The organism is Bacteroides mucinivorans (assembly GCF_034654355.2).
Lineage (GTDB): Bacteria > Bacteroidota > Bacteroidia > Bacteroidales > Bacteroidaceae > Bacteroides > Bacteroides nordii.
Map to the genome: position 1 here is coordinate 2,595,219 of NZ_CP178179.1, position 57,671 is coordinate 2,652,889.

The 57,671-nt window shown below is 37.7% G+C and carries 49 protein-coding genes and 4 tRNA genes (1 of these 53 only partly in view); 38 read left to right on the plus strand and 15 right to left on the minus strand.

Going from position 1 to position 57,671, the window contains the following annotated elements; genetic code table 11:
* The first annotated feature begins 279 nt into the window (after window positions 1-279).
* From VCM39_RS09465 to VCM39_RS09500, 8 genes are all read left to right on the plus strand, one after another.
* Window positions 280-355 (plus strand) — tRNA-Gly (locus VCM39_RS09465).
* A gap of 57 nt (window positions 356-412) precedes the next feature.
* The gene (locus VCM39_RS09470) at window positions 413-1,144 is read left to right on the plus strand and encodes a TIGR02757 family protein (RefSeq protein ID WP_322933005.1); all 732 of its coding nucleotides are present in this window, start codon (window positions 413-415) and stop codon (window positions 1,142-1,144) included.
* 125 nt (window positions 1,145-1,269) lie between these two features.
* Window positions 1,270-2,751 (plus strand): proline--tRNA ligase, encoded by a 1,482-nt coding sequence (proS, locus tag VCM39_RS09475; RefSeq protein ID WP_221650475.1) that lies wholly within the window; start codon window positions 1,270-1,272, stop codon window positions 2,749-2,751.
* Between the two features lie 248 nt (window positions 2,752-2,999).
* Window positions 3,000-3,677: a response regulator transcription factor gene (locus VCM39_RS09480; protein WP_221650474.1), complete on the plus strand. Its 678-nt coding sequence runs from the start codon at window positions 3,000-3,002 to the stop codon at window positions 3,675-3,677.
* Between the two features lie 2 nt (window positions 3,678-3,679).
* On the plus strand, window positions 3,680-4,960 hold the full coding sequence (locus tag VCM39_RS09485) for a sensor histidine kinase (protein ID WP_289292467.1): 1,281 nt from the start codon (window positions 3,680-3,682) through the stop codon (window positions 4,958-4,960).
* 6 nt (window positions 4,961-4,966) lie between these two features.
* Entirely contained in the window at window positions 4,967-5,734 is a 768-nt protein-coding gene (locus VCM39_RS09490; protein ID WP_221650472.1) for a DUF5131 family protein, read from the plus strand.
* 422 nt (window positions 5,735-6,156) lie between these two features.
* Entirely contained in the window at window positions 6,157-6,594 is a 438-nt protein-coding gene (locus VCM39_RS09495; RefSeq protein ID WP_221650471.1) for a PepSY-like domain-containing protein, read from the plus strand.
* A gap of 15 nt (window positions 6,595-6,609) precedes the next feature.
* Window positions 6,610-7,449, plus strand: a complete 840-nt coding sequence (locus VCM39_RS09500) for a PepSY-like domain-containing protein (RefSeq protein WP_322933004.1) — start codon at window positions 6,610-6,612, stop codon at window positions 7,447-7,449.
* A gap of 762 nt (window positions 7,450-8,211) precedes the next feature.
* On the opposite strand, the gene VCM39_RS09505 is transcribed toward VCM39_RS09500, so the two are convergent.
* Entirely contained in the window at window positions 8,212-9,222 is a 1,011-nt protein-coding gene (locus VCM39_RS09505) for an IS110 family transposase (RefSeq protein WP_413544837.1), read from the minus strand.
* Window positions 9,223-9,956: 734 nt separating this feature from the next.
* Here VCM39_RS09505 and VCM39_RS09510 point away from each other — a divergent pair.
* Window positions 9,957-10,334, plus strand: a complete 378-nt coding sequence (locus VCM39_RS09510) for a YccF domain-containing protein (protein ID WP_002560146.1) — start codon at window positions 9,957-9,959, stop codon at window positions 10,332-10,334.
* Window positions 10,335-10,488: 154 nt separating this feature from the next.
* Here the strand turns inward: VCM39_RS09510 and VCM39_RS09515 are convergent, their stop codons facing one another.
* Window positions 10,489-11,019, minus strand: a complete 531-nt coding sequence (locus VCM39_RS09515; protein ID WP_221651023.1) for a DJ-1/PfpI family protein — start codon at window positions 11,017-11,019, stop codon at window positions 10,489-10,491.
* A gap of 165 nt (window positions 11,020-11,184) precedes the next feature.
* On the opposite strand from VCM39_RS09515, the gene VCM39_RS09520 reads away from it, so the two are divergent.
* Together VCM39_RS09520 and VCM39_RS09525 are read left to right on the plus strand one after the other, a co-directional pair.
* Window positions 11,185-11,535 carry a winged helix-turn-helix transcriptional regulator gene (locus tag VCM39_RS09520; RefSeq protein WP_002560148.1) on the plus strand — a complete coding sequence of 117 codons (351 nt, stop codon included), beginning with the start codon at window positions 11,185-11,187 and terminating at the stop codon, window positions 11,533-11,535.
* Window positions 11,536-11,545: 10 nt separating this feature from the next.
* Window positions 11,546-12,115 carry a sugar O-acetyltransferase gene (locus tag VCM39_RS09525; RefSeq protein ID WP_196040062.1) on the plus strand — a complete coding sequence of 190 codons (570 nt, stop codon included), beginning with the start codon at window positions 11,546-11,548 and terminating at the stop codon, window positions 12,113-12,115.
* Between the two features lie 12 nt (window positions 12,116-12,127).
* Here VCM39_RS09525 and VCM39_RS09530 read toward each other — a convergent pair whose 3' ends face one another.
* The 5 genes from VCM39_RS09530 to VCM39_RS09550 form a co-directional block, all read right to left on the minus strand.
* Window positions 12,128-12,931 (minus strand): MBL fold metallo-hydrolase, encoded by an 804-nt coding sequence (locus VCM39_RS09530; RefSeq protein WP_322933994.1) that lies wholly within the window; start codon window positions 12,929-12,931, stop codon window positions 12,128-12,130.
* 101 nt (window positions 12,932-13,032) lie between these two features.
* Window positions 13,033-13,446, minus strand: a complete 414-nt coding sequence (locus VCM39_RS09535) for a pyridoxamine 5'-phosphate oxidase family protein (protein ID WP_322933995.1) — start codon at window positions 13,444-13,446, stop codon at window positions 13,033-13,035.
* Between the two features lie 19 nt (window positions 13,447-13,465).
* On the minus strand, window positions 13,466-13,825 hold the full coding sequence (locus tag VCM39_RS09540) for a VOC family protein (RefSeq protein WP_322933996.1): 360 nt from the start codon (window positions 13,823-13,825) through the stop codon (window positions 13,466-13,468).
* A 67-nt stretch (window positions 13,826-13,892) separates the two neighbouring features.
* On the minus strand, window positions 13,893-14,651 hold the full coding sequence (locus VCM39_RS09545; RefSeq protein ID WP_322933997.1) for a helix-turn-helix domain-containing protein: 759 nt from the start codon (window positions 14,649-14,651) through the stop codon (window positions 13,893-13,895).
* A 78-nt stretch (window positions 14,652-14,729) separates the two neighbouring features.
* Complete coding sequence (locus VCM39_RS09550; RefSeq protein ID WP_323674046.1) at window positions 14,730-19,136, minus strand: translocation/assembly module TamB domain-containing protein; 4,407 nt, start codon at window positions 19,134-19,136, stop codon at window positions 14,730-14,732.
* Window positions 19,137-19,372: 236 nt separating this feature from the next.
* Here VCM39_RS09550 and tsaD point away from each other — a divergent pair, with 236 nt between their 5' ends.
* The 19 genes from tsaD (at window position 19,373) to VCM39_RS09645 (ending at window position 37,234) form a co-directional block, all read left to right on the plus strand.
* The gene (tsaD, locus tag VCM39_RS09555) at window positions 19,373-20,392 is read left to right on the plus strand and encodes a tRNA (adenosine(37)-N6)-threonylcarbamoyltransferase complex transferase subunit TsaD (RefSeq protein WP_221651019.1); all 1,020 of its coding nucleotides are present in this window, start codon (window positions 19,373-19,375) and stop codon (window positions 20,390-20,392) included.
* Between the two features lie 58 nt (window positions 20,393-20,450).
* The gene (locus VCM39_RS09560; protein WP_289294140.1) at window positions 20,451-21,683 is read left to right on the plus strand and encodes a competence/damage-inducible protein A; all 1,233 of its coding nucleotides are present in this window, start codon (window positions 20,451-20,453) and stop codon (window positions 21,681-21,683) included.
* Window positions 21,684-21,803: 120 nt separating this feature from the next.
* Window positions 21,804-22,064, plus strand: coding sequence for a 50S ribosomal protein L28 (gene rpmB, locus VCM39_RS09565; RefSeq protein WP_002560154.1), 261 nt, complete (start codon window positions 21,804-21,806; stop codon window positions 22,062-22,064).
* 21 nt (window positions 22,065-22,085) lie between these two features.
* A complete protein-coding gene (rpmG, locus tag VCM39_RS09570; protein WP_002560155.1) occupies window positions 22,086-22,274 on the plus strand; it encodes a 50S ribosomal protein L33 in 189 nt (62 codons plus the stop codon).
* 20 nt (window positions 22,275-22,294) lie between these two features.
* The gene (locus VCM39_RS09575; RefSeq protein WP_002560156.1) at window positions 22,295-22,453 is read left to right on the plus strand and encodes a DUF4295 domain-containing protein; all 159 of its coding nucleotides are present in this window, start codon (window positions 22,295-22,297) and stop codon (window positions 22,451-22,453) included.
* A 263-nt stretch (window positions 22,454-22,716) separates the two neighbouring features.
* Window positions 22,717-23,676 (plus strand): signal recognition particle-docking protein FtsY, encoded by a 960-nt coding sequence (gene ftsY / locus VCM39_RS09580; protein ID WP_221651017.1) that lies wholly within the window; start codon window positions 22,717-22,719, stop codon window positions 23,674-23,676.
* Window positions 23,673-24,971: a 30S ribosomal protein S12 methylthiotransferase RimO gene (gene rimO / locus VCM39_RS09585; protein ID WP_322934000.1), complete on the plus strand. Its 1,299-nt coding sequence runs from the start codon at window positions 23,673-23,675 to the stop codon at window positions 24,969-24,971. Before ftsY ends, rimO begins: the two co-directional genes overlap by 4 nt.
* A gap of 74 nt (window positions 24,972-25,045) precedes the next feature.
* Window positions 25,046-25,318, plus strand: a complete 273-nt coding sequence (locus VCM39_RS09590; protein ID WP_002560159.1) for an HU family DNA-binding protein — start codon at window positions 25,046-25,048, stop codon at window positions 25,316-25,318.
* Between the two features lie 12 nt (window positions 25,319-25,330).
* A complete protein-coding gene (locus VCM39_RS09595; RefSeq protein WP_322934001.1) occupies window positions 25,331-26,689 on the plus strand; it encodes an HU family DNA-binding protein in 1,359 nt (452 codons plus the stop codon).
* Between the two features lie 261 nt (window positions 26,690-26,950).
* Window positions 26,951-27,946, plus strand: a complete 996-nt coding sequence (locus tag VCM39_RS09600) for an AAA family ATPase (RefSeq protein WP_221651014.1) — start codon at window positions 26,951-26,953, stop codon at window positions 27,944-27,946.
* Between the two features lie 57 nt (window positions 27,947-28,003).
* Window positions 28,004-28,873 carry a DUF58 domain-containing protein gene (locus VCM39_RS09605; protein ID WP_007485679.1) on the plus strand — a complete coding sequence of 290 codons (870 nt, stop codon included), beginning with the start codon at window positions 28,004-28,006 and terminating at the stop codon, window positions 28,871-28,873.
* 10 nt (window positions 28,874-28,883) lie between these two features.
* Complete coding sequence (locus VCM39_RS09610; protein ID WP_322934002.1) at window positions 28,884-29,957, plus strand: hypothetical protein; 1,074 nt, start codon at window positions 28,884-28,886, stop codon at window positions 29,955-29,957.
* A gap of 48 nt (window positions 29,958-30,005) precedes the next feature.
* Complete coding sequence (locus VCM39_RS09615) at window positions 30,006-30,989, plus strand: vWA domain-containing protein (protein ID WP_221651012.1); 984 nt, start codon at window positions 30,006-30,008, stop codon at window positions 30,987-30,989.
* 52 nt (window positions 30,990-31,041) lie between these two features.
* Window positions 31,042-32,070, plus strand: a complete 1,029-nt coding sequence (locus tag VCM39_RS09620; RefSeq protein WP_322934003.1) for a VWA domain-containing protein — start codon at window positions 31,042-31,044, stop codon at window positions 32,068-32,070.
* An 8-nt stretch (window positions 32,071-32,078) separates the two neighbouring features.
* Window positions 32,079-32,795 carry a tetratricopeptide repeat protein gene (locus VCM39_RS09625; RefSeq protein ID WP_221651010.1) on the plus strand — a complete coding sequence of 239 codons (717 nt, stop codon included), beginning with the start codon at window positions 32,079-32,081 and terminating at the stop codon, window positions 32,793-32,795.
* A gap of 33 nt (window positions 32,796-32,828) precedes the next feature.
* Window positions 32,829-34,670, plus strand: a complete 1,842-nt coding sequence (locus VCM39_RS09630) for a BatD family protein (RefSeq protein WP_289293696.1) — start codon at window positions 32,829-32,831, stop codon at window positions 34,668-34,670.
* A gap of 19 nt (window positions 34,671-34,689) precedes the next feature.
* Window positions 34,690-35,523, plus strand: a complete 834-nt coding sequence (locus VCM39_RS09635) for a tetratricopeptide repeat protein (protein WP_322934004.1) — start codon at window positions 34,690-34,692, stop codon at window positions 35,521-35,523.
* Window positions 35,524-35,722: 199 nt separating this feature from the next.
* A complete protein-coding gene (locus VCM39_RS09640) occupies window positions 35,723-36,013 on the plus strand; it encodes a DNA-binding protein (RefSeq protein ID WP_221651007.1) in 291 nt (96 codons plus the stop codon).
* A gap of 84 nt (window positions 36,014-36,097) precedes the next feature.
* Entirely contained in the window at window positions 36,098-37,234 is a 1,137-nt protein-coding gene (locus VCM39_RS09645) for a universal stress protein (protein WP_221651006.1), read from the plus strand.
* A gap of 213 nt (window positions 37,235-37,447) precedes the next feature.
* On the opposite strand, the gene VCM39_RS09650 is transcribed toward VCM39_RS09645, so the two are convergent.
* On the minus strand, window positions 37,448-38,665 hold the full coding sequence (locus VCM39_RS09650) for a tetratricopeptide repeat protein (protein ID WP_221651005.1): 1,218 nt from the start codon (window positions 38,663-38,665) through the stop codon (window positions 37,448-37,450).
* A gap of 32 nt (window positions 38,666-38,697) precedes the next feature.
* Complete coding sequence (gene gyrA / locus VCM39_RS09655; RefSeq protein ID WP_221651004.1) at window positions 38,698-41,271, minus strand: DNA gyrase subunit A; 2,574 nt, start codon at window positions 41,269-41,271, stop codon at window positions 38,698-38,700.
* Between the two features lie 571 nt (window positions 41,272-41,842).
* Here gyrA and VCM39_RS09660 point away from each other — a divergent pair.
* The 7 genes from VCM39_RS09660 to VCM39_RS09690 all read left to right on the plus strand — a co-directional run bounded on the left by VCM39_RS09660 (window position 41,843) and on the right by VCM39_RS09690 (window position 49,885).
* A complete protein-coding gene (locus VCM39_RS09660; RefSeq protein ID WP_322934005.1) occupies window positions 41,843-44,380 on the plus strand; it encodes an ATP-dependent Clp protease ATP-binding subunit in 2,538 nt (845 codons plus the stop codon).
* Between the two features lie 105 nt (window positions 44,381-44,485).
* Window positions 44,486-46,531, plus strand: a complete 2,046-nt coding sequence (gene htpG, locus VCM39_RS09665) for a molecular chaperone HtpG (protein ID WP_322934006.1) — start codon at window positions 44,486-44,488, stop codon at window positions 46,529-46,531.
* A gap of 166 nt (window positions 46,532-46,697) precedes the next feature.
* Entirely contained in the window at window positions 46,698-48,995 is a 2,298-nt protein-coding gene (locus VCM39_RS09670) for a patatin-like phospholipase family protein (RefSeq protein WP_322934007.1), read from the plus strand.
* 80 nt (window positions 48,996-49,075) lie between these two features.
* Window positions 49,076-49,149: transfer RNA gene (locus VCM39_RS09675), tRNA-Arg, on the plus strand.
* 19 nt (window positions 49,150-49,168) lie between these two features.
* Window positions 49,169-49,242, plus strand: a tRNA-Arg gene (locus tag VCM39_RS09680).
* A gap of 27 nt (window positions 49,243-49,269) precedes the next feature.
* Window positions 49,270-49,343, plus strand: a tRNA-Arg gene (locus tag VCM39_RS09685).
* Window positions 49,344-49,435: 92 nt separating this feature from the next.
* Entirely contained in the window at window positions 49,436-49,885 is a 450-nt protein-coding gene (locus VCM39_RS09690; protein WP_322934008.1) for a hypothetical protein, read from the plus strand.
* Here VCM39_RS09690 and dapA read toward each other — a convergent pair.
* A complete protein-coding gene (gene dapA / locus VCM39_RS09695; protein ID WP_002560176.1) occupies window positions 49,875-50,768 on the minus strand; it encodes a 4-hydroxy-tetrahydrodipicolinate synthase in 894 nt (297 codons plus the stop codon). The two genes, VCM39_RS09690 and dapA, sit on opposite strands and share 11 nt — an antisense overlap.
* A gap of 103 nt (window positions 50,769-50,871) precedes the next feature.
* Complete coding sequence (gene ligA, locus VCM39_RS09700) at window positions 50,872-52,872, minus strand: NAD-dependent DNA ligase LigA (protein WP_322934009.1); 2,001 nt, start codon at window positions 52,870-52,872, stop codon at window positions 50,872-50,874.
* A 75-nt stretch (window positions 52,873-52,947) separates the two neighbouring features.
* On the opposite strand from ligA, the gene trmD reads away from it, so the two are divergent.
* A complete protein-coding gene (gene trmD / locus VCM39_RS09705) occupies window positions 52,948-53,625 on the plus strand; it encodes a tRNA (guanosine(37)-N1)-methyltransferase TrmD (RefSeq protein ID WP_221650998.1) in 678 nt (225 codons plus the stop codon).
* A gap of 219 nt (window positions 53,626-53,844) precedes the next feature.
* Here the strand turns inward: trmD and VCM39_RS09710 are convergent, their stop codons facing one another.
* The 4 genes from VCM39_RS09710 to holA form a co-directional block, all read right to left on the minus strand.
* Window positions 53,845-54,756 (minus strand): dihydroorotate dehydrogenase, encoded by a 912-nt coding sequence (locus VCM39_RS09710; protein WP_221650997.1) that lies wholly within the window; start codon window positions 54,754-54,756, stop codon window positions 53,845-53,847.
* A complete protein-coding gene (locus VCM39_RS09715; protein WP_195659937.1) occupies window positions 54,744-55,520 on the minus strand; it encodes a dihydroorotate dehydrogenase electron transfer subunit in 777 nt (258 codons plus the stop codon). The genes VCM39_RS09710 and VCM39_RS09715 overlap by 13 nt, the downstream gene beginning before the upstream one ends.
* A gap of 70 nt (window positions 55,521-55,590) precedes the next feature.
* A complete protein-coding gene (locus VCM39_RS09720; protein ID WP_007485663.1) occupies window positions 55,591-56,055 on the minus strand; it encodes a helix-turn-helix domain-containing protein in 465 nt (154 codons plus the stop codon).
* 1,382 nt (window positions 56,056-57,437) lie between these two features.
* Window positions 57,438-57,671: the 3' end of a DNA polymerase III subunit delta gene (holA, locus tag VCM39_RS09725; RefSeq protein WP_322934010.1), read on the minus strand. The gene runs 786 nt beyond the window's last position; the window shows 234 of its 1,020 coding nt (coding positions 787-1,020); its start codon lies beyond the right edge, outside the window; its stop codon occupies window positions 57,438-57,440.

The following is a 57,671-nucleotide window of genomic DNA, read 5'->3' on the forward strand; positions in this document are numbered from 1 at the left end:
TTTGATATGTAATAATTTAATTAGGATATATGTTTTTCATCTTTATTCTTTCTTAGTATGTTACAAAGTTAATCTTTTTTATTTTATTTGTATCCTAAAGCTTGTTATATTAAAAATATTACTCTTCATTTATACCTGTTTCGTTTTTATTAATAAACTCAGTGTAGAGATTATATAACCACATAAATTTATTATTTCTTATTTTTTTCCGCCTACACATTGCTTTTTTACAAAACAATGTTTACCTTTGCCAACGTTTTCGAAGAATAGAAATGTAATGCGGCAGTAGCTCAGTTGGTAGAGCATTAGCTTCCCAAGCTAAGGGTCACGAGTTCGAGTCTCGCTTGCCGCTCCAAATGAAAAGAGCCATAAATCAACCTGATTTATGGCTCTTGCTATATCTGTAATAATCATGAATAAAGAACTGAAAGAATATCTTATGTTATTGGCGGAACGATATGAAACTCCGGCCTTTATCACAGAAGATCCGATACAAATACCTCATCGTTATACCTCTCAGGTAGATATTGAAATTTCAGGTCTCGTAACTTCCTGGATAGCTACCGGAAACCGTAAAGCCATTATCAAAAGTGCAGACCGGGTGGATTGTGAACTATTCAGTCGTGCTCCTCATTCTTATATAATGAGTGAAGAATGGAAAATGTATGCAGGGCAAAAGAGAAGTTTTTACCGATATTATTCTTATGATGATTTTTATCTGTTGTGTAGTACCTTGCATGCAGTGTATTCTCAAACCCCGACATTGGAAGACCATCTTTATAAGTCCTTTGAAGGATTCTCACCATTACAAAGATTACAATCAGTTTTTGGGCATATCAACGGTATGCCCGAAATACGTAGTACTTCCGAATCAAAGAAAATGTGTATGTTTCTGCGTTGGATGATTCGTCGGGACTCCTGTGTTGATTTTGGTATCTGGCAGAAATTTCATCCCCGTGAATTGATTATTCCACTTGATACTCACGTTCATCGTATCTCTATCGATTTGGGCTTGACAAAAAGCCGTAAATGTATCAAAACAGCAAGTGATATTACTAAAGCATTGGCACGTATCTGGCCCGATGATCCGGTAAAAGGAGATTTTGCTTTGTTCGGTTTTGGAGTGAATGAGCCTGTAAAGTGACAGAAGCCTCGTTATAGCGGCTTTCATTGACAAAAATAATGCAGAAGAATAGGTAGAGTTCAGTCTAATTTCGTATTTTTGCATCCTGTTTTTAATGAGTTAAGAAAACTTTAAATAAAAATATAATGGCAAAAGAACTGAAAGACCTTACCAAACGTAGCGAGAATTACTCGCAATGGTACAATGATTTGGTGGTAAAAGCCGATCTGGCAGAGCAGTCGGCTGTGCGTGGATGTATGGTGATAAAGCCTTACGGATACGCTATTTGGGAGAAAATGCAACGTCAGTTGGATGATATGTTTAAAGAAACAGGTCATGTGAATGCTTATTTTCCGTTACTAATCCCGAAATCTTTCCTTAGCCGTGAAGCCGAACATGTGGAAGGCTTTGCTAAAGAGTGTGCAGTAGTGACTCACTATCGTCTTAAAAATGCAGAAGACGGTTCGGGAGTCGTGGTAGATCCGGCTGCAAAACTTGAGGAAGAACTGATTATTCGTCCTACTTCAGAAACAATTATCTGGAATACATATAAAAACTGGATACAATCTTATCGTGATCTGCCTATTCTGTGCAATCAATGGGCAAATGTATTCCGTTGGGAAATGCGTACACGCCTTTTTCTGCGTACAGCCGAGTTCTTGTGGCAGGAAGGTCATACAGCACATGCTACCCGTGAAGAAGCGGAAGAAGAAGCAGTCAGAATGCTGAATGTATACTCTGATTTTGCAGAGAAGTATATGGCTGTTCCGGTGGTAAAAGGAGTGAAGTCGGCTAACGAGCGCTTTGCCGGTGCACTTGATACGTATACTATCGAGGCAATGATGCAAGATGGAAAAGCTTTGCAAAGTGGTACTTCTCACTTCCTGGGACAGAACTTTGCCAAAGCATTTGACGTACAGTTTGTGAATAAAGAGAATAAGATGGAGTATGTGTGGGCTACTTCATGGGGTGTTTCTACTCGTCTGATGGGAGCACTTATCATGACTCACTCTGATGATAACGGGTTGGTATTGCCTCCGCATTTGGCTCCTATACAGGTCGTTATAGTACCTATCTATAAAAACGACGAACAATTGAAGCAGATTGATGCTAAGGTGGCGGGTATTGTTGCCAATTTGAAGTCACTGGGTATTTCTGTGAAGTATGATAATGCCGATAATAAGCGTCCTGGCTTTAAGTTTGCAGATTATGAACTGAAAGGTGTGCCTGTGCGTCTTGTTATGGGTGGCCGTGATTTGGAGAACAATACAATGGAGGTAATGCGCCGAGATACTTTGGAAAAAGAAACAATTTCTTGTGAAGGTATCGAAGCGTATGTTAAGAATCTCCTTGAAGAAATTCAGGCAAATATTTATCAGAAAGCTTTGAAACATCGTGAGTCTATGACAAGAACCGTAGATACTTATGATGAGTTTAAGACAGAAATAGAAAAGGGTGGTTTCATTCTTGCTCACTGGGATGGAACTACTGAAACCGAAGAGAAAATTAAAGAAGAGACGAAAGCGACTATTCGCTGTATTCCATTCGATGGCGATAAAACTCCGGGTAAGTGTATGGTTACAGGTAAGCCTTCTGCATGCCGTGTGATTTTTGCACGTTCTTATTAAGAAGATACTTTATTTCTGACGCGAGTGCCGGTTGCAGATCATTGATCCAACCGGCATTTGTTTTTTTAGTGAATAAGCGGAGTATCTCAGATTTAGCTCTTACTATGAATCGGTATTTCAATACTATCACTCAGTTGGGATACAGTACCTGTATTATGAGCTTAAAATTAAAAAAAACGTCGTGATTTCAGCTTTATTTCAGAAACTTCCTCTTTCTTTGTACATATATCTAATAAAAAAGTAATCTTATGAAGATATTGATAGTTGAAGATGAACCTTCATTACGTGAACTCATTCAACGTTCTTTGGAAAAAGAGCGTTATGTGGTGGAGGTGGCTGCCGATTTTAATTCGGCTTTGTGTAAAATAGAAGATTATGATTACGATTGCGTTTTACTGGATATCATGCTTCCGGATGGTAACGGACTTAATCTGCTTGAAAAGCTGAAAGCAATGCACAAACGTGAGAATGTAATTATTATCTCTGCGAAAGATTCTTTGGAAGATAAAGTATTGGGATTGGAATTGGGGGCGGACGATTATTTACCTAAACCCTTTCATCTGGCAGAACTGAATGCTCGTATTAAAAGCGTTATTCGCCGTCAACATCATGATGGAGAGGTTGATATTCGTTTGGGTAATATTCGTATTCTTCCGGATAAATACCAGGTGCTTATTGATGAAAAAGAAGTTGAGCTGAACCGGAAGGAATATGATATTTTATTGTATTTTATTAATCGTCCCGGCAGACTGGTTAATAAGAATACACTTGCCGAGTCTGTTTGGGGAGATCATATCGACCAGGTAGATAATTTTGACTTTATCTATGCACAAATAAAGAATCTTCGTAAGAAACTGAAAGATGCCGGAGCCACTGCTGAAATAAAAGCGGTTTATGGATTTGGCTATAAAATGACTGTTGAATAATTATGAAACTGATTTATCGCATCGTTATCCGCATATCCTTGCTCTTGACACTTGTTCTAGGTGTTTGGGCAGTGTTTTTTTATATGGCTATGATGGATGAGGTAAACGATGAGGTGGACGATTCTCTGGAAGATTATTCGGAAATAATCATTATTCGTGCTCTTGCCGGAGAGGAATTGCCTTCACAAAATACCGGTTCAAACAATCAATATTATCTTAAAGAAGTTACTGAGGAATATGCGGACAGCCGTGAAGGCATTACTTATAAAGATTCGATGGTTTATATTGTGGAAAAGGGTGAAACCGAACCGGCACGTATTCTGACTACGATATTTAAAGATAATGAAAATCGTTTTTATGAATTAACAGTATCTATTCCCAGTATAGAGAAAGAGGATTTGACTGCTGCGATACGTGATTGGATGATATTTCTTTATATCGCTTTGTTGCTTGTTATAATAGCAGTGAATGTGTGGGTATTTCAACAAAATATGAAACCTTTATATGTCTTGTTGCATTGGTTGGATGATTATCGGATAGGAAATAAGAATAAACTTCTGAAGAATGACACACAGATAACTGAATTTCGTAAGCTAAATGAAGCAGCCCTTCGGAATGCAGAACGTAGTGAACAACTGTTTGAACAACAAAAACAATTTATAGGCAATGCTTCTCATGAAATACAGACTCCGCTTGCCATTTGCCGAAATCGTCTGGAGATGATGATGGAAGATGAATCTCTTTCTGAAACCCAGCTGGAGGAGTTGATGAAGACTCACCAGACTTTGGAGCATATTACAAAACTGAATAAATCGCTGTTATTACTCTCTAAAATAGATAACGGGCAATTTACAGAAACCGTAGAACTGGAACTTAATGAACTTTTAAAGCAGTACATGGATGATTATAAAGAAGTATATGCTTATCGGGATATTCAGACAGAAATAGTTGAAGATGGTATTTTTCGCGTACAAATGAATGAGTCTCTTGCCACTATCCTGATAACTAATCTTTTGAAGAATGCATTCGTTCACAACATAGATGGTGGACATATCCGAATAGAAATAAGGCCACACAGCTTTACGTTTCGTAATAGTGGGGTAGGACAGCCTTTGGACGAGAAACGTATTTTTGAGCGTTTTTATCAGGGTGCCAAAAAAGAAGGTTCTACAGGACTTGGACTGGCAATCGTTGATTCTATTTGCCGGTTGCAGAATATCGGACTGAGGTATTATTTTGAGAATGGCGAACATTGTTTTGAAATTTCAGAAGAGAAAATTTAGGTAAATATGATAATGTCAGCAAGCTGGAATCCGTGGCATGGTTGTACTAAAATCAGTGCCGGTTGTAAATATTGCTATGTTTATCGACAGGATGAAATGTATGGTGCAGATACCAGCAGTCGTGAGGTTCGCAAAACTGCGAATTTTAGTCTGCCTGTGAAGCTAAAGCGCGATAAAAGTTATAAGATAGAGTCGGGAAAATTGGTTTATACTTGTTTTACTTCTGACTTCTTTGTGGATGGTGCAGACGAATGGCGGGCAGAAGCATGGGCTATGATACGTGAAAGGGAAGATTTGGACTTTTTTATTTTTACTAAACGTATTGATCGGTTTAAGGTTGGGTTGCCCGATGACTGGGGAAACGGATATAAGAATGTGATTATCGGGTGTACCGTTGAAAACCAGGAGATGGCAGATTATCGCTTGCCTATTTTTAAAGAGTTGCCGATACGACATAAAATAATTATAGCAGCTCCGCTACTGGAAAGTTTGGCTCTCTCACCTTACTTGGACGATACAATTGAAGAAGTAGCAGCAAGTGGTGAATCGGGGAATGATGCCAGAATTTGTGATTATGAATGGATACTCGATATTCGTAAACAGTGTATAGAAAAAGACATTCCTTTCTGTTTCCATCAGACCGGAGCCAAACTGCTTAAAGACGGAAAGTTGTATCGCATTAAACGATATTATCAGATTGCACAGGCATGGAAAGCAGGTATAAATTACAGAATAGGCAGGGATGGTAAACCGGAAAAAAGAGGAATTTTATAAAAAAGACCTCTTTTAAAAATGATAGATGTTTCCGGCTTTTTTTATTCTTTCTTTAGCCACTCCCAACGTTTGCCACAATCTTACATAACAGCATTTTGCCATTTGTTGGTAGTTTGTGCATCTTGATAATTTTTCCAGAAATACTCGGAAGTACTTTTATCAGTAAACTATTTGTTGCCTACTTTATAATCAGTATCGTGTATTCTTCTTGGCCAGATTTGTGGTCACTATAAATACAAGAAGAGACAAGACTAATTTTTCTCTCATGTAGAAATGTTTTTTGTTAGACTTTACAAATATAATATATAAGATCGCTTTTTATTTCATTTCTTCTCAGATTTCAAAATCTTTTCAGTTTCTCTTCTCATCTTTGTATCATAATTAAATATTCAAAGAAAAAAACAGTATAAAAAAAAATGATTATGAAAAAGTTACTTCTTTTATTTGTGTGCCTGTTTACTATTCAATCTGTTGTAAGGGCAAATGATGATAAGCCTATTAAGGTAGACCAGTTACCACAACCGGCTCAACAGTTTGTAAAATCGCACTTTAGCGACAGCAAGGTTGCTATAGCTAAAATGGAAACCGATTGGTTCGATAAGAGTTATGATGTCATTTTTACCGATGGCAATAAAGTAGAGTTTGACAAACAAGGAAATTGGAAAGAGGTGAATTGCAAGTACAGTGCTGTCCCTGTGAGTGTTATTCCTGTGGTTATTCGTAAGTATATCTCAGAGAACTATCCCGACGCTAAAGTGTTGAAGATAGAACGTGACAAAAAAGAGTATGAAGTGAAGCTCTCTAATAAGTGGGAACTGAAGTTTGACCTGCAATTTAACCTGATTGATATTGATAATTAAAAAAGATAGAGAATAATGAAGACGAGATTTTATTCTATACTAATGGCGGTTGCCTGTATTATAAGTTTGCAAAGTTGTGATAATGATGATGATAACATGAGAGTATCTCCCGAACTTCAGAAAGCATTCCTGGAGAAATATCCTGCTGCTACTCGCGTAGAATGGGAAACAAAAGCTGGTTATTATGTTGCCGATTTTTATGATAATGCCAGTGAAGCTTCTGCCTGGTTCACTTCGGCAGGTGTGTGGTGCATGACAGAAACGGATGTTTTGTATGTAGGCTTGCCCGAAGCTGTGAAAGCGGCGTTTGAACAGGGAGATTATAGCACTTGGACTGTTGACGATGTTGATAAATTGGAACGTCGGGATATGGAAACAGTATATGTCATTGAGGTTGAGAAGAAACCACAGGAAATGGATTTGTACTATTCTGCTGAAGGGCTTTTGATAAAAGCAGTTGCAGATACGGATCATGATGACGATTATGAAAGCCATTTGCCGGCACAGGTTCCGGAAGCAATTCTTTCTTTCATTAACGATAAATATCCCGATGCCCGGTTGATGGAGATAGAAGTAGAACAGGGTGTGACAGAAGTGGAAATCGTTCACGAGGGGCGTTGTAAAGAGGTTTGGTTTGATAAAACGAACAATTGGATTTCTACTTCATGGGACATTCGTCGGAATGAACTCCCTGCTGTTGTGACACAAGCATTGGCAAACTCTGAATACAGTACGTATACTGTGGATGATGCCGAATATTATGAAGCACCACAAGGAGATTATTATCAGATTGAGCTGGAGCAAGGAGCGAAAGAGGTAAAAGTGAAAATAGATACGACAGGGAAATTTATCTGATCTCTATTGGACTTAAAGTTATCATAACAGCAATTATAACAGAAAGCGTCTGTTGAAGATCATCGATGTATGAAATAGTAAATAAGACGTAAGTTGCTGAATGACAACGTAATTAATAATGCATTCTTTATGTTGTAAAAGTACGTATTTAAGTGTATCTTAAAAACGTACTTTTCTTGTATATGAGTACGTACTTTTATACCTTAGAAGTACGTACTTTTGCCGGGCTAAAAAAGTAGGGTAAGACAAACTGTTAAGATAGTTAATGAGGAAGTGGAATGAAATAGAGACGGTTTGCATAGTATTAAAAAAATTTATTTTTTAGTACAAAAAGAAGGAGTCGATTTTGCTTTTCTATATACCTCTTGTCAAGTCTTATAAACATTCCATTTGTTGCTCTACGAGGAGCGCCTCGTTTCTCGTAGAGTTTCGACCCGATCTCCGTAGAGTTTTGATACGTTTCTCGTATACTCTATTAAAACCAAATGTTTCCGCAGAATATTGCTTTAATAAATGTTAACTACGAAAGATATGTCCTTTCTTCACTATGTTTTCTTTTTCATTACAATTAATGACTGACTCTACTTTCGTAACTATACCAATTGTTATATCTTATGGATGTTTCACTTATTTCTCGGTGATAAATGCCCCGTTTCTCTACGAGAAAATAATCTCTCATATAATGTATTAATTATCAATGCATTATAAAACCGTCTACTTGTTTTGAATATTTACTACCTAAACGGTCCATTTATTCCTTTTTCAGCATTTATGTGTATCTGAAATCACAACACATCTCGGGTCTCTTTGTATATAATCCCTGTCATAGGTCTGTTGCTTGTGAATCAGACTGTAAATCAGCCGCAATAACTTATTGGCAATGTTATTCATCGCTACGAAAAAGTGCTTCTTTTCCACTTTATGCTTTTTTAGGAAGTATAATCTTATTTCTTTATTATGCTCCTTTGCCGAACGTGCACATAAGAAAAGCAGTGTTTTCAATTGTTTGTCACCCATTGGCGATATTTTATGTCCGCATTTCATCTTTCCCGATTCTTTTGGATAAGGAGCGATACCTGCGTAAGCAGCACATTTTTTAGCCGTGTCTAATTTTCTAAAATTCTCTGTCTTTATTATCAGCTCACAACTGGTCACAGGTCCTACACCGACAATGGAGGTAAGAATCTGATAATTCCTGCTGAATTCGGAAGAGTTTTGTATGAGGGCTTCTATCTCATGGTCAAGCCCGGATATTTGGGTATTTAACTCCGCAAGAACAGCTCTCCGTGCATGGACGGCCGCCAGGGAAACAGAAGATTTACAATTATCACCTATGTTTAAAGTGTCCAGGCGCTTACGAGATTCCACCAGCAGAGAGCGTGTACGATACAATTCCTGAAGTTCAGACATCTCTTCCCCAGCATAGAAACAAGGTCTGAGAAGGTCATAAAAACGTTCGGCATATTCACGGATACGACAGGCATCCAGAGGATCGGATTTACCACGCTGAAGCCCCAGACTATGCTTTATCTGATAACCCGGAACAAAACACAGGCATATCCGGTTTAAAGTACACAGACGAAGCAGTAGGTCGCCATAAACGCCTGTATGTTCCGCACAAAGAACGGCAGCGGAAGGCAAGGAGAGAAGAAACTTGCTGATCCCATGAACCGTGTTCTTTACACCGGATAAATGACGGACACTGCCCGATTCACTCAAAAAACTAACCTCAAAGCTTGACATTCCCAAATCAATTCCATAAATTTGTACCATAACATTTTTATTTAGTGAAGGGCTCCGATATTGAACGGCTACTACCATGATAATGGGATCCAACTCCCGAAATACTCTCTGGCTTAGGTTCAATAAATATGTCGTGCTTAATACGAGGAATAATCTAAAAGATTAATAGAGGAAGTAAGCTAACGCGACATATGGAGGCTTTCTTGTTTACGAGACAATATTAAGAAATTTATTCTTATTAACGTTCATAAAGAACTATGTTTTCCATGGCAAAGATAATGGTAGAGGAAAATTACACCATGTTAACTTGTTTATAATCAGCTTATTGGTTAGATTGATTGTTGTACGCTTTTATTACTATAAACTATCTGTATTTTACAAAAGAAAGTGTTTTTCTATGTTCTAAAATTATTACATAAGAGATGCCCTCATACCTCTAATATTTATAAATTCTTAGCCAGTTTAAATTGCATCAAAACCGATCGGAAATGAGTAAAACCCACCACAGAGTAACACAGAGTTCCACAGAGTACTATTTATCTGATGAAACGCGGATTAACACAGATAAATACAGATTAAAAGACTGTGGTTTTTTATCTTAGATTTGTTTCCCTTTGCGAAAATCTGCGTTCATCTGCGTTTCAATAAAGATTTAAACTCTGTGGAACTCCGTGTTACTCTGTGGTGAAATACACTCAAAACCATACAAAAATTCACAAGATTGTTTTATCTTTGTATCCATAGATAATGAAATTTTTGGAAGTATGAATTTACTCATGAACATACTATGGCTTCTATTGGGAGGCATATTCACAGCTGTCGAATATCTGATAGCCAGTTTCTTGATGATGATAACTATTATTGGTATTCCTTTCGGACTTCAGACCTTGAAGATGGCTTTGCTGGCATTATATCCATTTGGAAAGGAGGTGAGGAGTTGCCCTGATTCGGGTGGTTGTCTCAGTATATTAATGAATATTCTCTGGATATTTTTAGGAGGTATCTGGATAAGCCTTTCACATCTGGTATTCGGAGTGTTGCTGAGTATCACAATTATCGGATTGCCTTTCGGTATACAACACTTTAAGCTGGCGGGACTTGCATTGACGCCGTTTGGGAAGGAAATTGTAGATAAGAGATAATGTTTTGCAAAACCTGATCTATTTCAAGATAGTTTTTTTGAAACGCAGATAAACACAGATTATCGCAGATTAAATCTGATTTTGCGATAATCTGTGTTTTAATGCTAAGTTGATTTGCTTCTACGATATTTCTTATATAGAACGGAATAGGTTTCTATTTTTTGAGAACTTCAATTATTTTAGGCATCATTGTCCAGATCGTATTTTCGTCCTGCGCAGTATAGAAGTTTCCATCAATTTCAGATTTCTCATCTGTAGCTGTTCCATTTTGTATCGCTGGTTTTGCCAGAGGATGTACTGCTATTTTTTTACCGCTGGTGACTCCTGTAAAGTCAAACATCATTGCAGCGGCACAGTGCCCAATCATTAGTTTTCCTTTGTCTCCGAAAGTTTTAATCACTTCCATTAAATCAAGATTATATTGCTTGTCTGCATTGTTTTTAAATACAGGAATTGCATCTCCACAGGCAAATACCAATGCGTCATATTCATCTTCATGCCCTTTCAGATTACTTATCACATCGTCTGTAAGTAAGGTTATTCCTGAGTTGGTTTTAATCTCTTTCGTTTCTGCCACTGCATACACTTTGTATGAAATATGATTCTCAAAAAATGCTTCCAGATACTGGAATAAACCGAATCCGTTGACCGGATTTACTGCTAAAACTGCAACTTTCTTTGCCATAACATTAATTATAAAGTGAAACAATAGTTATTTTTAGTAAGTTTATTACTTTTGTACCGCAAAGATAGATTTACTAATTCATATAAACAAGAACGTACCTCAGGATAAGGGACTTACATAGAAGTAACTATTGTTGAGCATCAGTGGAATAGAATAAATAAAAAAATGGAAAATTTTCATCCTACAGGAAATTGCCCCGTACGGGACGTGTTGAGCAGATTAGGTGATAAATGGTCAATGCTCGTGTTAATCACATTAAATGCAAATGGAGTGATGCGTTTCAGTGATATTCATAAAACGATTGAGGATGTATCTCAACGTATGCTTACTGTAACTCTTCGTACACTTGAAGCTGACGGATTGGTGGCAAGAAAGATATATGCCGAAGTACCTCCACGAGTGGAATATTGTTTAACCAAGACAGGACATAGCCTGATTCCTCATATTGAAGCTTTGGTAGGTTGGGCGTTGGAGAACATGCCTGTCATTTTGAAAAACAGAGAAACTAAATCATAAAACAATTAGTATGAAAACAGAAAAAGAAAAAATGCTGTCAGGAGAAATATATGATTTTACTGATACAGAATTGATTACCCGTTGGCACAAAGCAAAACAACTGCAAAGAGAATATGCTGCAACAGATACAACAGATCAGGAGAAATTAGATGCTATTTTGGACGAATTACTTGGTTCACACGGAAAGAATGTGTGGATCACTGCTCCTTTCTTTGTGGATTATGGTGAGAATATTCATTTAGGGAATAATGTTGAAATAAATATGAATTGTGTTTTCCTCGATTGTAACCGTATTACCATCGGTGATAATTGTGGTATTGCTCCGGGGGTGCATATTTATACTGTATTTCATCCGGTAAATCCGATGGAGAGGCTTTCTGAAAACAGTGCTTACTGGAATTCTTTGACGGCTCCTGTCACTCTGGGTAATAATGTCTGGATTGGCGGTGGTTCTATTATATTGCCCGGGGTGACTATCGGTGATAATACCACCATCGGAGCTGGTAGTGTGGTGACTAAAGATATTCCGGCTAATTGTCTTGCAGTGGGAAATCCTTGCCGCGTAGTAAGGCAATTATAAGATACATCTGTTTTATAGCGTAATAATTTCCAGATCATCAGGGACAAATATATTGCCTTTAAATAGTCTGGAAGCTTCTTGGCTGTATTTATGTTTCCGTTCTTTTATGTTTTTGTCTTCTGTATGATAGAGCAATAGGTTTTTTACATTTAATTCTTCTGCCAACCTTCCGGCATCAAGTGCTGTACTGTGATGTTTTTCATATGGTTTGAATCTTTCTTTGTCTGCATAAAGGCAAAATGCCTCACAAAGTAACCAATCGCAATGTGCTACATATCTGTGGCTTTTTTCGTTGTAAGGTTCGTCACCCAGGCAGACCAATGTTTTTTGATTGGGTAGGATAGTCTGAAATCCAAATTGTTTCATCTTAGTGGAAGCAATATCGAAAAAAGAGAGTTTTATATCGGCGATTTCTACTTTGTCTCCATCCTTAACTTCCTGTATAAGAATCCGGTTACCAATGGGAAGCATTATTTTCTGTGGGAGAGTCAGACGGCAAATAGTAAGCAATGTTTCTTTCACTTCATCGTGGCAGTAGATAGTCAAAGTGCCCTCATACTTACCATTGTTTATCATCATTGCTATATTGCGTACCATCCACACCATACCCAATAAGTGATCAGTATGTGCGTGAGTGATGAACATATGATGAATGTCAGTACAAGCAATATTTGCTTTTTTAAGTTGAGTGAAGATGCCGTTGCCACCGCCGGCATCTACTAAAAAGTACTCTTTTCCGGACTTTAGAGCGAAACAGGTATTATAGCATTCTACTGCCATTGCATTTCCTGTACCCAGCATTATGAGTTGAGTCATTATATTACTATCTTTTTCATTTGTTTTCGTGTTGCAAAGATAGCATTTATTCAGATTTTTGCGGCAATTTTTCTTTTCTACCGGAATGTTATGGTGTGCTTTTACTCGTTTATTGCTACGCGCTGAAATTGATCTTCAATATAAATTGTAGCTTGATTACTGCTGAATTTGAGCAATATATATTCCGGATCTTTCACTCCTTGCGGGAAGAATTTGATAAACCAATTCTGCCAGTATTTTTCTTTTGACTCTGCGTCATCAATAACTTCTACTTCTCCGGTCAGTACCACACTGTCACCTCCGGCATGGAAACAAAGTCCTGCTTTCGGATTTGCACGAAACTCTGTAGTCTTTAGCGAAGAGGTGCCGGTAGACATCCAGATAGTAGATAATCCTTCTGATGCTATTTTGGCAATGGGGACAGGACGAGGATAGCCTTCTGCATTGATTGACGACAAAACAACAACTTCACACTTCTGCAGCAAAGATGCTGCTTTTTCTTTAATTTTTTCCATTTGTTTTTTGGGGTATTAATTAATATGAATCATAATCGGTGAGTCCCAACCGGTTGCCGGATGGATCGGTAAATTCAACAGCCCAGCCTGTTTTGATCTTGAACGGTTCGGATAAAAAGAGTATGCCCTGCTGTCTCAGTTGTTCATAGATTGCTTTTACATTTTCTACTTCCAGCCATATGGTAGCCTGAGTATCAGGGTGCATAGATATATCTTTCAGAATAATAGCTGGTTCTTCATCACCTACTTTATAAGCTACCATACCTTTATCCTTAAATTCAAACTTCATTTTAAGTCCCAATATTTGGGTATAAAACTCTTTACTCTTTTCCATATCCTTCGCCGGAAGGAACAGGTTGTCATAGTTCTTTATTTCCATAATTACTTTTTATTACGGAGGCAAAGATAGAACGGTTATAACCTGTTTCTTGTGTATAAAATCGACATTATACAGATTGATCTTTCGGAGATTCCCCTGTGAATCGTTTGAATTCACGGATAAAATGTGCATGATCATAATATCCGCAATCAATAGCTGTAAGGAAAACACTTTGTTCAGGGTGTTGTTGTAATACTTCCTGTGCATTCTGGAATCTCACAACAGAACTGAATACTTTTGGAGTTATTCCGATGACGGATTTAAACTTACGTTCAAACTGGCGTTGACAGAGACATACTTCTTCTAATACTTCTTTGATTGGTAAGCATCCTTTGTGGCATTTTATGGTATCTACTGCTGCCATAATTTGTTTATCAGGAATAGTGATGCGATTTAGTTTGCCAGTCAGATAGGAGTCTATATAGTTTACCACTTCTCTTACATCATTCCGGATGGCTATATTATCACAAAATAATGTATTGTCAAAAATGGATTCTAACAAAGATATATCTATTCTCTGATTGGTTAATTCGTGTATGGGTACATTGATAAAAGCTGTGATACCTCCTGGTTTGAAGCGTACACCTACCATTTTCATACATCGGGTATATAAAACGTCAGAATAGGAAGTCATTGTACCTACAATGTATGGATGAAAAGGAGACATTCCGTTATTGGATATAGTGTCGTTACAATTTAATAAGATGTCTACGCATCCATCCGGCAAAATCCTGACGGTTTGCTCTCCCTCAATGAAACTATCAAAAGTCCAATAAGTTTCTATATAGGGCAATAGGACAATACTGGGACGGTATTCCTGATACATTGGATTTATTAATCAGGTTACAAATATAATAATTACATCCGGAAACTACATTATAAGTGCATTATCCGGAATGCTTATTTATTTTTCCGGTCGTTGTCTTTTTGCTTTTGATTGTGCACTATCTGTTTTTGTAGAATCATTCTTTTGAACTTCTTCCTGCTTTTTCTCCATTTTTCTCTTTAGATTACGAAGCTTCCACTTGTTCCAGAAGAAAAGTTCATTCCATTTACTGAAATCTTTTTTATACATAATACCGACTCCCTGAGTGGTCAGATTGGTTTTAGTATAATAGCGATCATTCGTTTCATTATATGCTTTCAATCGTACTTCTCCCGAACGGGTCAGTAACCATTCTGCTTCAAAGTCTCCCACAAAGTTAGTATTTGCCATTGGATTATCTCGGTATCCAAAGTTCCCATTGATAATCAGCCGGTTATTGAGTAACTGCCCCGAAAGGATTCCTTCCACTTCCATATCTGTCCAGCCCTTCTCACCGGTACTGAGATTGGTTCCGATATTCCAGTTGTTATTGTCGATAATCTGTGAGAGTACATTGTTCAGCTGTCCGGATAGAGTAGAAGATAATACAGAAGACATCATGTCGGAACTCTGTCGGTTACCTGTATTATTTTCCATGTAAAACTTACCAATACCTAACAGATAGAGTATCTGCATATTCATTTGCTCATCTGTGCTGATATAATTGCGTACCAAAGCCTGTACCTCATCACGTTCGTTGGGAAGCTCAATACCCAGTTTAATAGAGGGACGCAACAGAATGCCAGTAAGATTCATCATACAGTTTACACGAACATTCGGTTGTTGTACAACCACAGATGCATCTGGTATCAGATCATTTAATGAGGCTGAGGGTACAGTGTAAGAGGCTTGTATATCCAATGTAGCATCAAGTGGTGGTCCATTGAATGTAATAGTACTTCCGTCTTTGATAATAAAGTCCTTACGTATTACTTCCTGAAGGCTGAATTTATAGATACCCTGTTGGATGTGGTAGTTACCGAACATTTTCACATCTCCTTTATTATAGAACTCTACACGAATATTACCTGAACCCCGCCCACTGATATAATCACCGGCAACAGGATCCATAACAATTTTCATTGTAGCATCCGGTGTAGCATCTACTAATATGTTGAGACGGATGTCTGTCTGTGAATTTTTCTCTTCTTCTTTCTGTTGGACTTGTTCATAGAATGAAATGATCTGTATCGAGTCCTGTATGCTACGTCGTGGGGTTTTGTCTACAAACTTAATAAATTGATTACTGGTGGCCGAAGCAACAGTTCCTGTACTATATGTAAAGTTTGTATTCCGGTTAGTAGTCATTGCTATATTTGCATCGAGTCCGTCTTGTGCATTACCTGCGAGCAGAGCATTTCCAGTGGCATATACTGTACCATAGAAGGGGAGATCCGGAGATTCCTGTGTGTTCATTACCAGCATATTGTTGACCTGAATGTCGAATTGATACTTTATATTCTTGAAATGTTCGTAATGGAGATATCCATTCATTCTTCCCTGGTGCCCTTCCATATCTGAAATATGGATGTGATCGAATGTGATTCCTTCCGGTGCCAGACGGATCGTGTCTTTTATGGCAAACGAGGTATTAAGTATATCAAATTTCATTGAGGCATCTGTCATTACGGCACCATCGAGATTTAATCCTTTGAATTTACCGTAAAAGTGCACTTTTCCTGTAGCTCTTCCTTTAATATCCTGAGCAATAGACCGCATATAATGTTCCAGAAACTTAATGTTCAGGTTTTCAGCATCAATGTTTAGATCGAGTCCGCTTGTAGGTTTGATAGGGTAGATGAACCCGTCTACGTGAACTTTGGAAATGTTTTTTTCTTGTATATGTGCATCCAGATAAATGCCTTTTTTCTCATTGTCCCATGCGCCATAGATATCTAAATCACCTAATAACCCTTTGTTCAGTGTGAAATTACGTATAGACAAGCGTGTGTTGAGTACCGGTTTCTTTAGTATTCCACTGGCATAAGCCATACCTGTGGCATCTCCCTCAAAATTAACATCATCTGAAATGCGTGCAATGTCAAAAACATAACCGATATTGATGTCTTTCAGATTAACTTTTACTGTATCCGCTGGATTGTCGGATACGCGTCCGTTGATTCGGATATAACGGTCCTGATGACTAAAATAGAAATCGTTAACATCAATTTTACCAGAATCCACCACTACTTGCGAAGGATGTACTTCCCAGATAGTATCATTTAAGATAACATCCGTAGGCTTTATGTCTACAATTGCTTTGAGTAAGGGTTTGTCTCCTTCTGTACGTAAAAATTGTGCAGCAGCAGCCAATTGTCCGCTATATGTGACAGCAGCATTATTTCCCCAATTAATAGTAGTGTTTACAAGGTCATCTTTAGCCTGTGCTTCAAGAGAAAGGTTCACAGCTCCGTTCTTTTTTTGATTGGTAAAGCGAACTCTGGCTCTGAACTGGTCAACAGGGTTTTCACAAAGTAATAATCCTGATTCTATGAAATTGTTTTTGTATTGTAAACGTGGGAAATATCCTTCTACACGCAGGCGTTGCATTCGGTCATTGACATATCCGTTAATGGTGGAATGGGTATATACCTTTAATGGAATATCAAAGATAGTGGATAGAATATCTGTATTATATATATTAATGTCAAAACTGAAATTATTGTCAGTCTTTATTGGCTTTTTAGGAGGAAGGATGAGTGAGGGTACATAACTACGTAAAATACCCATTATACTGGCGGGCAGTGTGTGGTACATGAAACGTCCCTTTACATTGGCAGTCAGAAACTCAGAGTTTAAGGTTAATTGGTTAATACCTGTCTGTTGTGTGGCGGACATATGCATGTTCTTCATGAAGAAATTTTTCTCGGGAGCTGTGAACTGCAAACTATCTATATCTATATCACCAATCATCTGATCAATAGAGCCTCCCTTGAAATTCGCGTTTACTTTTACGGAGAATATTGCATCTTTATATTTGGGTGTCAGGTTTAATTCGTGTGGACGGAAATTACTTACTGAGGCTGAAAAGTCAAAAGTTGGTACTTTTTCAGTCAGGTTAATGTTACCATTAATAGCAATAGTACCGTTTTCGTCATTTAATGCTACTTTACCATTGAATCCACCACGTTTGTATTCACCATCGAGAGTGATATTTTCATATTTATAACTACTATATTCAATGGCAGCTACTAGGCCTTTCAATACGATGGAAGGGCGCTGCTTTTCATAATGATTACCTTGTACGTCGAGATTAAAGGTGATTTCTCCTAACTTTTCATTATTCAATAATTTCCCCAGTTCAAAATCTTTTGTTTTAACGGATCCGGAATAGGCAAACAGACCCTTTGCTTTGTTTGAACTGAGTTTTAAGTCGGTTTTTACAGAACCTATGTCTGTATGGAACAGACCGTATGTGACGAGATCCGTGAAGTATCCGGAAACCTCTCCATGAAAAGATACATCTCCCAGGCGCTCAAGTATAGGAGGAACTCCATTATAATTTTTACTTAAATTGCGTACCAGAAAACCAATGCCGTCGCTATTGGCCGAAAGATTAGACATTTTGCCAAAAACGAAAGCGTCTTGTGGGTGTGACAGGTCTTGCAAAGAAACATCTCCTAACAGATGGAACTGCTTACCAGCCTTTATTTCAAGCTTAGAGCAATTCAGTTGGTCTATTGTACCATTGACATCCATATCGAGTTCGATCTGTTCTTTGAAGTTGGATAATGCCGGAACAAACGGAGAAATATCCTTTAATGTGATATGTGAAGGTAATGTGTGGAAAGAGAATCGTACGTTATTGGCAAATTGTTTAAATGCTCCCAGACTATCGTAATTCAGATGAATAGTATCCATCTTCAGAGAAGTATTAGGCAAATCAATAACAAAATTATCAATGGACATTTCTTTATCGTTAGCTACTAGCTTCAGACTTAGTTTTTTAAGTTCAAATCCGGATTGTTCGTCTACGCTTAGTCGCTTGATTGAGGCGTTTACAGAGTCATTTTGCAGCGCTTTCAACGAGATATTGGCTATAATGTTCTGTAAACGCACATGTTTGGCATTGAACTTACCTGGAGTTTCTTCTTCAGAAAGTACATCATATGCCAGTTTTCCACGACGAATTAATATGGAATTGATACGCAGGTCGATATTTTGCTCTTTCTTAATAGTATCTTTGGACGCAAATGCGTCAAGGACAAATTTGAAGTTAGGTGGTGAATCCGGAGTTTTTTTGTTTAGATTGATGTTGAAACCAAACAACTGCACACTACTAATGGTTATTTTTCCTTTGAAAAGAGGAAGTATCTCAAATTTGGCAGAGAGGCGGGTAACCTTCAACATTTCCTTCCCTGACTGGTCGTCAAGTAATACATCATCGATAATGATACGGTTCAACAGTCCCATATCTATTCTTCCAATAGTTAATTCGGTACCCATTACACGGGAGAGTTCTTTGGCTACGAATACAGCAAACTTCTGCTGAACAAAAGGTATGTTCAACAAAAGAATGACCCCGATATATACTCCCAGTACGATACCGAGTACCCAGCGTACAGTCTTTTTCAGCGTTCTGATAAGCGGTTACTTTTATTTTGCGAACAAAAATATAAAATAGTTCGTTATGAATCGTACTTTTATCATTACTTTTGTACCGTTTAAACATCAAAAAAACTATGAGTACAATAATATTAGGAATTGAGTCCTCTTGTGATGATACGTCGGCAGCCGTTATCAAGGATGGTTATTTGCTGTCGAATGTGGTATCCAGCCAGGCTGTTCATGAGGCGTATGGTGGTGTAGTGCCCGAGCTTGCTTCGCGTGCACATCAGCAAAATATAGTTCCGGTGGTACATGAAGCATTGAAACGTGCAGGAGTGACCAAGGAGGAATTGAGTGCTGTAGCTTTTACGCGTGGTCCGGGACTGATGGGGTCATTACTTGTAGGAGTTTCGTTCGCAAAAGGTTTTGCTCGTTCTTTAAATATACCAATGATTGATGTTAATCACTTGACTGGGCATGTGTTAGCTCATTTTATTAAAGCAGAAGGTGAAGAGAATCAACAACCTAATTATCCTTTTCTTTGTTTACTTGTGTCGGGTGGTAATTCGCAGATTGTATTGGTGAAGGCATATAATGATATGGAAATTCTGGGGCAGACTATTGATGATGCTGCCGGAGAAGCGATTGATAAATGCTCAAAGGTGATGGGGCTCGGATATCCGGGGGGGCCGATTATTGATAAATTAGCACGTCAGGGAAATCCGAAAGCATTTACTTTCAGTAAACCGCATATACCGGGACTGGATTATAGTTTTAGTGGATTGAAGACTTCTTTCCTTTATTCACTTCGTGATTGGATGAAGGATGATCCTGATTTCATTGAACATCATAAGGTAGATCTTGCAGCTTCATTGGAAGCGACAATTGTAGATATTCTTATGGATAAACTTCGAAAAGCTGCCAAACAATATAAAATAAATGAGGTAGCTGTAGCCGGTGGAGTATCTGCTAATAACGGATTGCGTAACTCTTTCCGTGAACATGCCGAAAAATATGGCTGGAAAATATTTATTCCGAAATTCAGTTATACTACAGATAATGCTGCAATGATTGCTATTACAGGTTACTTCAAGTATCTGGATCGGGACTTCTGTTCGATAGAACTTCCGGCTTATTCGCGTGTTACTTTGTGATATAAAAGAGAGTTGTATTGAAAGAGGTTGCTAATTACAATTATCTGATTGGTATAATATGTTTGCAGAGATTATTACAATAGGCGATGAACTACTGATAGGGCAGGTCACCGATACAAATTCGGCCTGGATGGGGCGTGAGTTGAATAAAGTTGGCATTGAAGTGATTCGCGTTGTTTCTGTCCGTGATCGTGCGGATGAAATAACTGAGGCTGTAGACGATGCGATGAATAGGGCCGATATTGTATTAATGACTGGTGGATTGGGGCCTACGAAAGATGATATAACCAAACAGACGTTATGTGCTTATTTTGATACGGAGTTAGTGTTCTGTGAAGAGGTATTTGAAAATATCAAGCGTGTACTGGCAAGTAAGATACCGATGAATGCGTTAAATAAGAGCCAGGCAATGGTTCCAAAAGATTGCCTTGTGATAAATAACCGGGTAGGTAGTGCGCCTGTTAGTTGGTTTGAAAAAAATGGTAAGGTATTGGTATCTATGCCGGGTGTACCTCAGGAGATGATTACCGTGATGAGTGAAGAAGTGATTCCTCGTTTGCGTAAGAAATTTGATACAGATGTAATTATACATAAGACTTTTACTGTAAAGAATTACCCTGAATCTGTTTTGGCAGAAAAACTTGAATCATGGGAAGAAGCTTTGCCTGAATCTATAAAATTGGCCTATTTGCCTAAACCCGGTATTATTCGGCTCCGGCTTACAGGGCGTGGAAGGGATAAGGAAGCTGTGCAATCTCAGATTTCTGTTGAAGGGTGTAAACTGAAAGATATTTTAGGGGATGCTATTTTTGATGAAGAAGATACTCCACTTGAAATACTTATTGGAAATTTGCTAAGAGAGAAGAATTTGACCGTATCCACCGCAGAGAGTTGTACGGGAGGAAGCATTGCTGCTAAATTAACTTCTGTGCCTGGCAGTTCGGATTACTTTAAAGGAGGGATTGTTGCTTATTCTAATGAAATTAAGGAATCGTTGTTGGGGGTGTCGTCTGAAACGCTCAAAAAACAGGGGGCTGTCAGTGAAGAAACTGTGATCGAAATGGTAAAAGGTGCGATGAAAGCGTTGAAAACTGATTGTGCTGTTTCAACTTCCGGAATAGCTGGTCCTGGTGGAGGGACAAAAGAGAAACCGGTGGGTACTGTTTGGATTGCAGCTGCCTATAAAAATGAAATTCGAACAATGAAGCAAGATACAGACCGTGGGAGAGAGATGAATGTCGAGAGAGCTGGAAATAATGCCTTTTTGTTACTTCTGGACCTTCTAAAATAAAGAAAAAGTGTACTGTATAACGAATTATTTTAAGAATTACTTGTTTTATATCTATAAAAGTGCTTACTTTGCGCTCTGTTTGAAATAAGTATAGATAAAAACTATAAAAATAAGATAGAAATGTCGAAGATTTGTCAAATTACCGGAAAGAAAGCCATGATTGGCAACAATGTTTCACACTCAAAGAGAAGAACAAAGAGAACCTTTGATTTGAACTTGTTTAACAAGAAGTTCTATTATGTAGAACAGGACTGCTGGATCAGCCTTAGCCTTTGTGCTGCTGGTTTGCGCATTATTAACAAAAAAGGATTGGATGCTGCACTGAACGATGCAGTTGCTAAAGGGTATTGTGATTGGAAAACCATTAAAGTGATTGGCTAAACGTAGAGGAGAAAACTGATTATGGCAAAGAAAGCAAAAGGTAATAGAGTACAGGTGATTCTGGAATGTACAGAACATAAAGATAGCGGTATGCCGGGAACATCTCGTTATATCACAACAAAAAATAGAAAAAATACTACAGAAAGACTTGAGTTGAAGAAATACAACCCTATTCTGAAGAGAGTAACAGTTCACAAGGAAATTAAATAATAAAAGATAGAGAATAACCCATGGCAAAGAAAACAGTAGCAAGTTTGCACGAAGGATCTAAAGAAGGTCGTTCTTATACTAAGGTTATCAAAATGGTTAAGTCTCCGAAAACTGGTGCTTACATTTTTGATGAACAGATGGTTCCTAACGAAAAGGTACAAGACTTTTTCAAGAAATAATAGATTGCAGTTATTCTGCAATTAAAAAATCCTCTCATGTTATTATTGGGGGGATTTTTTTTGTAGTTATAGATTTGTGAATCTTTATTTGTAATTCTATAAATAAAAAAAAGAGCTCTCCTGAACAGTTTGAGATGCTTTCTTGTTGTTGTTTGAAGTTTGCTAAAACGTCGTGGAGTTTCAATTTTCTTTCCTCACTTTTTAGTTTTTCATTACTTTATTATATCTTTGTAGCATAATGTATTATACAAATAGTAAGTATCATGGGATTTTTTAGTTTTTTTTCAAAGGAAAAGAAGGAAACTTTAGATAAAGGATTATCTAAAACCAAGGAAAGTGTGTTCAGTAAGATAGCCCGCGCAGTAGCCGGTAAGTCAAAAGTGGACGACGAAGTGTTAGATAATTTGGAAGAGGTGCTCATTACTTCTGATGTAGGTGTAGAGACTACGCTAAACATCATTAAGCGTATTGAAAAACGTGCTTCAAATGACAAATATGTAAACACGCAAGAACTTAATACTATTCTTCGTGATGAAATAGCTGCATTGCTGACGGAGAATAACTCTGATGATGTCGCTGATTTTGATGTGCCAATAGATAAGAAGCCATATGTGATTATGGTAGTGGGTGTTAATGGAGTAGGTAAGACTACTACTATTGGAAAATTGGCATATCAGTTTAAGAAAGCCGGAAAATCAGTATACCTGGGTGCTGCGGATACATTCCGCGCTGCTGCGGTAGAGCAATTGGTTATCTGGGGTGAAAGAGTAGGAGTACCTGTTATTAAGCAAAAAATGGGTTCTGATCCTGCTTCTGTAGCATATGATACACTAAGTTCGGCTGTTTCCAATAATGCTGATGTGGTTATTATTGATACTGCAGGTCGCTTGCATAATAAGGTCGGATTGATGAATGAACTGACAAAGATCAAGAACGTTATGAAAAAAGTAGTGCCAGATGCTCCTAATGAGGTTTTGTTGGTGCTTGATGGTTCTACTGGGCAAAATGCTTTTGAACAAGCGAAACAATTTACATTGGCTACAGAGGTTACAGCTATGGCTATTACCAAATTGGATGGTACGGCTAAAGGGGGAGTCGTGATTGGTATTTCTGATCAGTTTAAAATTCCTGTAAAGTATATCGGTTTGGGTGAAGGTATGGAAGACTTACAGGTTTTCCGTAAAAAAGAATTTGTAGATTCCTTGTTTGGAGAGAATGCATGAAGAGAAAGACTATAGATATTATAACCTTAGGGTGTTCTAAAAATTTAGTAGATTCAGAACAGTTGATGCGTCAACTAAACGAAGCCGGATATAACGTTACTCATGACTCAGAGAAACCTAAAGGAGAGATTGCGGTAATAAATACCTGTGGTTTTATTGGTGATGCAAAAGAGGAGTCTATTAATATGATTCTTGAATTTGCTCAGGAGAAAGAAGAAGGGAATCTGGAAAAATTATTCGTAATGGGATGTTTGTCAGAACGGTACTTAAAAGAACTGGCAATCGAAATTCCCCAGGTAGATAAATTTTATGGAAAGTTTAATTGGAAAGAACTTCTAAAAGATCTGGGTAAAGCTTATCACGATGAATTGTACATTGAACGAACATTAACTACTCCTGGTCATTATGCTTATCTGAAAATCTCGGAAGGGTGTGACCGTAAATGCTCATATTGTGCTATTCCTATAATAACAGGACACCATGTGTCACGGCCGATTGAAGAAATACTGGATGAGGTGAAATATCTTGTGTCTCAGGGTGTGAAAGAGTTTCAGGTTATAGCACAAGAGCTTACTTATTACGGAATTGACTTGTATAAGAAACAAATGCTTCCGGAATTGGTAGAACGTATTTCTGATATTCCTGGCGTAGAGTGGATTCGTTTGCATTATGCTTATCCTGCTCATTTTCCTACAGATCTTTTTCGTGTAATGCGTGAACGTGATAATGTATGTAAGTACATGGATATCGCTTTGCAACATATTAGTGACAATATGTTGGAACATATGCGCCGGCATGTAACAAAGGAGGATACTTATCGGTTAATAGAGCAGTTTCGTGAAGAAGTTCCCGGTATTCATTTGCGTACTACCCTGATGGTAGGGCATCCGGGAGAAACGGAGGCTGATTTTGAAGAATTGAAAGAATTCGTTCGTAAGGTGCGTTTTGACAGAATGGGAGCTTTTGCATACTCAGAAGAGGAGGGGACTTATGCTGCCGAGTGTTATGAAGATTCTGTTTCTGCAGAAGTAAAGCAGGCTCGTTTGGATGAATTGATGGATATTCAGCAAGGGATATCATCTGAGTTAAGTGCTGCAAAAGTGGGTAAACAACTAAAAGTAATTATTGATCGTATTGAGGGAGATTATTATATTGGACGTACAGAGTTTGATTCTCCGGAAGTGGATCCGGAGGTTTTGATTAATCGTGCGGACCAAACGCTTCTGATTGGTAACTTTTATCAGATAGAGGTGATTGATTCTGATGATTTTGATCTTTTTGGAAAGGTTATTTAAAGTATTCTTCCATAGAATTTGTTTATTTGCTTAATAATGACTAATATAGCGTCGTACTTTTAAAATTTTTGGATTTGAATAATAAAGATTTTATTTCAGAGTTATCGCGTAGGTTAGGATATACAATTAAGGATACATCCGAATTGGCATCCTCTTTATTGTCGGGTATGACCCAGGAATTACAAGAGGGAAATGTTGTTACAATACAAGGTTTTGGGACCTTTGAAGTAAAGAAGAAAGCAGAACGTATTACAGTTAATCCAACAACGAAGCAACGCATGCTTGTTCCTCCTAAATTGGTTTTGACGTATAGACCGAGTGCTCAACTAAAAGATAAGTTTAAATAAAGGTTCACTCTCATGAATGAAAGGTTATATCTGCAGAATTTTATAGACTTATTATCTGAGAAATACGGCATGGATAAAAAAGATGCCGATAAATTTGTTAAAGAGTTCTTTCTTTTGATAGAGGAAGCTCTTGAACAGGACAGGTCTGTGAAAATTAAAGGCTTTGGCACTTTCAAACTGGTGGATGTTGAGAGTAGGGAGAGTGTGAAGGTTAATACGGGAGAACGATTCCAGATACAGGGTTATACAAAGGTTTCCTTTATTCCGGATGGTTCATTACGTGATATTATTAATAAGCCATTTTCTCATTTTGAAACAGTGGTGTTGAATGAAAAGACTGTTTTGGAAGATACTCCGGTGGTGGATTCGGATGATGATGGGGAGTTGACAGAAGAGGAACCTGTATCACAGAGTGTGGGGAGAGTGAATCCTGAAGAAAGTATCAAAGAAGTAGAGAGTGCTGAGGAAATAGTTGAAGAAGAAAAGTCTTCGATAGAAGAAAAGGAGAAAGAAGTTTCTGCTGTGGAAAATGCTTCAGTAGCGGCAGAAGGGCAAGATGCGGTTACTGAAGTTGTAGTACCGAAAGTAGAAGAGGTGAAAAATGAAATAATAGTTGGTGAAAAAGGAGTTTCTGACGATATTATTATGAAGAAAGAAGCTACTCCTTCTGTAAATCAACCCTCTCAATTGGATAAGGAAAAAACAGCAGATCCAGAGAATTCTCGGTCAGTAGCTCCAAAGTTGTCTGCAGAAGAAATAATAGCCCGGGAATTGGCTGTTTCAACAGTGGCGGATGAAGCTCCGGTTAAAAGAAAAAGTAAACCCAAGCAGGTGAAATCTGAAAAGTCTCCGGTACCTTATCTTATTGCAATAATCGTTATTGTATTATTGCTTTGTGGAGGGGCCTTGCTTTTCATCTATTATCCTGATCTCTTTGATTCTACAGACAGAATTGAAAAAGTGAAGGAAATGGAAAAGGTTGTTCAGCCTACTTCAGAACCGGTTATTCTCCAAGATACAATAATCAGAGAAGATACGGTTGCTGAAGTTGTTTCTCCTGTGAAAGAAGAAACTCCGGTGGCTGTTCCTGTATCTAAAAAAGAACCGGAAACAGTGAAGAAAGACGCTGGTAAATCGACAACAGCTAAGTCTGTTCCTTTCAAACCGGATTCTGTTAGTTATATTATAACGGGAACTAAAACTACATATACTATCAAAGAAGGGGAAACATTGACAAGAGTTGCTTTACGCTTTTATGGAACTAAAGCTTTGTGGCCATACATCGTAAAACACAATCCGGGAGTTATTAAAAATCCCGATAATGTACCGTATGGAACTACGATTAAGATCCCTGAATTAGTTAGGAAATAATAGCTCGAACTTTTTACTTCGCCTGAATGTATACATGCTTGTTTCATTCAGGCGGAGTTTTTTGTATAGGTGCGAAATGTTATGGAACTGCTAAACCATATAAAAGTACCTTAATCTAAAGGTTTCGCATTGTTTTTTAATAAAAATTAGTTGCAATGGTTAATTTTATGGCGTACTTTTGGAATCGAATTAAAAAGCCTTACACAAACAAGAGGCTTATATATTATTTGTGGTAATTAAACAATAAAATATTAAGTATTTATGGCTGAATCAATTGATATCCGCGAATTGAATGAGCGGATTGAAAGACAAAGTGCTTTCGTTACCAATCTTACAACAGGCATGGACCAGATTATTGTTGGTCAGAAACATTTGGTAGAGTCGCTGCTTATTGGACTTCTTTCTGACGGGCATGTACTGTTGGAAGGTGTGCCTGGTTTGGCAAAGACATTAGCAATCAAAACGTTGGCATCATTGATTGATGCACAATATAGTCGTGTACAATTCACCCCCGACTTATTGCCTGCTGACGTTATTGGTACAATGGTTTACAGTCAGAAGGACGAATCATTTCAGGTAAAAAAAGGTCCTGTTTTTGCTAATTTTGTATTGGCTGATGAAATAAACCGTGCACCGGCTAAAGTACAGAGTGCCTTGCTTGAAGCGATGCAGGAACGTCAGGTTACTATTGGTAAACAAACTTTTCTTTTGCCTGAACCTTTCTTAGTATTAGCTACTCAAAATCCGATTGAGCAGGAAGGTACTTATCCGTTGCCGGAAGCACAGGTGGACCGTTTCATGTTGAAGGTAGTCATTGATTATCCGAAGTTGGAAGAAGAAAAATTGATTATTCGTCAGAATATTAATGGTGAGAAATTTAATGTAAAGCCTATCCTCAAGGCAGATGAAATTCTTGAGGCTCGTAAAGTCGTTCGCCAGGTTTATCTGGATGAGAAAATAGAACGTTATATTGTAGATATTGTATTTGCGACACGTTATCCTGATAAATATGATTTGAAGGAGTTGAAAGATATGATTGGATTTGGCGGTTCTCCCCGCGCGTCTATTAATCTTGCATTGGCTGCACGTACATATGCATTCATTAAACGACGTGGATATGTAATACCGGAAGATGTGCGTGCTGTAGCTCATGACGTACTTCGTCATCGTATTGGTTTGACGTATGAGGCAGAAGCCAGCAATATAACTTCAGATGAAATTATCAGTAAGATATTGAATAAAGTTGAAGTGCCTTAACTTTGATTGAGTGATGAATAATTTTCGATTTTCAAATCTCAATTCTCAATTAAACAGATGGAAACAAGTGAAATATTAAAAAAGGTCCGTCAGATTGAAATAAAGACGCGTGGATTGTCTAACAATATTTTTGCAGGTCAGTATCATTCGGCTTTCAAAGGTAGAGGTATGGCGTTTTCAGAGGTGCGTGAATATCAGTTTGGTGACGATATTCGTGATATCGACTGGAATGTGACTGCGCGTTTTAATAAACCCTACATTAAGGTGTTTGAAGAAGAACGTGAGCTGACAGTGATGTTGATGGTTGATGTTTCCGGTAGTTTGGAATTTGGTACTGTTAAGCAGATGAAGAAAGATATGATAACTGAGATTGCTGCAACATTGGCATTTTCGGCTATTCAGAACAATGATAAAATTGGTGTAATCTTTTTCTCTGATCGAATAGAGAAGTTCATTCCTCCTAAGAAAGGACGTAAACATATTCTTTATATAATTCGTGAATTAATTGATTTTAAACCTGAAAGTCGGCGTACAAATATTCGGTTAGCACTGGAGTACTTGACGAATGTAATGAAAAGGCGTTGTACTGCTTTTATTTTATCTGATTTTATTGATCAGGAAAATTTCAAGAATGCCATGACGATTGCCAACCGGAAGCATGATGTAGTAGCCGTTCAGGTTTACGATAGGCGTGTGGCTGAACTTCCACCAATAGGATTGATGAAAATTAAAGATGCCGAAACCGGACATGAACAATGGATTGATACTTCGTCGAAAGCAGTTCGTCAGGCACATCATAATTGGTGGGTGAGTAAACAGGATGAACTGAGTGACATCTTTACTAAAAGTAATGTAGATTCAGTATCGGTACGTACAGATCAAGACTATGTAAAGGCGTTGTTGAACTTGTTTGCCAAACGAAATTAACGGAAAGACAATGAATAGAAATGGTTTTCTAATAATACTGTTGTTTTTGTTATCTGGTAGGGCTGTTGCACAGTCTGTTACTGTTGAAGCTAAAATAGATTCTTTGCAGATTCTCATTGGAGAACAGGCAAAGATACAATTACAGGTGGCGATGGATGCAAAGCAGCGAGCTGTTTTGCCTGCTTATACTGATACAATAGTACGCGGAGTGGAAATTGTGGAAACTGCTAAACCGGATACACAATTTTTGAATGACCGTCAGCGATTGCTGATTACACAAGAATATACTGTAACATCTTTTGATTCTGCTCTTTATTATCTGCCTCCGATGGTGGTGACGGTTGATAATAAAGAGTATAAGTCGAAGGCATTAGCATTGAAAGTGTACTCGATGCCAGTAGATACCTTGCATCCGGATCAATTCTTTGGGCAGAAAGCCGTAATGAAAGCTCCTTTTGTTTGGGAAGATTGGTATGGACTAATCGGATGTTCATTCCTTGCATTACCGTTGCTTGCTTTGTTTATTTATTTTATCATACGTATTCGTGATAATAAGCCAATTATACGTAAGGTGAAAGTAGAACCCAAATTGCCTCCGCATCAGGCTGCAATGAAAGAGATCGAACGTATTAAGAATGAGAAGGTATGGCAAAAAGGACTTCCGAAGGAATATTACACGGAACTTACAGATACTCTTCGTACTTATATAAAAGATCGTTTTGGTTTCAATGCGTTAGAGATGACTTCTTCGGAAATCATTGATAATCTGATGGAAATGAATGATAAAGAAGCTATTGCAGATTTGAAGGAGCTCTTCCAAACAGCGGATTTAGTAAAGTTTGCTAAGCATGATCCGCAAATGAATGAGAATGATGCCAATCTGATTAATGCTATTGATTTTATTAATGAAACTAAGCAGCCTGAAGAGGAGAACCAGAAGCCGCAACCAACGGAGATTACGATTATAGAAAAACGTTCATTGCGTGCTAAGATATTGCTTATTTGTGGCATTGTTTTATTATCAGTAGCTCTTGTAGCAACTTTTGTATATATTGGAATGCAACTTTATAATCTCTTTGCTTAAGGGAGTATTTCTCAATCGTGAATAGTAAATTGTAAAATCGTAAATAGAATGGTTTTTGCCAATATTGAATATTTATTTTTGCTGCTGTTGCTCATACCTTATATTGTATGGTATGTTTTAAAGTGGAAGAAAAGCCAGGCAACGCTTCAAATTTCGGATGCCCGGGTATATGCACATACACCAAAAAGTTATAAGAACTATTTGTTGCATGTACCATTTGGACTTCGAATCATAGCATTGATATTGATTATTCTGGTACTTGCCCGACCTCAAACTACGGATAACTGGCAAAATAGCGAAATAGAGGGTATTGATATTATGCTTGCTATTGACGTATCTACCAGTATGCTTGCTGAGGATTTAAAGCCTAATAGATTGGAAGCCGCTAAAGATGTAGCAGCTGAATTTATTAATGGACGTCCGAATGACAATATTGGTTTGACTTTATTTGCTGGTGAAAGTTTCACGCAGTGTCCTTTGACAGTGGATCATGCAGTGTTGCTCAACTTGTTTCAAAGTATTAAATGTGGTATTGTGACAGATGGGACAGCAATAGGTATGGGTATTGCTAATGCAGTAACGCGTTTGAAAGATAGTAAAGCTAAATCAAAGGTTATTATTTTGTTAACTGACGGTACGAATAATAAAGGAGATATTTCTCCTTTAACTGCTGCTGAGATAGCTAAGAGTTTTGGTATTCGCGTATATACAATTGGTGTCGGTACAAATGGTATGGCTCCTTATCCGTATCCGATAGGGAATTCCGTGCAGTATGTAAATATACCTGTTGAAATTGACGAAAAGACGTTGACTGAGATTGCAGGTACAACAGACGGAAATTATTTCCGAGCTACCAGTAATTCAAAGCTGAAAGAGGTTTATGAAGAAATTGATAAACTGGAAAAAACAAAGTTGAGTGTTAAGGAATATAGCAAACGTCAGGAAGAATATCGCTGGTTTGCCTTGGTAGCTTTTCTTTGTATATTACTAGAGGTACTGTTGCGTAACTCAATTCTTAAGAAGATTCCATAGTATAAATGTGATTTCAATCGTAAATTGTAAATCGTAAAATTTAAATAGAAAGATGTTTCGATTTGAAGAACCTGCATATTTATATCTGTTGTTGCTATTACCGTTATTAGCTGTTTTCTATCTGTATTCTAATTACAGAAAGCGAAAAGCTATTCGTCGTTTTGGTGATCCGGTATTGATGACACAACTTATGCCTGACGTTTCCAAATATCGTCCGGATGTGAAGTTTTGGTTGATTTTTGCTGCAATCGGATTGTTTGCCGTATTGTTGGCACGTCCGCAGTTTGGTTCAAAACTGGAAACAGTGAAACGTAAAGGAGTAGAGGTAATAATTGCACTTGATATATCTAACTCTATGTTGGCGCAGGATGTTCAACCTAACCGTTTGGAAAGAGCTAAACGTCTTATATCTAGATTGGTAGATGAAATGGAAAATGACAAGGTAGGTATGATTGTGTTTGCAGGTGATGCTTTTACTCAACTTCCGATCACAAGTGATTATATTTCTGCTAAAATGTTTTTGGAGTCTATTAATCCTTCACTGATCTCTAAACAGGGAACTGCCATCGGAGCTGCTATTAATCTTGCAACACGTAGTTTCACTCCGCAAGAAGGGGTAGGACGTGCTATTATTGTCATTACTGATGGTGAGAATCATGAAGGAGGAGCTGTGGAAGCTGCTAAGGCTGCGGCTGAAAAAGGAATCCAGGTGAGTGTATTAGGAATAGGACTTCCTGATGGGGCTCCGATTCCCGTTGAAGGTACAAACGATTTTCGTCGTGATCGGGATGGAAATGTAGTGGTAACTCGACTTAATGAAGCTATGTGTCAGGAAATCGCTAAAGATGGTAAGGGTATATATGTACGTGTTGATAATTCAAATTCTGCTCAAAAAGCTATTAACCAGGAAATTAATAAAATGGCAAAATCAGATGTTGAATCCAAAGTATATACAGAATTCAACGAGCAGTTCCAGGCCATTGCATGGATTATTTTGCTTTTATTATTAGCCGAGATGTTGATATTGGAACGTAAGAATCCGTTGTTTAAGAACATTCATCTGTTCTCTAATAAGAAGTAATTATGCTTATGTCAAAAAATAAATATATTCTGTTCATTCTGTTTGTGATGCTGGCAGCTGGAGCTTCAGCACAAAAGATAGAGAGAGACTATATCCGTAAAGGAAATCGTTTGTTTAACGATAGTGTATTCGTAGATGCTGAAGTGAATTATCGAAAGGCATTGGAAGTCAACCCTAAATCAACGGTTTCTATGTATAATCTTGGTAATACACTGTCTCAGCAGCAGAAATTTAAAGATGCTATGGAGCAATATGTAGCTGCTGGTAAGATTGAGAAAGATAAAATGAAACTGGCACATATTTATCATAATATGGGCGTTTTATTTCAGGCAGGGAAAGATTATGGTCAGGCTGTAGAGGCTTATAAAATGTCGTTGCGTAATAATCCTAAAGATGATGAAACTCGTTATAATCTGGCATTGGCACAGAAGATGTTGAAGGATCAGCAACAGAATCAGCAAAACCAGGATCAAAACCAAGATCAGAATAAGGATGAGCAGGAAAAGAAGCAGGATCAGCAAAAAGATCAGAATAAGCAAAATGATCAAAAGAAAGATGATCAGCAGCAGCAACCGCCCAAGCCAGAGAAGAAAGATAATGAGATGTCAAAGGAAAATGCTGAACAACTCCTTAATTCTGTGATGCAAGACGAAAAGGATACCCAGGATAAAGTTAAAAAACAGCAACAGGTAATTCAGGGAGGTCGTCTCGAAAAAGATTGGTAATAACAAAGTAAGATGATAAAAACTTCAAAAGAAATGAGAAAACTGATTTTCTTATTGATAATATTTGTAGCAGCAAGCATTAATGTCTTTGCCGATGGCAAAGTATCGTTTACTGCATCAGCACCTGATGTAGTAGTGGTGGGAGACCAATTCAGGTTATCCTATACAGTGACTACGCAGAAGGTGAGAGACTTTCGTGCACCATCTATCAAAGGGTTTGATGTATTGATGGGACCTACTCGAAGTACGTTTAGTAATACGCAAATAATTAATGGTGCGATGTCTTCAGAAAAAGGAATTACATTTACCTATATTCTGATGGCAACAACTGAAGGTGATTATTCTATTTCTGGTGCAACAATTACGGCAGATGGAGATCAAATGGTTTCTAACTCTGTAAAAATAAAAGTGCTTCCACCCGATCAGAGTGCAGCTGCGACTTCAAGTGGTGCGGCTACGCAGGGGAATAGTTCTTCTGGCAGAACTTCTTCTGCAAGTGTTTCCAGCCAAGACTTGTTTGTAACAGCAACAGCTACAAAAACAACTGTTTATGAGCAAGAGGCTTTTCTACTGACTTATAAAATTTATACACGTGAAAGCCAGTTGCAATTTGATAATGTGAAATTACCGGATTTTAAAGGTTTCCATTCGCAGGAAATAGAACGTCCATCTAATGCAAAATGGTCGCAAGAGCATTATAAAGGAAGAAACTATTATACTACTGTTTTTCGACAGTTCGTGTTATTTCCACAGCAGTCCGGAAAGCTCACGATTGAGCCGGCACGGTTTGATGCCTCTGTTGCAAAAGCAGTACGGAGCGCTGATCCATTTGATGCATTCTTTAATGGAGGCAGTAACGTTGTTGAAGTGAAGAAAGTACTTACAACTCCGGCTATTACAATCAATGTGAATGCTCTTCCTGCGGGTAAACCTGCTGATTTCTCAGGTGGAGTAGGAGAGTTTACTATTAGTTCTTCAATAAATAGTAAGGATGTAAAAACAAATGATGCAATCACGATTAAGTTGGTAATTTCTGGTACAGGAAATTTAAAATTACTTTCAAATCCGGAGGTGAAATTTCCGGAAGATTTCGAAGTGTATGACCCAAAAGTAGATAGCCAGGTCCGTTTGACATCGAGCGGGTTGTCTGGTAATCGTGTGATTGAATATTTGGCGATTCCGCGTCATCCAGGTAATTATAAGATACCGGCTGTAACATTCTCTTATTTCGATATTAAATCTAAGTCTTATAAGACGTTGAAAACAGAAGACTATGAAATAAAAGTAGAGAAAGGTGCTGGTAATGCAGATCAGGTGATTGCGAACTTCACGAATAAAGAAGATCTGAAAGTTTTGGGTGAAGATATTCGTTATATTAAGTTGAAAGATGTAACGCTTCAGCCTAAGGGAAGCTTCTTCTATGGTTCATTCGCTTACTGGTTGTTCTATATAATTCCTGCCATTGCATTCATTATATTCTTTATTATTTATCGTAAGCAGGCAGCTGAGAATGCTAATGTGGCTAAAATGCGTACGAAAAAGGCAAATAAGGTAGCTACAAAGCGTATGAAACTGGCAGGTAAACTGCTTGCTGAAAATAAGAAAGAAGCATTCTATGATGAAGTATTGAAAGCTTTGTGGGGATATATAAGTGATAAACTGAATATCCCGGTATCTCGCTTATCAAAGGATAATGTGGAAGAGAAGTTGAGAAATCATGGAGTAAGTGATGAATTGATTAAAGAGTTTTTGGATGCTTTAAATGAATGTGAATTTGCACGTTTTGCTCCGGGAGATGAAAGCCAGGCTATGGATAAAGTCTATTCGTCATCTCTGACTGTGATTAGTAAGATGGAGAATTCAATAAAACACTAAATTAGAAGAGATTAAAGTCATGAAAAAGATATTGTTTTTTGCATTTAGTTTATTGGTTTCAATAGCTTCTATTGGGCAGAATTCGTTGAAGACAGACTCTTTGCAGGCTGTAGAAACAGACTCGATAGGTGCTGGTATGCAACAGTTCTCTTCTAAACTGGAAGATGTCACAAAAGCTGAAGGAGACAGTGCATATATGAGAAACGATTATATTTCTGCTATTCAGATTTATGAGGCATTGCTGAGTAAGGGTGAAGCTGGAGATGTTTACTATAACCTTGGGAATAGTTATTATAAAGCCGGTGATATTGCCAGAGCGATTTTGAATTACGAGCGTGCTTTACTGCTTCAACCGGGTAATAGTGATATTCGTGCTAATTTAGAAATAGCACGTTCCAAAACGATTGATAAAGTAGAAGCAGTTCCAGAAATCTTTTTTGTTTCCTGGATAAATTCTTTAGTTAATAGTATGAGCGTAGATGCGTGGGCTGTGTGGGGTGTTGCTTGTTTTATACTATTGATTATATCCCTTTATTTCTTTATTTTCTCAAAGCAGATTGTATTGAAGAAAGCGGGCTTTATATGTGGGATCATTTTTCTGATTGTAGTTGTTTTAGCGAATATATTTGCCGGACAACAGAAAGACGAATTATTGAACCGTAATAACGCTATCGTGGTAAATCCGAGTGTTACAGTTCGTAGTACTCCCAGTGATAGTGGAACAAGTTTGTTTATTCTTCATGAAGGACATAAAGTAGATGTAAAAGATAATTCCATGAAAGACTGGAAAGAAATACGTTTAGAAGATGGTAAAGTGGGATGGATACCCGCTTCTGCAATCGAAATAATATAGAAATAATAATTAAAATAAGAGTAAAATCCCCGTGTAGATATGTCTACACGGGGATTTTACTATATAATATCTATCTAAAATTGTATTTTATCTAATATAGTAAAAAAAAAGGGTAAATAGTTTGTTTTATCTTTTTTTTTCATTAAGTTTATAGCGTGATAATGATTCACATTAGTATTAACCATTAAATTTATGTGACATGAGGACAATAACATTCAATGAACTTCGTAAAATTAAAGATTCATTGCCTAGCGGTAGCATGCATAGAATAGCTGATGAACTTGGTCTACACGTAGATACAGTGCGCAATTTCTTCGGCGGACATAATTTTAAAGAGGGTAAAAGTGTCGGAATACATTTAGAGCCCGGTCCGGACGGTGGGTTAGTGATGATTGACGATACTACCGTACTTGACCGGGCTCTTCGCATTCTTGATGAACTAAATATGAGTATGCAAAGAGAAGAAGCTACCGAACCTATGCAGGCTTAATGAAAAGATATACTTGCAGAATCCCAATTGAATCAAAAACAATTGGGATTTCTTATTTGTTAAATTCATATATATTAATGGATTATGGAAGACAAATTAGTTACTTTAGCTATTCTGACTTATACAAAAGCTCAGATATTGAAAAATGTCCTTGAAAATGAGGGTGTTGAGACGTATATTCATAATGTGAATCAGATTCAACCAGTTGTTTCATCAGGTGTCCGATTACGCATAAAAGAAAGTGATTTACCAAGGGCACTCAAGATTACAGAGAGTTCTGTTTGGTTGGCCGAAAGTATAGTGGGAGAGAAGGCTCCTAATGTTGAGGATGATAATGAGAGTAGGAAGATACTTATTCCAGTAGACTTCTCTAATTATTCGATTAAAGCATGCGAATTCGGTTTTAACTTAGCCAAAGCCTATGGAGCTGAAGTATTACTATTGCACGTATATTTTACACCTATATATGCATCTTCGTTGCCTTATGGTGATGTGTTTAATTACCAGATAAGTGATGAGGAGACGGTTAAAACGATTTTACAAAAAGTTCATTCGGATTTAAATGCATTAGCTGATAAAATAAAAGAGAAAATAGCTTCTGGAGAGTTCCCAGATGTAAAATATACTTGTGTATTGCGTGAAGGAATACCAGAAGAGGAGATTTTACGCTATTCCAAGGAGCAACATCCGCGTATTATAATAATGGGTACTCGTGGTAAGAGTCAGAAAGATCTTGATTTGATTGGTAGTGTTACTGCTGAAGTGATTGAACGCAGTCGGACTGCAGTATTGGCTATTCCTGAAAACACGCCATTCAGAGAATTCGGTGCTGTGAAGCGGGTTGCTTTTATGACCAATTTTGATCAAAGGGATTTAATAGCTTTTGATTCCTTTATAAATGCTTGGAAACCTTTTAATTTCGTCGTATCTTTGATTTATCTTGCTGATGTTAAAGAAGCAAAAGATACTTGGAATGAAATAAAGTTGGCTGGTATTAAAGAATATTTCCAAAAACAATATCCGGAACTTGAAATTCATTATGATGTGGTGATGAATGATGATTTCCTTAAAAGTTTTGACGGATATATTAAAGCCAATAAAATCGATATTATCACGTTGACTTCTTATAAAAGAAATATATTTGCTCGTTTGTTTAATCCAAGTATTGCCCGGAAAATGATTTTCCATTCAGATACACCATTACTTGTTATTAACGGATGATCAGAAGCAAAAAAATAAGATATTTAAAATAATGGAATAATCAGTATTATGTTTAATATAAAAAGGCAATTTATTCGTAAAGAGTAAGTTGCCTTTTTATATGATCGGAAGTTGCTACTTATAAATTACGCTCCTATTATATAATAACGTGCAAAAAGAAACGGCTGGAATATTTTAATTATTCCAGCCGTTCTGCTATTTTTAGGAAATAGATTAGTTATTCATCAACTTTTCAATTTCGTCAAATTCAGTGCCCATGTTTAAGTTATAGTAAACTCTATAAAGACCTGGTGCCCACAAATCTTTCTGATCGGGTTTCAGTTCTCTTGCCTTTTCATAATAAGGTTTTGCTTCTTCATAGAATTTCTTGATAGTAGCTTGAGCTTGTGCATACTTAGGGTCATTAACATCCGTAGTAGACTGATCTGCAAAATCCTGAGCTTTCATCAACAACACTAAACCTAAGTTTGAATAAGCTTCTGCATATTGAGGATCAACTTCAATTGTTTTTTTGTAGAAATCAAGTGCTTTATCATAGTCTTTCATATTGTGATAAAGATATGCCTTCACATACAGATACAATTTGTTATTAGGATCTTTAGCTAACATACCATCAGCAAATTCCATTGCTTTTTCCGGTTGGTTAGAACTGCTATAATAGTCAACAAGATTTGCAAAGAAGTATTGATTTTCTGGGAATTTGAGGATACCTTCTTTTAAAGATTCTACCCATTTGGCAGTATCACCTTTTGCTTTTAAGGCATCTGCCCATAATTGCATGGCAATTGAGCCATTATCTTTATCTTTAATTGCTATAGGAGCATATTTCAGGATAGCATCTTTATCCTCTACTCCATTGGCAGCTAATGTGGCGTAATATGCAATCTGAGGTAACAACGTGTCAGATACAGCCAGATTTTCTTTCTCCAACATCGGATAAGAGGCTGATTCTACGTATGTTCCGAAGAACTTCAAAGCTTCTGCACTTTTGTTGAGATTGAAATACTGAATTCCTCCATTGATCAGGTTAGGACGTTCTGCCATCATTGAAGCAGCATTGGCTTTTCTATATTTATTTTTAACCTTACCTTTTTCGTTAGGTATTTCTGCCAATTCGTCACATTTCAAGAAGTACTCATACATTTTCAGGATGCTGTTGTACGCTTTCAATGTATCATAGGGTTTTCTCAGATAAGCATTTTCCATCTCCTTTTCGTTGATTTTCTTTTGGATCAAGCCTGCTACATCCCATGTAGCTGCATCATCCTTTGTTTCAGGATTAGTCAATGCTCCGTTAATCAGCTGTTCAGCTTTCTTGAAGTCAGGTTTTACATCGCTGGCAATGCCTTTAGCTTCTTTTACGCTCTTCTGTTGAGCAAACGCGAAACTGACAGCCATCAGTAGAACCATTGAAAATAATACTCTTTTCATGATTGTTGTTTGATTAATTATTAATATTACGTCTATTCTTTGTTTTCATCTCCATTATTCTCTGAAACATCCGGTGCGTCTGTATCTTCAAATGTTTCTGCAGTAGGATCAACTGGAATTTGTCCTTCTATCTCTTCTGCAGGGATTTCATCTTCAAGACTTTCTGTTGTAACCTTACATACAGACCCGATCTGGTCATTGCGTTTTTCCAGATTGATCAAGCGAACACCTTGTGTAGCGCGTCCCATAATGCGTACATCTGCAATTTTCAAACGAATAGTAATACCGGATTTATTGATAATCATCAAATCATTTTCATCTGTTACTGATTTGATTGTTACCACTTTACCTGTTTTATCGGTAACGTTCATCGTTTTTACACCTTTACCACCGCGATTTGTTTTACGATAGTCTTCTATTTCAGAACGTTTGCCGTATCCCTGCTCAGAAACCACCATAACAGATTCTGTTTCAAGGTCTTTAATACAAATCATTCCTACTACCTCGTCCTGTCCATCGTTGTCAAGTGTGATACCACGTACACCTGTTGCCGTACGTCCCATAACGCGAACTGCTGCTTCGTGGAAGCGAATTGCACGTCCGTTGCGGTTTGCAATAATAATTTCATTATTACCATTTGTCATACGAACTTCAATAACGCGGTCGTCTTCACGGATCGTAATTGCATTTACACCATTCTGACGTGGACGAGAATATTGTTCAAGCAACGTTTTCTTAATTACACCGTTTTTTGTACAGAACAACACATAGTGACTGTTGATATATTCTTGGTCATCAAGGCTCTTCACACGTAAATATGCATTTACAGCGTCGTCAGAGTCTATGTTCAGCAGGTTTTGGATAGCACGTCCCTTAGAGTTTTTCGTTCCTTCAGGGATTTCGTATACTTTCAACCAATAACATTTACCTTTTTGGGTAAAGAACATCATCGTGTTATGCATTGTTGCCGGATAGATATGTTCAATGAAGTCTTCGTCCCGTGTTTCTGTACCCTTCGAACCTACCCCACCGCGATTTTGTGCACGGAATTCAGTAAGTGGTGTACGTTTAATGTATCCCATATGTGAGATGGTGATAATCATTTCATCATCGGCATAGAAGTCTTCTGGGTTGAACTCTTCAGATGAATAAACAATTTCCGACCGGCGTTCGTCAGCATATTTAGCTTTTACTTCGATTAATTCATCTTTTACAACTTTACGGCATACCTCATCGTCTGCAAGAATACTTTCCAAATAAGCAATAAGATTCATTACTTCTTCATATTCGGCATGTAACTGATCCTGCATTAGTCCGGTCAATTGACGCAGACGCATTTCTACGATTGCACGTGCCTGTATTTCTGTCAGTTCAAAGCGGTTGATTAATCCGGTAATAGCATCGTTCGGAGTTTTTGCCGCACGGATAATACGGATAACTTCATCAATATTATCTGAAGCTATAATCAAACCTTCAAGAATGTGAGCACGTTCTTTAGCTTTGCGCAGATCATATTGTGTACGACGAATAACTACATCACGTCTGTGTTCTACGAAGTACTTAATCAAATCTCTTAGATTCAGCGTTTTGGGACGTCCATGTACCAATGCTACATTGTTGACACCAAATGACGTCTGCAAAGCTGTCATTTTATAGAGTTTGTTAAGAACAACGCTGGCATTTGCATCTCGTTTGATATCGATAACGATACGCATACCATCACGGTCGGATTCGTCATTTGCATTGGAAATGCCTTCTATCTTCTTATCATTTACAAGATCAGCTATGTATTTAATTAACTCAGCTTTGTTTACGTTGTATGGTATTTCAGTAACTACGATCTTGTCATGTGTCTGTCCTGTTTCAATTTCGGCTTTTGCACGCATTACTACACGACCACGCCCCGTTAAATAGGCTTCACGTACACCTGTTACACCATATATATACCCTCCTGTCGGAAAGTCAGGTGCTTTGACATAGTTCATCAACTCTTCTACAGTAATCTCGGGATTATCGAGATATGCATCACACGCATCAATAACCTCGGAAAGGTTATGAGGCGGCATATTTGTAGCCATACCTACAGCAATACCGGAAGCACCATTCACCAGAAGATTAGGGATACGCGTTGGCATTACAGTTGGTTCTGTCAACGTGTTGTCGAAGTTCGGTTCAAAGTCGACGGTCTCTTTATAAAGATCCTCCATCATTGCCTCGCCGAGTTTGTTCAATCGGGCTTCGGTATAACGCATAGCTGCGGGACTGTCACCGTCCACAGAACCAAAGTTACCCTGACCATCTACCAACGGATAGCGCATAGCCCACTCTTGTGCCATACGTACCATTGCTAAATATACGGAAGAATCTCCGTGCGGATGGTACTTACCGAGTACCTCACCCACAATTCTGGCTGATTTTTTATAAGGTTTATCTGACGTATTACCCAATTCCATCATACCGTAGAGTATTCTGCGGTGAACGGGTTTAAATCCATCTCTAACATCCGGAAGGGCACGCGAAACAATGACCGACATGGAGTAGTCAATGTAAGATGACTTCATTTCCTCCTCGATGTTAATCTTTATAATTCTGTCTTGTTCAAGCATTTAAAAAGATTATTAATTATACATTCATGGCTTACGAAAAACCACGCTAAAGTACTACTTTTTCACGATATACAAAAGTTTTCTTGCATAAACTTTTTGAGTGTTGGTATATCCTTAATTATAAGAGTTAGAAATATACATTTCTGTTTTAGGGATTGATATATGGAATAAAAGTGCAGTGTTTTAAATTTAAAATACAGGTATCTAAGGAATGCTCTGTTAGTATTTGAAAATCAATATTGTATAGGTACAATGATACCATGACATCCGGATGTTTTAATATAAAACATGGGGATGTTATGATATAAAACATCCGGGTGTTTTGATAAAGAACTGAAGTTCAAACAAGGGGATGTTTTATTATTAGTTCTCACTTCTCATGAGAATGAGAAATAGCCTTAACTGACTAATATGAGAAGTCTTTTATTATTATATATAATAAGGTATATATGTATGCATCTTTTTTGGCACGGCATTTGTTATTATAATAAATAAAGCAAATATTACGCGTAAATCAATGTTATGCGTATCTTTGCCAGTGAATAACACCTTAAGAAGGAAGGAATAAAGTATGAATAATCAATTCTCACAAAGAGTTTCCGACATTATCGTTTTCAGTAAGGAAGAAGCGAACCGTTTGAGAAGTAGGTATATAGGCCCTGAACATTTGTTACTGGGAATGCTTAGGAACGGTGAAGGGAAAGCTATCGAGATATTGTCTAAACTCAAAACAAATCTGACCGACATTAAAAAGCAGATTGAAGCAATATTGAAGGCAGATGCAGATGATTTACTGCTGCCTGATGCAGAAGTTCCATTGTCTAATGGGGCGGCTAAGATACTCAAGATGTGTATTCTTGAAGCTCGTTTAATGAAGAGTAATGTAGCTGACACAGAGCATGTTCTGTTGGCTATCTTGAAAGATCGTAATAATGTGGCTGCTTCTGTACTTGAAGCAAACCAGGTAGATTACAAAAAAGTGTTTGAGCAGTTGTCATTGCAACCGGATATTAATGCCGGAATGGGTTTTAGCGAAGATGACGATGACGAAGAGGAAATGGGGACTTCCCGTTCTGGTGATCGTGGTTCGGAAGAGCGTCAGCAACAGGCACAAACGGCTTCTAAAAAGCCGGCGAATGATACTCCTGTACTCGATAATTTTGGTACGGATATGACAAGAGCGGCAGAAGAAGGACGCTTGGATCCTGTTGTAGGTCGTGAACGTGAAATAGAACGTCTGGCGCAGATTTTGAGTCGCCGTAAAAAGAACAATCCGATATTGATTGGTGAACCGGGTGTTGGAAAGTCAGCTATTGTTGAAGGTCTGGCACTTCGTATTATTCAGAAAAAAGTATCGCGTATTTTATTTGATAAACGTGTAGTGGCATTGGATATGACATCAGTTGTTGCTGGAACTAAGTATCGCGGACAATTTGAAGAACGTATTCGCTCCATTCTCAATGAGTTACAGAAGAATCCGAATGTCATCTTGTTTATTGACGAGATACATACCATTGTTGGTGCAGGTTCTGCTGCTGGTTCTATGGATGCTGCCAATATGTTGAAGCCGGCTCTTGCACGTGGTGAAATACAGTGTATTGGTGCCACTACTCTTGACGAGTATCGTAAGAATATAGAAAAAGATGGTGCATTGGAACGTCGGTTCCAAAAAGTTATGGTAGAACCTACTACGGCTGAAGAAACTCTTCAGATTCTTCGGAATATCAAGAGTAAGTATGAAGACCATCACAACGTGATCTATACTGATGAAGCTTTGGAGGCTTGTGTCAAGTTGACAGATCGCTATATAACGGACCGTAATTTTCCGGATAAAGCAATTGATGCTCTTGATGAAGCTGGTTCACGCGTGCATCTTACCAATATTAATGTTCCGAAAGAAATAGAAGAACAGGAAAGATTGATTGAAGAAGCTAAAAGTAAGAAGAATGATGCGGTGAAATCGCAAAATTTTGAACTTGCTGCCAGCTTTCGGGATAAAGAAAAAGAACTCACTACTGAGCTTGACCGGATGAAACAAGAATGGGAAGAACGATTGAAAGACAATCGTCAGACTGTTGATGCAGAGGAAATTGCAAATGTTGTTTCTATGATGTCCGGTATTCCGGTGCAGCGTATGGCACAGGCCGAAGGCATTAAACTGGCTGGAATGAAAGAGTCTCTTCAGGCTAAGGTTATTGCTCAGGATCCGGCTATTGAAAAGTTGGTGAAAGCCATTTTGCGTAGTCGTGTCGGATTGAAAGATCCGAATAAGCCGATTGGAACTTTTATGTTCCTGGGCCCTACTGGTGTTGGTAAAACGCATTTAGCTAAAGAGTTGGCCAAGTACATGTTTGGTTCTTCGGATGCTTTAATTCGTATTGACATGAGTGAATATATGGAGAAATTCACCGTCTCCCGTCTTGTAGGAGCACCTCCGGGATATGTGGGATACGAAGAAGGTGGACAGTTGACGGAAAAGGTGCGTCGTAAACCTTATTCTATTATTTTGCTTGATGAAATAGAGAAAGCGCACCCCGATGTATTTAATCTGTTGCTGCAGGTAATGGACGAAGGTCGGTTGACTGACAGTTATGGCAGAATGGTAGATTTTAAAAATACCGTCATTATCATGACGTCTAACATAGGTACGCGTCAGTTGAAGGACTTTGGCCGCGGAGTGGGCTTTGCTACCCAGAGCCGTATTGATAATAAAGAATTTTCTCGTGGTGTGATACAGAAGGCGTTGAATAAATCCTTTGCTCCGGAGTTTATAAATCGCGTTGACGAGATTATTACTTTTGATCAGTTGTCTTTGGAAGCGATAACTCAAATTATTGATATAGAACTTAAAGGTCTGTATGACAGGATTAAGTCTATTGGTTATAATTTGGTTATCGAAGATAAGGCTAAACAATTTATAGCTGGAAAAGGGTATGATGTACAGTTTGGGGCTCGTCCGTTGAAACGTGCCATACAGACATACTTGGAAGACGGATTGTCAGAACTAATCATTTCTTCTACTCTGGTTGAAGGGGATAGTATAAGGGTGTCTCTGAATGAAGAGAAAGGAGAATTGGAGATGAAGAAAGAGGCCAGTGTTGTGGAATAAATTTCCTTGTAATACGTCAAAATGTCAGACCGGAAGGTCTGGCATTTTTTTTGTTTTTATATTCCACGAAAACATTAATCTGATAAATTAAAAATATACATTATTATGCAGAAAGGTAATATTGGGGTTACAACAGAGAACATTTTCCCTATCATCAAAAAGTTCTTGTACAGTGATCATGAGATTTTTCTCCGTGAGCTGGTTTCTAATGCTGTTGATGCTACTCAAAAACTGAATACACTGGCATCTATTAGTGAGTTTAAAGGAGAATTAGGTGATTTGACCATTCATGTATCACTCGATAAGGATACAATTACCATTTCCGATCGCGGTATTGGTCTTACTGCCGAAGAAATTGATAAATACATCAATCAGATAGCTTTCTCCGGCGCCAATGACTTCCTGGAAAAATACAAGAATGATGCGAATGCCATTATTGGTCATTTCGGACTTGGCTTTTACTCTGCCTTTATGGTAGCAAAGAAAGTTGAAATCATCACAAAATCTTATAAGGAAGGTGCTCAGGCTGTGAAATGGACTTGTGATGGTAGTCCTGAGTTTACTTTGGAAGATGTTGACAAGGCTGATCGTGGTACAGATATCATACTTTATATTGATGATGACTGTAAAGAGTTCCTTGAAGAAACACGTATATCCGGTCTGTTGACAAAATATTGTAAATTCCTACCTGTTCCAATTGCATTCGGTAAGAAGAAAGAGTGGAAAGATGGCAAACAGGTAGAAACTGCGGAAGATAATATCATCAATGACACTACTCCATTGTGGACACGTAAACCGAGTGAACTTTCAGACGAGGACTATACAAAGTTCTATAGAGAATTGTATCCGATGTCTGATGAGCCTTTGTTTTGGATTCATTTGAATGTGGATTATCCCTTCCATCTGACTGGTATCCTTTATTTCCCGAAAGTAAAGAGCAATATTGAACTGAATAGAAATAAGATTCAGTTGTATAGTAATCAGGTGTATGTGACAGATTCTGTAGAAGGCATTGTGCCCGACTTCCTGACACTATTGCACGGTGTAATTGATTCACCGGATATTCCGTTGAACGTATCGCGTTCTTATTTGCAGAGTGATTCAAACGTGAAGAAGATCTCAACATATATCACTAAGAAGGTTTCCGACCGTCTGCAATCTATTTTCAAGAATGATCGTCCCCAGTTTGAAGAAAAGTGGAATGACCTGAAAATATTTATCAACTATGGAATGTTGACGCAGGAAGATTTTTATGAGAAAGCTTCAAAATTTGCCCTTTTCACCGATACAGATGGTAAGCATTATACCTATGAAGAGTATCAGACGCTGATTAAAGATAATCAGACAGATAAGGAAGGGAATCTGATTTATCTGTATACAAATAATAAAGACGAACAGTTTAGCTATATTGAAGCTGCTAAAAATAAGGGATACAATGTATTGCTTATGGATGGACAGTTGGATGTTGCTATGGTTAGTATGCTTGAACAGAAGTTTGAGAAGTCGCGTTTTACCCGTGTCGATAGTGATGTGATAGACAATATTATTGTGAAAGACGACAAGAAGGGTGATATGTTGGATGCTAACAAACAAGAAGCCTTGTCTGTCGTATTCAAGAGTCAGTTACCTAAAGTTGAGAAGGTTGAATTTAATGTGATGACACAGGCATTGGGTGAAAATTCGGCTCCTGTACTGATTACGCAGAGTGAATACATGCGTCGTATGAAGGAAATGGCCAATATACAGGCAGGTATGAGTTTTTACGGAGAAATGCCGGATATGTTCAATTTGGTCTTGAATTCTGATCACAAACTTATTAAGCAAGTGTTGAGTGATGAAGAAGTAGTTTGTGCAGCTGATATTGTTCCTCTGCAGCTTTCTATTGATGACACTACCAAACAACGTGATGCATTGAAAAAGAAGCAGGAAGGCAAGAAGGACGAAGATATTCCTACCTCAGAAAAGGATGAATTGAAAGATTTGGATAAGAAACTGGATGAACTGAAAGGTAAGAAGGACGCTATCTTTACCGGATATGCTGAAAAGAACAAAGTGGTGCGCCAGTTAGTGGATCTTGCTTTGTTGCAGAATAACATGCTGAAGGGTGAAGCGTTGAACAATTTTGTAAAAAGAAGTATTGAGCTTATTTAATTAGCCCCTTTTAAATTCTTAAATAAATTCCCAAAGAGCATTGCTCGCCTAAAGCGAAGCAATGCTCTTTTTTGATTATAAATCCCTTTGAATTGCCCGTTAATTGGAAACTATTGCATATATTTGAGCATTAATTAATGAAAAATCAATTGTTTTATCCGGGATTATGAAAAAAGCTTTAGTGCTTATTACTTTTTTGCTGTTGTTGCCTATATTGGTGCAGGCCCAGAAAGTGGGACTTGTATTGAGTGGCGGTGGAGCTAAAGGGCTGACGCACATCGGTATTATTCGTGCCCTTGAAGAGAATAATATTCCTATTGACTATATTACAGGTACTTCTATGGGGGCCATTGTCGGCTCTTTGTATGCTATGGGGTATTCTCCGGATGATATGGAAGTATTGCTGAAGTCGGAAGAGTTTAAACGTTGGTATTCCGGAGAGGTGGAAGAAGAGTATATGTATTACTTCAAAAAGAACCAGCCGACGCCTGAATTTTTAAATATCAGGCTTTCTTTTCGTGATTCGTTGAATATAAAACCGCAGTTTTTACCTTCCAGTGTTGTCAATCCAATACAGATGAATCTTGTTTTTCTTGATCTGTACGCTCGGGCTACGGCAGCTTGTGGTGGAGATTTTAATAAACTTTTTGTGCCTTTTCGTTGTGTAGCCTCTGACGTGTATAATAAGAAACAACTGATTATGAACAGAGGTGATCTGGGAGATGCTGTGCGTGCTTCTATGAGCTTTCCATTCATGTTTAAGCCGATTGAAATAGACAGTGTTCTGGCTTATGATGGTGGAATTTATAATAATTTTCCTACAGATGTGATGCGTGATGATTTTCATCCTGATGTTATTATTGGTAGTGTTGTAGCCACTAATCCCACAAAGCCGAAGGAAAATGATTTAATGAGTCAGATTGAGAACATGGTAATGCAGAAAACTGATTATTCAGTTCCGGAATCTGAAGGCATTGTGATGACTTTTAAATACGATGATGTCAATCTGATGGATTTTCAACGAATTGATGAACTGCATGACATTGGATATAATCGTACGATGAGTATGATGGATTCTATCAAGAGTCGTATTCATAGGAGGGTAAATCTCGATAATATCCGTCTTAGAAGGCTTGTGTACCGAAGTAATTATCCGGAACTTCGCTTTAAAAATATATTGATTGACGGTGCCAATGCTCAACAGCAGGCTTATATCAAGAAAGAGTTTCATGCTTCGGATGATAAAGAGTTTACGTTTGAAGATGTGAAACGTGGTTATTTCCGTTTGCTTTCAGGTAATATGATATCCGAGATCATCCCTCATGCTGTTTTTAATCCGGAAGATGATACATATGATTTGCATTTGAAAGTCAAGTTGGAGGATAATTTCTCTGTCCGTATCGGGGGTAATGTTTCTACCACAAGTTCCAATCAGATTTATCTGGGGCTTAGCTATCAAAACTTGAATTATAATGCAAAGGAACTGACATTTGACGGACAATTGGGTAAAATTTATAATAATGTACAGTTGATGGGGAGGATTGATTTTGCTACCAATATTCCTACATCATATCGGTTGATAGCTTCTATCAGCACATTTGATTATTTCAAGAAAGAGAAACTTTTTTCGCGGAATGATAAGCCGGCATTCAACCAAAAAGATGAGCGTTTTGTGAAACTGAAAGTAGGGCTTCCTTTCCTTTCCAGTAAAAGAGCCGAGTTTGGAGTGGGGCTTGCGAAGATACAGGATCGTTACTTTCAAAAGAATGTGATTGATTTTGATAAAGATAAATATGATAAAAGCGAATATAGCTTGTTGGGTGGTTCAATCAGTTTTAATGGGAGTACCTTGAATGCCAGACAATTTTCTACACAAGGTAGTCGTGAGGAACTTGTGGCCCAGATATTTACCGGGAAAGAACGATTCTATCCGGGAGAAAGTTCGGATACAAAGAGGACAAGTGAGGAGCGACATTCCTGGCTGCAACTGTCATATATGAAGGAGAAATACCATAGAATGGCAGAGCATTGGACGCTTGGGTGGTATCTAAAAGCATTATACTCTTCAAGAAATTTCTCCGAGAACTATACGGCTACTATGATGCAGGCCGGAGAGTTTGCGCCTACAGCACATGGGCAATTGATGTATAATGAAGCTTTTCGTGCCAATCAATTTGTGGGAGCTGGTGTACGTCCTGTGTATCGCTTGAATCAAATGTTTCATGTGCGAGGTGAATTCTATGGTTTTATGCCGATTTTTCCAATAGAGAGAAATTCGATAAACAAGGCATATTATGGAAAAGCCTTTTCTCGTTTTGAATATTTAGGAGAAATATCAATTGTATGTCAATTTTCATTTGGTGCTATCTCTGCTTATGTAAATCATTATAGCTCACCGAAAAAAGAGTGGAATGTCGGATTAACGCTGGGTTGGCAGCTCTTCAATTATCGTTTCTTTGAATAATATTTCAGGAAAAAATAGTAGTAAACGCTTGCTACTTTCAAAAAAGTCCGTATCTTTGCACCCGTTAAACAAAAACAAAGGGTCGCGTAGCTCAACTGAATAGAGTAGCTGACTACGGATCAGCCGGTTACAGGTTTGAATCCTGTCGCGATCACTTTTAAGTTTAATAGAATGGCCGCGTAGCTCAACTGAATAGAGTAGCTGACTACGGATCAGCCGGTTACAGGTTTGAATCCTGTCGCGGTCACAAATATATTCATAATTCGAAACAAAGGGTCGCGTAGCTCAACTGAATAGAGTAGCTGACTACGGATCAGCCGGTTACAGGTTTGAATCCTGTCGCGATCACAAGAATATCTTCTCAAGAAATTGGGGAGATTTTTTTGTATATAACCCCAAACTTTACTATATTGCGAAACTGAAACACAAAATTAATAATTATGGGAGATATTGTTTTTAAAACTTCCAACGCAGTAAAAGTAAGAGTCTTGGTTTTATATGCTATTATATTATTTGCTTCGATTCTTCTGTGGATTTTTTCAGAGAAAGCCAACTATGTATTTCTGATAGGTTGGGTACCTGTTATGGTTATTGTTTACCTTGGTTGTTGTGAGAAATATATTTTCACAGACGATGCTTTGATAATAAAGAAGGGAGAGTTTTATCAGTATACATGGCAAACGAATATAGTTCCCTGGGATTCAATTACTAATATTTCTTCTGTCCATAAAGGTTTTCGTATAGATTATGAAAAGCCTGATGGGAAGAAGGGATTTTATATAATAATAAACATAATTCCGCAAACCTTACGAATTTATATTTTTATTCGTATGATTTGCGGAATTTATATTTGGGGAATCAAATCAGGACGGGTTTGTCTTAGCATTTGATGTTTAGTTCATTCAATACCTTACGGATTGCTTCAAATGTGGTTATTCTTGTTGGAACAAGTGGTAAGCGCAATTTATTTTCAATCATTCCCATTGCATTCAGCATTGATTTCACTCCTGCTGGATTTCCATCTACAAACAAAAGATCAAATAATTCAGTGAATTTATGGTGAATGGTGAGGGCATTTGCAAAATCTCCCTGTAAAGCCAGACGGGTCATGCGACTAAATTCGCGTGGAAATGCGTTTCCTATGACTGATATAACGCCAACGGCTCCTAAAGTGATCAGTGGGAAGGTAATACCATCATCTCCCGAAATAACGTCAAAATTGGCCGGTTTATTTTTGATAATATCATCCATTTGGGTGATGTTACCAGATGCTTCTTTGATAGCTATTACATTTTTAAAATCACGGGCAATACGCAATGTTGTTGCAGCAGTCATGTTGACTCCTGTGCGCCCCGGGACGTTATATAATACAATAGGTAATTCCGTTGCTTCGGCAATTGCTTTATAATGCTGATAAATACCTTCTTGTGATGGTTTATTGTAATAAGGAACTACAGATAAGATGGCATCTACGCCGGTGAAATCGTCGTTTTTCAACGTTTCGACTATAGCGCGGGTATTATTTCCGCCTACTCCAAGCAGAATAGGGATTCTTCCATTGACGCGGTCGATAACCATTTTTTTGATTTTCTTTTTCTCCTCTTCGGTTAGTGTCGGAGTTTCGGCTGTGGTACCCAGCACACATAGAAAATCTGCATTATTCTGCAATAGATAATCTACCATTCGCATTAATGCATCGTAATCAACGCTCTCATCTTCTTTGAAAGGAGTAATCAGTGCTACCCCCATTCCTTTCAATTTCGTTTGTATCATGAGTATTAATAATAATCTCTAAATAATTTGGACACAAAAGTACTAATATTTTCTATTTTACCGGCAAAAATAATATATAAAATAAGATTCTGACAGAAAAATGTTACGATATGAGCTCTAAAAATTCCTCTTCGTTCATTATCCTGATGCCCAGTTTACTTGCTTTTTCAAGTTTGGCAGGTCCCATATTTTCACCTGCCAGAATAAAGCTGGTCTTAGCTGAAATACTTCCTACATTCTTACCGCCATGTTTTTCTATAAGATCTTTGTATTCATCTCGCGAATAGTGGGTGAAAACACCACTGATAACAATAGACTGACCTGCCAGTTTGTCGGTGTGTCCGCTCAGATCTTCTGCTGTACGATAGAGCTGAAGACCAACTTCCTTCAGGCGATTCACAAGTTCGCGGTTTGATTCGTTTGCGAAATAGTTTAAAATGCTTTGCGCAATTTTTTCACCGATTTCATCAATGCTTACCAGGGTTTCGAGATCCGCATCTTCCAATTCTTCTATATTTTTGAAGGCTTTGGCTATTTTCTTTGCTACAGTTTCACCTACAAAACGAATACCTAATGCGAAGATGACACGTTCAAAAGGAATTTCTTTGCTTTGGGCAATTCCATTGATAATATTTTCGGCAGACTTTTCCCCCATCCGGTCCAATCCTTTGATGTCTTCTGCAGTCAGTTTGTACAAATCAGCTGTATTCTGAATTAGTCCCAGGCGATAAAACATGTCTACTGTCTCAGGACCAAGTCCGTCGATGTTCATAGCCCGCCGACTGATAAAGTGTTCAATCTTGCCTTTGATCTGTGGTGGACAAGCCGTTTCGTTGGGGCAATAATGAGCTGCTTCGCCTTCATAACGTATTAATTTACTTCCGCATTCGGGACAATTTGTGATAAAGTTCACTTTTTCACCTATCATGAATGAACGTGCAGAAGTATCTACCCCTGTAATTTTAGGAATAATTTCTCCACCCTTCTCCACGTATACCATATCGCCAATGTGGAGATCAAGTCCTTCAATGATATCCGCATTATGCAAAGAAGCGCGTTTTACAATGGTGCCGGACAGCTGTACGGGGTCCAAATTGGCTACCGGAGTGACGGTCCCCGTTCTTCCTACCTGATATGTTACCATGTTTAACCGGGTAAGTGCACGTTCTGCCTGAAATTTGTATGCAATAGCCCAGCGAGGAGATTTGGCCGTAAATCCTAAGTTTTTTTGTTGTTTCAAGCTGTTTACTTTCAGCACAATACCATCTGTGGCAACTGTCAGATTTTTCCGTTCTGTATCCCAATGTTTGATATAATCAAAAATTTCCTCTAAGGTGTGACACTTTTGCATGGCATTCGAAATTTTGAAGCCCCATTTGGCTGCTTCTTGCAGATTTTCATAATGTCCGTCACAAGGCAGATTTTCTCCAAGCAGATAGTATAAATAGGCGTCTAGTTTGCGGGAAGCTACGACTGAGGAGTTTTGCGATTTTAGTGTTCCCGAAGCTGCATTTCTCGGATTAGCGAATAGAGGTTCTTCACGTGCTTCTCTTTCACGGTTTAACTCTTCGAATACATCCCATGGCATAAGAATTTCTCCACGTATCTCAAAAGACTGGGGATAATTGTCGCCATGGAGTACAAGCGGAATGCTACGGATTGTTTTTACATTATCCGTTACATCATCTCCTTTTTCTCCGTCACCGCGAGTTACAGCTCGTATCAGCTTCCCGTTTTCGTATGTTAATGAAATTGAAGTTCCATCATATTTCATTTCACAACATATCTCAAAATCATCATTCAGGGCTTTTTTTACTCGTTCGTAGAAGTCTGCTACTTCAGTTTCCGAGTATGTGTTTCCCAAAGATAACATTGGGTATTTATGTGCTACTTGCGTAAAATTCTTATTGAGGTCACTTCCTACACGCATTGTCGGAGAGTTATCATCCTTGTACTCAGGGTGTGCCTGTTCCAGGTCTTGTAACTCACGCATCTTGTCGTCGAATTCCTTATCTGATATTTCAGGGGTATTCAATACGTAATAGTTATAATTGTGCCGGTGAAGTTCGGCACGCAGTTCTTCTATTTTTTCCTTTACAGTCATATTTCTTGGATTGTTTGAGACAAAAATACGGGTTTATCTTTGAATATTTGTAATTTTGCAAAAAATTAAAAGACTATGCGTATTGATATAATAACCGTTCTTCCCGAGATGATTGAAGGTTTCTTCAATTGTTCAATAATGAAACGTGCTCAGAATAAGGGGCTTGCTGAAATTCATATTCATAATCTTCGTGATTACACCGAGGATAAGTACCGACGTGTGGATGATTATCCTTTTGGTGGTTTTGCCGGGATGGTGATGAAGATTGAGCCGATTGAACGTTGCATAAATGCTTTGAAGGCGGAACGGGATTATGATGAAGTGATATTTACTACTCCTGATGGGGAACAATTTGATCAAAAGATGGCAAACGCTCTTTCGCTTGCCGGAAATCTTATTATTCTTTGTGGGCATTTCAAAGGGATTGATTATCGAATTCGTGAGCATTTCATAACGAAAGAAATTAGTATTGGAGATTACGTGTTGACTGGTGGAGAGTTGGCAGCTGCGGTGATGGCGGATGCTATTGTGCGAATTATTCCCGGCGTAATTTCTGATGAACAGTCTGCACTTTCTGATTCATTCCAGGATAATTTATTGGCCGCTCCGGTATATACTCGTCCTGCAGAATATAATGGTTGGAAGGTGCCTGATATTCTTTTGTCCGGACATGAAGCGAAAATCAAGGAGTGGGAGTTGCAACAGTCTGTGGAACGTACTCGACGTTTGCGTCCTGATCTATTGGATGAGTAGTAATTAACTTGTTAAAAAAAAGCAAAGGCATCGTATGACAGATACGATGCCTTCGCTTTTTTGTTTTATGATTTTCTTGTCGGTATTCAGTTGTTTTAGAATGTATAGAGATATTACATGTTTTCTCTCTTACTTAGTTATGTAGATTCCTCTTTTTCTGAATATCATTATGACTTTTTTCTATATTAAATGATGCGAAGGGTTATTGTATGATTTGAATTATATCTCAAGCGCACCAATAATGTCAGTAACAGACTTGTATCCGTGTCTATCTAAGTAATTATTTATACCATCGGATACTTTCACTGTAACAGTGGGATCTATAAAGTTTGCCGTACCTATTTGTATGGCCGATGCACCTGCAAGCATGAATTCGACTGCATCTTTCCAATCCATAATACCACCTAATCCGATGACAGGAATATTTACCGATTTAGCTACTTGCCATACCATACGTAATGCTATCGGTTTTACAGCTGCACCGGACATACCTCCTGTTACTGTGGATAATATCGGTCGCCTACGTTCCGCATCAACAGCCATACCAAGCAATGTATTAATTAATGATACACTGTCTGCACCGCTTTCTTCTGCTGCACGGGCAATTTCTGTTATGTCGGTAACGTTTGGGGAAAGCTTAACGATAAGTGTCTTTTTGTAAGCTGAACGCACGGCTTTCACAACTTCTGCTGCTCCTTTGGCGGTGACACCAAAAGCCATACCTCCTTGCTTTACATTAGGGCATGAAATATTTAATTCTATGGCAGGAATTTTGTCAAGTTCATTAATGATTTCTGCTGTTTTTACATAGTCTTCAATTGCTGAACCCGAAACATTCACAATCATATTGGTTTGGATGTCTTTAATACGTGGATAGATGTGTTCAACAAAGTAATGTACACCCTTATTTTGCAGTCCCACAGCGTTTAACATGCCTGATGGTGTCTCTGCCATACGCGGATATGGATTCCCTTCACGTTTGTGAAGAGTGGTTCCTTTTACAATAATACCACCTATTCGCGTAATATCCATAAAATCGGCAAACTCTTCACCGTATCCGAATGTACCGGAAGCAGTCATTACCGGATTTTTCATTTGTAATTCACCAATGTTTACACTTAAATCTGCCATAGTAGTTTATTTATATTAAATACAGGACCTTCTTTACAAACACATAAGTGGCCTTCATCAGTATTTTCTACACAACAAAGGCAAGCACCTACACCACATGCCATCATGTTTTCTAATGAGACTTCACAATTGATATTATTACTTTTGGCATATTTTGCTACTGCCATCATCATAGGCTTTGGACCGCAAGTATAAATTTGCTCAAACTTTACCTTATTTAATATAGAGTGTTGAGTGACATATCCTTTTTCGCCATAGCTTCCATCTTCAGTAGTTGTGTATACTTCGCCGTAAGATGCAAAATCATCTAACTGCAAAAGATCTTTGTCCGTACGAGCACCTAAAAGGAAAGTAGGTTTACTACCGTTTTTAGCCAATTGTTCACCCAGATAAAGCATTGGGGCTGTTCCTACACCTCCGCCTACTAATAAGAGCTTATCAGAAGGTATTTGCGGCATTGTAAAGCCGTTACCTAACGGAAGTACAATATTAATGATATCTCCCTTCGTAGCTTCTGCCAGGCGACGTGTTCCGTCACCTACAAGCTGTATCAGGAACCATACTTCGTTTCGTGATCTGTCTACATAATTAATAGAAATGGGGCGGCGAAGAAAAGTACTTGGCGAACCATCTACCCGTATTTCAGCAAATTGTCCCGGTAGCATTTCGGGAAGTGGTGACTGAGATGTTAACTTTAACAGCACATAGTTTATGTGTAGTTTGAGGTTCTCAGTTACTGTCAGGTCTAAAATAAATTTTTTCATGTATTGAAACTAAATTCGTATTTCAGAGTACAAAGATACAGGAATTTGTGCAAAACACCGTTTTTACCTCTTATTTTTCCGGTCGGAATGTTTCATAAGTATTGTCATCAAAGAAAATTCTTATTTCAGTGATTTTGCGTGGAGGTCTTTCTTTGTATATAATCTCCTGTCTTACAACTTCTTTAGGGGTGTATTGAGTACTTTCTAATGCGATTTCCTTGCGATTTTCTGGAGCACTCGTTCCATTGGCCGGATTTTTTGGATTCTCAGAAGCAAATAGAGGGTAGTTTTGCTCTTCTTTGATTATATTTTCTTCTCCTTCCATCATATTACCTTTTCCGGTAAGCAGCCAATCTAAACTAATGTGATTGTACTTTTCATGTAGACGCATGATGAAGTCAGTACTCGGATATTTATTTCGATCGCCCAGTGTATGAGAAATGGTAGCCTGGGCTACACCGATACTTTCGGCAAATGCCGCAGCGGTCATTTGCTCATGATCCATAATCATTTTAATTCTATCCTTGATATCCATGACGTTTTTTATATTTACAACTGTGTATTTATTGACTCTATTTACAAATGTATACTCCATTTTTGTGGTTTACAAAAGTAAATAAATAAAATAACATAAGCAAATTACAAATGAAATTAATGAATTATTACGAAAATGAATATTGTGTTTACTTTTGTGATTTATGTTTGTAAATGTGTATATTATAAGCATATTGAATATTAAAGTGATACTTTATTTATACTGTATATAGTATTGATTATTAGAGATATATAATTGTATGTTGTATGCTATTTCTTTTCTATTTACGAATGTTCAACCCTATTCTGACTATCATTTAGAGTAGTAATTAAGAAAAGTATATTATTTAGTTGGAATACTGTATTTTATAATGAATTGAATGAAATGTTAACTACTCTCTTATTACAAACGTTATTTCTTGTTTATTTGTGTAATATTACAATATCACAATAGTGATTTATGTTTGTTATTTACATATGGTATTGTATTACAAGTGTTATTATTAAGAATGTAAACCAAACATTTTACAGAAGTAAACAAATAGTATGAAAAATGTGATATATTCTCTTTCTAACTTCTCTTTTTTATAATAATATTTTCTTACGTAATTTTTATACTACCTCCTAATGGCAAATCTTTGCAATATTTCCGTATAAATGCCTGATTAAATTGTTTTTTTCAATTCTACAAGGACTATTTTTGATATAATATACTGTATAATAATGTTTTATGCCTTATTTCTCTCCTTCTAATATATTCTTAAATAGAAAATAGAGCATAAAATAATAGAAACAGGGATATTTATGATCAAAAAGTCAATACGCAAGATTTAGATTCTTCAAGATAGATAAAATACCGGAAATATGGGAAAATGGAGGTAAGATAAAGTCTTTTTTCTGTATTTGCTCAGTATATTAAATCATCAAATATATAGATATTAGCCTGTTATATAGGTTTCTTTGGTCTGGTTTGTGATTTAGGCACATGCTTTTCCTGTTAATCGGATAATTAACATGTATGGGGTTCACAGTCTACATCATGAAATAGGATTAAAAAGGTAGAGAGTAAAGCTAAAGAAGTAAAGATAATTAGTTGAATAAACAAAGAACTTACTATTAATATAAAGCGTTTTGTAGGCTAATAAATGGTAGAAGTATAAGTAAAGAAAGAGTGGAAAAATACGGTGAAAATGATGATAAATGCAGGTTCCCGGACTTAAAATAATGAGAGATAATGTATAGAAACATTATCTCTCATTATACTGTATATCTATTTTTTATCCTTTTGATATCTCAAAAATAAGATATGAAAGGTATTTTATATTTTTAAATTTCAAGAAGCGGTTGAATCTATCTAAATAGAGTTTTTCTTCTGTTATATTTTCAATGAAGAATTTTAAACACCAATTCACGAAGAATATCGCCATCGCTCATAGATGCATTGCTTATTCCTTTGGATTTTGCATCTGCATATCGTATTTCTCCAATGATTTGCATGGTCTTTACACCGTTGTAACGACGCATGGCAGTTAGATAATCGCGGGCGGCCCAAGGCGATTTCAGACCTAACCAAGAGGCGATCCCCTGTTCTGTTTTTTCGGGAGAATAGTAGGATAA

Bases quoted from the DNA above. Each gene is read 5' to 3' on its own strand.
- VCM39_RS09530 (WP_322933994.1), bottom strand. From the start codon at position 12,931: ATGACTCAACTCATAATGCTGGGTACAGGAAATGCAATGGCAGTAGAA.
- VCM39_RS09495 (WP_221650471.1), top strand. From the start codon at position 6,157: ATGAAAAAGTTACTTCTTTTATTTGTGTGCCTGTTTACTATTCAATCT.
- VCM39_RS09600 (WP_221651014.1), top strand. From the start codon at position 26,951: ATGGCTGAATCAATTGATATCCGCGAATTGAATGAGCGGATTGAAAGA.
- VCM39_RS09510 (WP_002560146.1), top strand. From the start codon at position 9,957: ATGAATTTACTCATGAACATACTATGGCTTCTATTGGGAGGCATATTC.
- VCM39_RS09470 (WP_322933005.1), top strand. From the start codon at position 413: ATGAATAAAGAACTGAAAGAATATCTTATGTTATTGGCGGAACGATAT.
- VCM39_RS09560 (WP_289294140.1), top strand. From the start codon at position 20,451: ATGTTTGCAGAGATTATTACAATAGGCGATGAACTACTGATAGGGCAG.
- VCM39_RS09635 (WP_322934004.1), top strand. From the start codon at position 34,690: ATGAAAAAGATATTGTTTTTTGCATTTAGTTTATTGGTTTCAATAGCT.
- htpG (WP_322934006.1), top strand. From the start codon at position 44,486: ATGCAGAAAGGTAATATTGGGGTTACAACAGAGAACATTTTCCCTATC.
- VCM39_RS09710 (WP_221650997.1), bottom strand. From the start codon at position 54,756: ATGGCAGATTTAAGTGTAAACATTGGTGAATTACAAATGAAAAATCCG.
- VCM39_RS09545 (WP_322933997.1), bottom strand. From the start codon at position 14,651: ATGTATCAGGAATACCGTCCCAGTATTGTCCTATTGCCCTATATAGAA.
- VCM39_RS09500 (WP_322933004.1), top strand. From the start codon at position 6,610: ATGAAGACGAGATTTTATTCTATACTAATGGCGGTTGCCTGTATTATA.
- trmD (WP_221650998.1), top strand. From the start codon at position 52,948: ATGCGTATTGATATAATAACCGTTCTTCCCGAGATGATTGAAGGTTTC.
- proS (WP_221650475.1), top strand. From the start codon at position 1,270: ATGGCAAAAGAACTGAAAGACCTTACCAAACGTAGCGAGAATTACTCG.
- VCM39_RS09535 (WP_322933995.1), bottom strand. From the start codon at position 13,446: ATGGAAAAAATTAAAGAAAAAGCAGCATCTTTGCTGCAGAAGTGTGAA.
- VCM39_RS09485 (WP_289292467.1), top strand. From the start codon at position 3,680: ATGAAACTGATTTATCGCATCGTTATCCGCATATCCTTGCTCTTGACA.
- VCM39_RS09520 (WP_002560148.1), top strand. From the start codon at position 11,185: ATGGAAAATTTTCATCCTACAGGAAATTGCCCCGTACGGGACGTGTTG.
- gyrA (WP_221651004.1), bottom strand. From the start codon at position 41,271: ATGCTTGAACAAGACAGAATTATAAAGATTAACATCGAGGAGGAAATG.
- VCM39_RS09690 (WP_322934008.1), top strand. From the start codon at position 49,436: ATGGGAGATATTGTTTTTAAAACTTCCAACGCAGTAAAAGTAAGAGTC.
- VCM39_RS09630 (WP_289293696.1), top strand. From the start codon at position 32,829: ATGAGAAAACTGATTTTCTTATTGATAATATTTGTAGCAGCAAGCATT.
- VCM39_RS09615 (WP_221651012.1), top strand. From the start codon at position 30,006: ATGGTTTTTGCCAATATTGAATATTTATTTTTGCTGCTGTTGCTCATA.
- dapA (WP_002560176.1), bottom strand. From the start codon at position 50,768: ATGATACAAACGAAATTGAAAGGAATGGGGGTAGCACTGATTACTCCT.
- ligA (WP_322934009.1), bottom strand. From the start codon at position 52,872: ATGACTGTAAAGGAAAAAATAGAAGAACTGCGTGCCGAACTTCACCGG.
- VCM39_RS09595 (WP_322934001.1), top strand. From the start codon at position 25,331: ATGAATGAAAGGTTATATCTGCAGAATTTTATAGACTTATTATCTGAG.
- VCM39_RS09720 (WP_007485663.1), bottom strand. From the start codon at position 56,055: ATGGATATCAAGGATAGAATTAAAATGATTATGGATCATGAGCAAATG.
- rimO (WP_322934000.1), top strand. From the start codon at position 23,673: ATGAAGAGAAAGACTATAGATATTATAACCTTAGGGTGTTCTAAAAAT.
- VCM39_RS09610 (WP_322934002.1), top strand. From the start codon at position 28,884: ATGAATAGAAATGGTTTTCTAATAATACTGTTGTTTTTGTTATCTGGT.
- VCM39_RS09550 (WP_323674046.1), bottom strand. From the start codon at position 19,136: ATGGGTACCGAATTAACTATTGGAAGAATAGATATGGGACTGTTGAAC.
- VCM39_RS09670 (WP_322934007.1), top strand. From the start codon at position 46,698: ATGAAAAAAGCTTTAGTGCTTATTACTTTTTTGCTGTTGTTGCCTATA.
- rpmG (WP_002560155.1), top strand. From the start codon at position 22,086: ATGGCAAAGAAAGCAAAAGGTAATAGAGTACAGGTGATTCTGGAATGT.
- VCM39_RS09525 (WP_196040062.1), top strand. From the start codon at position 11,546: ATGAAAACAGAAAAAGAAAAAATGCTGTCAGGAGAAATATATGATTTT.
- VCM39_RS09660 (WP_322934005.1), top strand. From the start codon at position 41,843: ATGAATAATCAATTCTCACAAAGAGTTTCCGACATTATCGTTTTCAGT.
- tsaD (WP_221651019.1), top strand. From the start codon at position 19,373: ATGAGTACAATAATATTAGGAATTGAGTCCTCTTGTGATGATACGTCG.
- VCM39_RS09645 (WP_221651006.1), top strand. From the start codon at position 36,098: ATGGAAGACAAATTAGTTACTTTAGCTATTCTGACTTATACAAAAGCT.
- VCM39_RS09640 (WP_221651007.1), top strand. From the start codon at position 35,723: ATGAGGACAATAACATTCAATGAACTTCGTAAAATTAAAGATTCATTG.
- VCM39_RS09625 (WP_221651010.1), top strand. From the start codon at position 32,079: ATGTCAAAAAATAAATATATTCTGTTCATTCTGTTTGTGATGCTGGCA.
- VCM39_RS09515 (WP_221651023.1), bottom strand. From the start codon at position 11,019: ATGGCAAAGAAAGTTGCAGTTTTAGCAGTAAATCCGGTCAACGGATTC.
- VCM39_RS09480 (WP_221650474.1), top strand. From the start codon at position 3,000: ATGAAGATATTGATAGTTGAAGATGAACCTTCATTACGTGAACTCATT.
- VCM39_RS09490 (WP_221650472.1), top strand. From the start codon at position 4,967: ATGATAATGTCAGCAAGCTGGAATCCGTGGCATGGTTGTACTAAAATC.
- VCM39_RS09540 (WP_322933996.1), bottom strand. From the start codon at position 13,825: ATGGAAATAAAGAACTATGACAACCTGTTCCTTCCGGCGAAGGATATG.
- VCM39_RS09575 (WP_002560156.1), top strand. From the start codon at position 22,295: ATGGCAAAGAAAACAGTAGCAAGTTTGCACGAAGGATCTAAAGAAGGT.
- VCM39_RS09605 (WP_007485679.1), top strand. From the start codon at position 28,004: ATGGAAACAAGTGAAATATTAAAAAAGGTCCGTCAGATTGAAATAAAG.
- VCM39_RS09505 (WP_413544837.1), bottom strand. From the start codon at position 9,222: ATGGTACAAATTTATGGAATTGATTTGGGAATGTCAAGCTTTGAGGTT.
- VCM39_RS09620 (WP_322934003.1), top strand. From the start codon at position 31,042: ATGTTTCGATTTGAAGAACCTGCATATTTATATCTGTTGTTGCTATTA.
- ftsY (WP_221651017.1), top strand. From the start codon at position 22,717: ATGGGATTTTTTAGTTTTTTTTCAAAGGAAAAGAAGGAAACTTTAGAT.
- VCM39_RS09650 (WP_221651005.1), bottom strand. From the start codon at position 38,665: ATGAAAAGAGTATTATTTTCAATGGTTCTACTGATGGCTGTCAGTTTC.
- rpmB (WP_002560154.1), top strand. From the start codon at position 21,804: ATGTCGAAGATTTGTCAAATTACCGGAAAGAAAGCCATGATTGGCAAC.
- VCM39_RS09715 (WP_195659937.1), bottom strand. From the start codon at position 55,520: ATGAAAAAATTTATTTTAGACCTGACAGTAACTGAGAACCTCAAACTA.